Below are 55,615 nucleotides of genomic sequence, written 5' to 3' on the forward strand. Positions count from 1 at the left end.
TCGCGGCGGAAATCGCGGCGCCTTTCGCGGGCGTCTCTCTCGAAGGAGCCCGCGTCGTTCTGCAGGGCTTTGGCGCGGTGGGAGAACATACGGCGCGCTTTCTCGAAGAGAAGGGCGCGCGCCTCGTCGGCGTCGCGGACATCGCGGGCGCCGTGACGGACCCCGAGGGGCTCGACATCGAAGCGCTCGCCAGGCTCAAGAAAGCCGGAAAGAGCGTCGCGGAATATCCGCGCGGCCGCGTGCTCTCCAACGAGTCGCTCGTCGCCGTGCCGTGCGATATCTGGATTCCCGCCGCGAGACCGGACGCGCTGCGCGGCGACAATGTCGCCCGCCTCAATTGCAGGCTCGTCGTGCAGGGCGCAAATGTCCCCGTCACGCGCGAGGCGGAGCGATTCATGTTCGAACGAGGAATTGTCAGCGTGCCGGATTTCATCGCCAACGCCGGCGGAGTCATCGCGGCGGCCGTCGAATATGATGGCGGCGTGAAGTCGACGGCCTTCGCCGCGATCGAAGAGAAAGTCGGCGGCAATACGCGGGTGACTCTCGAACGCGCGCGCGACTTGAAGATCCCGCCGATCGACGCCGGACTATCTCTTGCAACGGATCGTCTGCAAAAGATCATGCAACTGAGACGCTGGAGATAGGCTCTCCCGAGAGAAGCAAAAGCGCCCTCAAATGCGCTCGATGGCGACGGCGGTCGCTTCGCCGCCGCCGATGCACAGCGCCGCGACGCCGCGTTTGAGGTCGTAGCGCGCCAGCGCGGCGAGCAGCGTGACGATGATGCGCGCGCCGGACGCCCCGATCGGATGACCGAGCGCGCAAGCGCCGCCGTGGATGTTGACCTTCTCATGCGGAAGCGCCAGGTCGCGCATCGCCGCCATGGCGACGACGGCGAAGGCCTCGTTGATCTCGAACAGGTCGATGGCGTCGGCGCTCCATTCGAGTTTCGTCATCAGCTTGCGCATGGCCGCGATGGGAGCGGTCGGAAATCCCGCCGGGGGACCCGCATGCGCGCTATGCCCGGCGATCACGGCCAGCGGCGTCGCGCCGAGCTTCTCCGCGCACGACATGGTCGTGAGCACAAGCGCCGCCGCGCCGTCCGAAATGGCGCTGGAATTGGCCGCCGTGAGCGTTCCGTCCGGCTTGAACGCCGGGCGCATCGTGGAGATGGCGGCGGGATCCGCCTTGAGCGGTAGCTCATCCGCCGACACCAGCTCCTCTCCCTTTCGGCCCTTCACCTTGACGGGAACGATTTCCCCTTCGAACCAGCCGCTTTTCGTCGCCTGTTGCGCCCGCTCGAGAGAAGTGCGCGCGTAAGCGTCCTGCATGTCGCGCGTGAACTGATAGGACTGTGCGCAGTCCTCCGCGAAGGACCCCATGAGGCGGCCGGGCTCATAGGCGTCTTCCAGACCATCGAGGAACATGTGATCGATCACCCGGTCATGTCCAAGCCGGTAGCCCGCGCGCGCGCGCGCCAGGAGATAAGGGGCGTTGCTCATGCTTTCCATGCCGCCGGCGACAATCGCGCCCGGCGCGCCCGCGCGCAGGCGATCATGCGCGTCCATCACCGCCTTCATCCCGGACCCGCACATCTTGTTGACCGTCACGCAGCCCGTCGCCTCGCTCAGGCCGCCGCCGAGCGCGGCCTGCCGCGCCGGCGCCTGGCCAATCCCCGCCGACAAGACGCAGCCCATGACGCATTCGTCGATCTCGTCCGCCGCGACGCCGCTCTGGGCCATCGCGGCTTCAATCGCCCATGCGCCCATCTCGGGCGCCGGCGCATCCTTCATCTTGCCGAGGAAGGCGCCGATGGGCGTCCGCGCGGCGCCGACGATGACGACAGGATCCAGCATGAAACGACCCCTTGCGTTGCGCATGCGACATGCGCAGGCGCTCTTTTGCTAACTGGCGCTTGCGATCGGGGCGTAAAGCCCGGCCCTACACGGCCTCCGAAAAGGGCTCTGTGCTGCCGACGCCGCGAAGAATGTCATTTACAGAGTCCAGCGAAACCTCTTGAAGAGTCGCCGGGCGCCATTTCGGCGCTTTGTCCTTGTCGATGATCGCAGCGCGAATGCCTTCGTAGAGGTCGTGGCGTTCCAGCAGACGGCACGCGGCGCGAAATTCCCTGATGAGACACTCCCGCAGAGTCGCGGCGTTCGTCGCGCGTCGCAGCAGCGCTTGCGTGACCTTCAGACTCGTTGGAGACTTCTTGCTGATCTCGGCCGCCGCCCTGCGCGCGAAAGCGGAGTCTGCTTCAGCGAGGCGGGTCAGAACCTCCTCGACGCTCTCTTCGGCCGTCAAATTGTCCAGCACGGCCCGGTTTTGGGACAGCTCGCCGGGCTCGAGCGGATGATTGAACTCAGCGAGAACTGCGCGGACATCCTCGGCGCAGGCGATTTCATGAAGCCTCGCGCTCAGCTCAGCAATCTTTCCAGAGTCGATCGACCAATCGGCAAGCCCTGCCGCGAGAGCGTCCGCGCCCGACACGGTGGCGCCGGAGAGCGCCATATAAACGCCCGCGCCCCCCGCGCGAGACAGAAGCCATGTGCCGCCGACGTCCGGAATGAAGCCGATCCCCGTCTCCGGCATCGCCAGCCGCGTGCGCTCCGTCACGATGCGGCAGGAGCCATGCGCGGAGACGCCGACGCCGCCGCCCATCACAAGCCCGTCCATCACCACGACATAGGGTTTCGCATAGGACGCAATGAGGGCGTTGAGTTCATATTCCTCTCGCCAGAAATCCCTGTAATAGGTCTTGTCGCCGTCCCGCAAGTCATACAGCGCCCGAATGTCGCCGCCGGCGCAGAGCCCACGGTCTCCTTCTCCCGTCACCAGAACGGCGGCGACCTCATCATCGCGCGCGAAGGTTTTCAAAGCCTCCGTGAACAGGCGCACCATGGAGAGCGTGAGACTGTTCAGCGCCTTCGGACGATTGAGCCGGATGCGCCCCAACCTCCGGCTGCGCGACATGAGAAGCTCCGCCTGTTCCGTCATGCGTTTCGCTCCTCCAGAAGATCGCGGGCGACGATCAGCCGCATGATTTCATTCGTGCCTTCGAGAATGCGATGCACGCGCAGATCACGCAGCAGCTTTTCGACGCCGTAATCGGCGAGATAGCCATAGCCGCCGAACAATTGCAGGGCGTCATCGACAACAGAAAACCCCGTGTCGGTCGCGATGCGCTTCGCCATGGCGCAAAGGCGCGTTGCGTCTGCGTGGCGCGAATCGAGCGCCGCCGCCGCGCGCCACAGAAGTGCGCGCGCCGCCTCCAGCTCCGTCGCCATGTCGGCAAGCCGAAACTGCAAGGCCTGAAATTCGAGCAGAGGACGGCCAAACGCCTGGCGCTGGCGTGTGTAATCGAGCGCAGCCTCGAGAGCGCGGCGCCCGCCGCCGAGAGAACAGGCGCCGATATTGAGCCGGCCGCCGTCGAGCGCGGCCATTGCGATCTTGAATCCATCGCCCTCGCGTCCGAGGAGATTGGCGGCGGGCACGCGGCAATCGTCGAATGTGACGCTGCGCGTCGGCTGCGCATTCCAGCCCATCTTGCGCTCATTGGCGCCGAGAGTCAGTCCCGGAGCGGCGCCCTCCACCAGAAAGGCCGATATGCCGCGCGGTCCCGGCTCGCCGGTGCGCGCCATGACGATGTAGAGATGCGCGTCGCCCCCGGCGCCCGCGCCGGAGATGAATTGCTTCTCTCCGCTGAGAGAGTACGCGTCGCCGCGTCGGACGGCCTTCGTGCGCAGGGCCGCCGCGTCCGATCCGCACCCGGGCTCGGTGAGACAATAGCTCGTCAGCGTCTCCATGGCGCCGAGACCCCGCAACCACCGCCGCTGTTGCTCCGCCGAGCCGTAGGCGTCGATCATCCATCCGCACATGTTGTGAATGGAGAGATATGCGGCGATCGCCGGACAGCCTGTTGCGAGCGCCTCGAAGATCAACGCGGCGTCGACGCGCGACAGTCCCGCGCCGCCCATCTCCTCCCGCACATAGATCGCCGCCATTCCAAGCGCCGCGGCGGCGCGAAGCGTCTCCACCGGGAAAATCTTGTCCCTGTCCCACACGGGAGCGAGCGGGGCCAGTTCCGCGCGCGCGAACGCCGCGGCCATCTCCTCGATGGCGATCTGCTCGTCCGTCAACCCTGCCTGCGACCAGACCGGCATGGCGTTTTCTCACCTTCCGCCGCCCGAGGGATGTGCGTCCATCGCTCTCGCACGCTTTGCGGCGTCAGCGCGCGCGACCCTGCCTTGGGGCGGATGACCGAGACATGCGCAGATGAACGCGCCTGCGTCCAGCAGACGTTCGAGATCGACCCCCGTATCGACGCCCGAGCCCTGGAGCATGTAGACGACATCTTCCGTCGCGACATTGCCTGTCGCGCCCGGCGCGAAGGGACAGCCGCCGAGCCCGGCGACCGCACTGTCGAAGACCGCAAGACCAACTTCGAGACAGGCAAAAATATTGGCGAGCGCCTGACCGTAGGTGTCATGAAAATGGCCCGCGAGGCTCTCGATCGGCGCGGCCCGCGCCACGCGTTCGACGAGCCTGCGCGCGGCGAAGGGCGCGCCCACGCCGATCGTGTCGCCGAGCGAGATTTCCTGGCATCCGAGTCCGTGAAGCTCCTGCGCGATGTCGGCGACACGCTCGACGTCCACCCGGCCTTCATAAGGGCAACCGAGCACGCAGGAGATATAGCCGCGCACCGGGACAGCCTCGGCCCGCGCAGCAGCAGCGATCGCCGCCGCGCGATCAAGGCTTTCACGAATGTCGCAATTGAGGTTGCGACGCGAGAAACTCTCCGACGCCGCCGTCAGAACCGCAATCTCTCCGGCGCCGGCGGCGAGGGCCTCCCGCGCCCCGCGCAGATTTGGCGCAAGCGCCGATAGACGCACGCCCGCGAGCGGGCGCAGCTGCCGGATGAGATCGCCCGTTCCGGCCATTTGCGGAACGAGCTTCTCCGGAACGAAGCTTCCGGCTTCGATATGCCTGAGGCCAGCTGCCGCGAGACGCGCCACGAGCTGCGCGCGAACCTCCACGGGCGTGACGGTCGGCTCGCCCTGAAGCCCGTCTCTCGGCCCGACTTCGACGAGCCGGATGGATCGCGGGAGCATCATGGCGGCGCCATCGCGACAAGTTGCTCGCCTTCCTGCACGGATTGGCCCTCAGCGCAGAGCACGGCCTCGATCACGCCGGTCTGCGGCGAATTCATTGGAATTTCCATCTTCATCGCTTCCAGCACGAGAATCGGCGCCCCTCTGGCGACGTGGTCTCCCTTGCTGACGAAGATGCGCGTGACGCGCGCGGGAAGCGGCGCAAGGAAGGACTTCGCCCTGTCGGAGTCGCGCCTCGGCGGTTCGAGCGGATCCATCCACTCGAGCCGGACATTGCGGCCCCTGTCGACGACGACATATTCATTCCCTCTCACCACGATCGTCAGTTCGCGACGCAGGCCGTCGAGACTAAGCGCGAGGCGATCGCCCTCCATAACGGCGAAGACGAACCAGTCGCGGCCCAGGGCCTGCATCGAGAAATGTCTGTCATCGACCGCATGGAATCGACAGGCGAGGACGGCGCCGCCGCGCCGGAAACTGACCTCCGTTCGAGACGCGCCATAGAGTCGCCAGGAATCCGCCGCAGCCCATGGCGACCAGGGATCCACGCCGGCCATGCGCGTCGCATGGACGCCTTTGCATCGCCAGGCCGCGACGGCCGCGGCGAGAAGCCATTCATCGCCGAGCCCGCCTTCGCCTGGCGCATGGGCAATCCGGCCCAGCAGGCCCGTGTCCGCGCCGCCCGCCTGAAAGGCGCTGGAGGCGATCAGGCCTTGCAGGAAGGAGATGTTGTTGGCGACGCCGACGAGCTCGACCTCCTCGAGCCGACGCTGCAACTGACGCACGGCCTCTTCGCGAGTCTCGCCGTGAACGATGAGTTTCGCAAGCAGGGAATCATAGAACGGCGGCACGGCGTCGCCCGTCTGCACGCCGGTTTCGACGCGAACTTTATCGCTCGCACAGGGGAACGCCAGATGCGCGATCACGCCGGATGATGGCCGAAAGTCCTCGTCGGGATCTTCCGCGCAGATGCGCGCCTCGATGGCGCAGCCCCTGGCGCCGATGCGATCCTGCATGGCGGGGAGGCGTTCGCCGGCGGCGATGCGAAATTGCCACTCCACAAGATCCACTCCGGACACCATCTCCGTGACCGGATGCTCGACCTGCAGCCGCGCATTGACCTCCAGAAAGAAGAAGGCCTCGTCCTTCACGAGAAACTCGACTGTTCCCGCTCCCGCATAACCCGCCGCGCGGGCGATTTCCGTCGCGGCGTCGCACAGGCTGCGGCGCAGCTTTTGAGAGACGCCGGGGGCGGGTGTTTCCTCGATGAGTTTCTGGTGGTGACGCTGGAGCGAACAGTCGCGCTCGACAAAGGTGGCGACATCGCCAAAGGCGTCGGCGAGAATCTGCACTTCGAGATGCCTCGGTCGATCGAGGTATTTTTCGATCAGCAGCCGGTCGTCGCCAAAGGCGAGCAGCGCTTCGCGGCGGGCGCTCGCCATCGCGGGCGCGAGGTCCTGCGCCGACGCGACGACGCGCATCCCCCGCCCGCCGCCGCCCGCCGAAGCCTTGATGACGACAGGAAAGCCGATGCTTTCCGCCGCTTCGAGAAACGTCTGGGCGTCCTGCTTTTCGCCATGAAAGCCGGGAAGCGTCGGAACGCCAATCCGCGCCATGAGCTTCTTGGCTTCCGCCTTGCCGCCGACCGCGCGCATCGCCGCCGCGGAGGGGCCCACGAAGGCAAGGCCCGCCTGCTGGCAGCGTTCCGAAAAATCAGCGCATTCGGAAAGAAAGCCGTATCCCGGATGCACGGCTTCCGCTTCGCTGCGTCGCGCGACGTCGAGAATTTTCTCGATTGACAGGTAGCTGTCTTTCGCCGGCGCGGGACCGATCGGCCAGGCCTCATCCGCGCGGCGCACATGCAGCGCGTCACGATCCGCGTCTGAGTAGACGGCGACCGTCGCGAGTCCCAACTGACGCGCCGCGCGCATGACGCGGCAGGCGATCTCCCCGCGATTGGCGATCAGCGCTTTACGGAACATGCGCGCGTTTCCCCAGCGCGCGCCAATCTGGCGGCCGCTTGTTCAGGAAGCCATCGAGTCCCGCGACGCCCTCGGCCGATGCGCGCCGCTCGGCAAGCAGGCGAGACGTTTCCCGCACGAGGGACGCGTCGATCGGGCGATCCGCGCAAGCGGCGACAAGCCGCTTCGCCTGCGCCTGCGCGCCGGGCGCGCCGAGGAGAAGCGCTTCGATCAGCCGGTCGCGCACGGCGCTCAATCCGCCATCAGACGCGACCTCATGCACAAGTCCGATATGAAAGGCGCAATCCGCCCCGATGATTTCGGCGGACAGAAACAGGGCGCGCGCGCGGCGCGCGCCGATCGCCTTGACGACATAAGGTCCGACCACCGCCGGAATGAGCCCGAGGCGAACCTCGCTGAGGCAGAATTTCGCGCTTCTCGCGGCGATGGCGATGTCGCAGCAGGCGACGAGTCCGACGCCGCCGCCGAAGGCCGCGCCTTGAACAAGCGCGATCGTCGGCTTGGACACTTTGTCGAGCGCCTCGAACAGCGCCGCGAGCGCGGCCGCGTCCCTTGCATTTTCCTCTGGCGGCGCCGACGCTGCGAGGCGCATCCATTCGATGTCGCCGCCAGCGCAGAAATTCTCGCCGGCCCCGCTGAGGATGATCAGACGCGCGTCGGAATCGCTGTCGAGGCGGCGCAGCGTTTCGGTCAGCGACGCCACCAGAGCGGCGTCGAAGGCGTTGCGGCGGTGCGGACGATTGAGCGTCAGCGTCACCACGCCGCTCTCATCCATGGACTCCATCAGCTCCATGATCTCCTCACATGCGAAAGAGCCCGAAGCGCGTGCGTTCCGCGGGGGCGTTCATGCTGGCCGCGAGCGCGAGCGCGAGCGCCCGTCGCGTCTGCGCCGGGTCGATGACGCCGTCGTCCCACAGGCGCGCGCTCGAATAGAGCGCGGCGCCCTGCCGTTCATATTGCGCGCGAATGCCGGCCATGAAAGCCTGCTCCTCGCCAGCCGGCCAGCAATCGCCGCGCGCCTCCAGCGCGGTCTTTCGCACGCGCGTCAAGACCGTCGCCGCCTGTTCGCCGCCCATCACGCTGATGCGCGCATTCGGCCACATCCAGAGAAAGCGCGGAGAATAGGCGCGTCCGCACATGGCGTAATTGCCCGCGCCGAAACTGCCGCCGATGACGACGGTGAATTTGGGAACCGCCGCCGTTGCGACGGCCGTCACCATCTTCGCGCCCTCCTTGGCGACGCCCTGCGCTTCATACTTCTTTCCCACCATGAAGCCGGTGGTGTTCTGCAAGAAGACAAGCGGCGTTCCGCGCTGGGCGCAAAGCTCGATGAAATGCGCCGCCTTCACCGCGCTTTCAGGAAAGATCACGCCGTTATTGGCGATGATCCCGACCTCGAAGCCCCATATGCGCGCGAAGCCTGAGACGATGGTGCGGCCATAGAGAGACTTGAATTCATCGAAGACGCTGCCGTCGACGATGCGCGCGATGACGTCCCGCACGTCGAACTGCTTGCGAAGATCGGAAGGGATGATCCCGTAAAGCTCCTCCGCCGCGTAAAGCGGCTCGGCCGGTTGTTGATTGGCGCCGCCATGGCGATTGGGCGGCAGACGCCCGATGGCTCCGCGCGCCAGCGCGAGAGCGTGCGCGTCGCTTTCCGCCATATGGTCCGCCACGCCCGACTGCGTGCAATGCACCTCCGCCCCGCCCAGCTCCTCGGCGGAGACGCGTTCGCCCGTCGCCGCCTCGACCAATGGCGGACCGGCGAGAAAGATGGTCCCCTGCCCGCGCACGATGATGGTCTCATCGCACATCGCCGGCACATAGGCGCCGCCCGCCGTGCAGGAGCCCATGACCACCGCGATCTGCCCAAGGCCATCCGCCGACATGCGCGCCTGATTGTAAAAGATGCGGCCGAAATGGTCGCGGTCGGGGAACACCTCGTCCTGCGTCGGAAGATTGGCGCCGCCGGAGTCGACGAGATAGACGCAGGGCAGACGGTTCTGCATCGCGATCTCCTGCGCGCGCAGATGCTTCTTGACCGTCATCGGAAAATAGGCGCCACCCTTCACCGTTGCGTCATTGGCGACGATCATCACGTCGCGGCCATGGACGCGCCCCACGCCAGCGACGACTCCGGCGCAGGGGAGCTTGCCGTCATACATGTCGTGAGCGGCGAAATGGCCGACTTCGAGAAATGGCGACTGCGGATCGATCAGCGCCTCGATGCGGTCTCGCGCCAGCATCTTTCCGCGAGCCAGATGACGCGCCCGCGCCTCGGCGCCGCCGCCCTCCCGAATTTTCCCGGACGCCGCGCGCAGTTCGTCCAGGAGCGTCGTCATGGAGTCCCGGTTCTGCGCAAAGGCGCTGGCGCGGGGGTCGATGCTGCTCTCGATGATCGCCATTGGCGCCTGCCCGCTAACGTGTCTCCAGAAACAGTTCACGGCCAATCAGCATGCGGCGAATCTCGCTCGTGCCGGCGCCGATCTCGTAGAGCTTGGCGTCGCGCAGGAGTCGCCCTGTCGGATAATCATTGGTGTATCCATTGCCGCCGAGGCACTGGATCGCCTCGAGGGCCATCCATGTCGCCCGCTCGGCGGCGAAGAGGATGGCGGACGCCGCGTCCTTGCGCGTCACGCGTCCGAGATCGCAGGCCTTCGCCACGGCGTAAACAAGCGCGCGCGTGGCGCTGAGCGCCGTATACATGTCCGCGAGCTTGCCCTGCATGAGTTCGAATTCGCCGATCGGGCGGCCGAATTGCTTGCGGTCGTGGACATAGGGAAGCACGACGTCCATGCAGGCGCGCATGATGCCGATGGGGCCGCCCGCCAGAACCGCGCGCTCGTAATCGAGGCCGCTCATCAGCACCGCCACGCCTTCCTCGGGGCGTCCCAGAACATTCTCGGCCGGAACGACGCAATCCTCGAAGATCAATTCGCTCGTGTTGGAGCCGCGCATGCCGAGTTTGTCCAGCTTCGGCCCTGAGCGGAACCCCTCGAAGGCGCGTTCGACGATGAAGGCGGTGATGCCATGGGCGCCAGCTTCCGGCTGGGTTTTTGCGTAGACGATGAAGACGTCGGCGTCGGGGCCGTTCGTCACCCACATTTTCGCGCCGTTGAGACGATAGGCGTCGCCATGTCTCTCGGCGTGAAGCTGCATGCTGGCGACGTCCGATCCCGCGCCGGGCTCCGACATGGCCAGCGCGCCGACGCGCGCGCCCGAGACGAGGTCGGGCAGGTAGCGACGCTTCTGGTCGGCAGCGCCGTTGCGATGGAGCTGGTTGACGCAAAGATTGGAATGCGCCCCGTAGGAGAGACCGACGGACGCCGAGGCGCGGCTGATCTCCTCCATGACGATCACATGGTCCAGATATCCGAGCCCAGCGCCGCCGTACTCCTCCGGAACCGTGACGCCGAGCACGCCGAGGGCTCCGAGTTTGCGCCAGAGATCGCCGGGAAAGGCATTGTCGCCGTCGATCTGCGATGCGCGCGGCGCGATTTCACGCATCGCGAAACTCTCAACCTGCCGCCGCATCAGCGCTGCGGTGTCTCCGAGATCAAACTCCATGTCGGGCGTGAAGTGGCGCATCGCGCCCTCGCTCCTTGGTCAGACGGCGGCATGAGGGCTATATTTGGCAGCGCCTGAGCGTTTCAAGATCCTGCCGCGTCCGGCTGAGCCGAAGGATGCGCGGCGCGGAAGGCCGGATGATCGGCGCAGGCGGCGGCGGCGGCGCGGATGTTGGCGAAAGGCGCGAGATCAACGCCGAAACGTTCGGCGTTGAAGACCTGCGGCGCGAGACAGACATCCGCGATCGTCGGCTCGCGCCCAAAGCAGAAAGGCGCCGGACGGATCAGCTTTTCAAGCGCTTCGAAGCCGAGCCGCATCCAGTGCCGCCGCCACACCAGCACGTCGCCTTCGCTCTGGCCGAGCTTTTTTTCAAGATAGGCGCCGACGCGCAGATTGCCGAGCGGATGTACGTCGCAGGCGATGACGAGCGCCGCCGCGCGAGCCTGCGCCGCGAGGACGGGGTCGGCCGGGATGAGGCGCGGCTCCGGCCTGATCGTCTCCAGATAGTCGATGATGGCAAGCGACTGCGTCAGCACGACGCCGCCATCGAGTTGAAGCGCCGGCACCAGCCCCTGCGGGTTTTTGGCGAGATAATCGCGCTGCTTCTGCTCGCCCCCGTTGCGCAGGAGATGGACGAAGCGCCGTTCGACCTCAAGTCCCTTGAGCGCGAGCGCGATGCGGACGCGGAAGGCGGCTGAAGACCGGAAATAATCATAAAGCAGCATGTGCGGCCCTCCAGGGTTCGCGCCAAAGATTCAGATAGGGCTGTTCCGGGGCGACGGGCGCAATATCTTTTCAATACGCTCCGGTGTCCGCAAGACAGGCCAGTCATGACGACGATCGTGTCCGACCCTGCGCTCCGTCCCGTCGACAATCCGATGGGGACGGACGGCTTCGAATTTGTCGAATTCGCCCATCCCGAGCCCGCCCGGCTTGCCGCTCTTTTCGAGACGATGGGCTTCGAGCCCGTCGCGCGGCACCGATCGAAGGACGTGACGCTCTATCGCCAGGGCGACATCAACTATGTCCTCAACGCCGAGCCCGACAGTTTCGCCGCGCAGTTCGCGCAGGCGCACGGCCCCTCGGTCTGCGCGCTCGGCTTCAGGGTGAGGGACGCGGGCGTCGCCTTCCGGCGGGCCGAAGAGTTCGGCGCCACCCTTGTTCCCTCCCGCACGGGTCCGATGGAGCTGAACATCCCGGCGATCGAAGGCGTGGGCGGGGCGCTGATCTATCTCGTCGACCGCTACGGCGACACCGGCTCGATCTGGGACGTCGACTTCCGCTGGACCGGCGTGCGCGACCCGAAGCCGGAGGGCGTCGGCCTGACCATCATCGACCATCTGACGCATAACGTGCGCCGCGGACGCATGGACGCGCTCGCGGACTGGTATGCGCGGCTCTTCAATTTCCGCCAGATTCGCTATTTCGACATCGAGGGCCGGTTCACGGGCCTCTATTCGCGCGCCATGACGAGCCCCTGCGACAAGATTCGCATTCCGATCAACGAAAGCGCCGACGCGACGAGCCAGATCGAGGAGTTTCTCGAAGCCTACAATGGCGAGGGCGTGCAGCACATCGCCTGCGCCTGCCGGGACATCTACGAGACGGTCGGGCGCCTGCGCGCGCGCGGACTGGACTTCATGCCAGCGCCGCCGGACGCCTATTACGAAGCGATCGAAGCGCGTCTTCCCGGCAATGGCGAACCGATCGAACGGCTGAAGGAGCTCGGCCTTCTGATCGATGGCGGGACCGATGGCGGGGCGCGGCCGCGCCTGCTTTTGCAGATATTTTCCAAGACCGTCGTCGGGCCGATCTTCTTCGAGTTCATCGAGAGGAAGGGCGACGAAGGCTTTGGCGAGGGCAATTTCCGCGCGCTGTTCGAGTCGATCGAGGAAGATCAGCTGAGACGCGGCGTTCTGAAGCCGGACGATTGACATGACAGATTACATGAGCGGCTTCGGCAATGAATTCGAAACCGAAGCCTTGCCGGGCGCTCTGCCGCGCGGGCGCAACTCGCCGCAGCTCTGCCCCTATGGGCTTTACGCCGAGCAATTGTCGGGCGCGCCCTTCACGGCGCCGCCGGGCGCCAACCGGCGCTCCTGGCTGTATCGGATCCGCCCCTCCGTCCTGCACGCGCGCCGCTTCCGCGCGGCCGCGCCGTCGCTTTGGAAAACCGCTCCCGCCCGCGCCGCGGAACCGCCCCTCGCCCAGTTGCGATGGGGCGCCATTCCGCTCCCAAACCAGGCGCAGACATTCGTCGAGGGCGTGAGAACCATGACCACCTGCGGCGACGCCGATGCGCGCGTCGGTATGTCCGCCGCGATCTATCTCATTACCCGCTCCATGGAGGAAGAGGTTTTCTATGACGCGGACGGCGAACTTCTCTTTCTTCCGCAAACGGGCGCCCTGCGCTTCGAGACGGAGATGGGAATAATCGAGGCCGCGCCCGGCGAGATCGCGGTTTTGCCGCGCGGCGTGAAGTTTCGCGTGACTTTGCCCGATGGTCCCGCGCGCGGCTATCTGTGCGAGAACTACGGCGCGCTGTTCACCTTGCCCGGCCGCGGCGTCATCGGCGCCAACGGGCTTGCGAATGCGAGAGACTTCCTCACGCCCGTGGCGGCCTTCGAGGACAACGATCGCCCCTGCCGCATGACGGTCAAATCCGGCGGCGCCTTCTACGCCGCCGAACTGGACCATTCGCCCCTCGACGTGGTCGCCTGGCACGGAAATTACGCGCCGTACAAGTATGACCTGCGCCGCTTTTCGCCGGTCGGCGCGCTGCTGTTCGATCACCCGGACCCGTCGATCTTCTGTGTGCTCACCTCGCCCTCGACGCAGCCCGGCGTCGGCGATGTGGACTTCGTCATCTTCCCCGAGCGCTGGCAGGTGGCCGAGGACACATTCCGCCCGCCGTGGTTCCATCTCAATGTGATGAGCGAATTCATGGGGCTGATCTTCGGCGCCTATGACGCCAAGGGGGAAGGCTTCGAACCCGGCGGCGCGTCGCTCCACAACGCCATGCTGCCGCACGGGCCGGACGCGGAGTCTGTCGCGGCGGCCACCAGGGCGCCCTCCTCGCCGGTGAAGCTGGAAAAGACGCTCGCCTTCATGTTCGAGACGCGCCTGCCGCAGCACCCGACAGACTATGCGCTCACGCTGGACACGCTTCAATCCGATTATGACGACTGCTGGTCGGCTTTGCCGAAACGCTTCAACGGAACGCCCGGAGGCGCATCATGAAACTCGCTTCGCTGAAGGGCGGCCGCGACGGCCGGCTCGTGGTCGTGTCGCGCGATCTGACCCGCGCCGCCGTCGCCGACGATATTGCGCCGACATTGCAGGCGGCGCTGGACCGCTGGGCGGAGACGGCGCGCCAACTCGAGGCGCTCGCCGAGCGGGTGGAGGCCGAGAGCGCCATGACATTTCGCTTTCGCGAAAGAGACTGCGCCTCGCCTCTGCCGCGCGCCTATCAATGGGCCGATGGCTCGGCTTACGTCAATCACGTGGCGCTCGTGCGCAAGGCGCGCGGCGCCGACATGCCGCCCGCCTTCTTCACCGATCCGCTGATCTATCAGGGCGGCTCGGACTGTTTTCTGGGCCCGCGCGATCCGATTCCGCTTCACGATCAGCCGGACGGGCTCGATCTCGAAGCGGAAGTTGCGGTCGTCACCGACGACGTGCCGATGGGCGTGACGCCGCAAGAGGCGCGTCAGCACATCAAGCTCGTCATGCTCGCCAATGACGTCACGCTGCGCGACCGCGTTGCAGGCGAACTCGCGAAGGGCTTCGGCTTTTTCCAATCGAAGCCGTCGTCCGCCTTCTCGCCTGTCGCGGTCACGCCGGACGAGCTCGGCGCCGCATGGGACGGCGGGAAAGTTCTGCTGCCGCTTCACGTCATGGTGAATGGCGCGCCGCTCGGCCATCCCGAGGCCGGCGTCGACATGACATTCGACTTCGGCCAGCTCATCGCCCATGCGGCGCGCACACGGCCGCTCTCGGCGGGAACCATCATCGGCTCGGGCACGGTTTCAAATCGCGGGCCGGACGGCGGACCGGGCTTGCCGGTCGCGCAAGGCGGCCTCGGCTACAGTTGCATCGCCGAGCAGCGCACCGTCGAGAAGCTGCTCACGGGCGAGGCGCGCACGCCCTTTCTCAAGGCGGGCGACACGGTGCGCATCGAAATGCTGGACAAGGACCGCCATCCAATCTTCGGCGCCATCGAGCAGACCGTGAAAGCCTTGTGACTATTCGGCGGCCATGCCCCTGGCGCGGAAATAATGCTGATCGCCCTGCGTGAGAACGCGATCGCCCGCGCACAGCGCATGCGCCTCGATGTCGGGCTGCGCGCGCAGGTCGTCATACAGGGCGCCGAAATCCTGATAGCACTCCGCGAGCAATTGCTCGAAGCTTTCGACCACGAAATAGGTCTGCTGATAGTCGCTGATGATGTATTTCGTGCGCATGATCCGTTCCAGATCGAAGGCGATGCGGTTGGGTGAGGAATCCTCCAGCGAAAACACGCTCTCGCCCGGCGACGACAGAATGCCCGCGCCAAAGATGCGCAAGCCGGCGGGCGTCGCGAGCAGGCCGAACTCCACCGTATACCAGTAGAGCCGCGCGAGATTGTGCAACTGGCCGCGTCGCAGGGCGCGCTGGCCGCCCTTGCCATAGGCTTCCAGAAATTCCGCATAGACGGGGTCCGCCAGCAGGGGCACATGGCCGAAGACATCGTGAAAGACGTCCGGCTCCGAGAGATAATCGAGTTCGCGCTCCGGACGGATGAAGGCGCCCGCCGGGAAGCGGCGGTTGGCGAGGTGATCGAAAAAGGCGTCGTCGGGGATGAGGCCGGCGACCGGCACGACGCGCCAGCCTGTCAGGCGCGCCAGACGCTCGCTCAGTTCCGCGAAATCGGGAATGCCCGCGCGCGACAATTCGAGCTTCTGCTTGGCGGCGAGAAAGGCGTCGCAGGCGCGGCCGGGGAGAACCCTGGCCTGTCGCGCGAAGAGCCTGTTCCAGCGGTCGTGCTCCTCAGGCGTGTAAGACGCCCAGTCCTGATCGATCGTCCAGTCCGCATTGCGGGGCGCATGAGCGTAGCGGTTCTTGTCAGCTAAGGCTTCGGCCATGGCGGGCCTCGCTTGGTCATCTTTTGTTATTTATGTCGCTTCGGCGCGGGTTGAAGGCGCGACGCGAACGGCCTGCCTGTGCAGCGCCGCCTCGCGCCCTAAGTGGACACTGACATGTCTGACCTGACCCATTTCATCGGCGGCAGGAAAGTCCGGGGAACCGGCCGTTTCACCGACCTTTACGAACCCATGACGGGCGCCGTGATCGGCCGCGCGCCGCTCGCCGGCGCCGCCGACGTCCGCGCCGCCGTCGAAAATGCGCGTGCGGCGCAACCCGGATGGGCGGCGGTCAATCCGCAACGGCGCGCGCGCGTTCTCATGAAGTTTCTCGAGCTGGCGACGCGCGACCTGGACGCGCTCGCTGAGGGGCTCGCGCGCGAGCATGGCAAGACGCTCGCGGACGCGCGCGGCGACATTCAGCGCGGGCTCGAGGTTGTCGAGTTCTGTGTCGGCGCGCCCTATCTGCTCAAGGGCGGCTTCACGGATTCGGCGGGGCCGGGAATCGACGTCTCTTCCATGCGCCAGCCGCTTGGCGTTACGGCAGGGATTACGCCCTTTAATTTCCCGGCGATGATTCCGCTCTGGATGGCGGCGCCCGCGATCGCCTGCGGCAACGCCTTCGTGCTCAAGCCGTCGGAGCGGGATCCGCAAACGCCGCTGCGTCTCGCCGAGCTGATGATGGAGGCGGGCCTGCCGGCGGGCGTGTTCAATGTGATCCATGGCGACAGGGAGGCCGTCGACGCCCTGCTCGACGATGACGATGTGCGGGCCGTCGCCTTCGTCGGCTCCAGCCAGATCGCGGAATATGTTTACGCGCGCGCCTGCGCTCACGGAAAGCGCGCGCAATGTTTCGGCGCCGCCAAGAATCACATGGTCGTCATGCCGGACGCCGACATGGGCCAGGCCGTCGACGCGCTCATCGGGGCCGGCTATGGCTCGGGCGGCGAACGCTGCATGGCGATCTCGGTCGCCGTGCCCGTCGGCCAGGACACGGCGCGGGCGCTGCTCGAACAGCTTGTTCCGCGCGTCGAAAGCCTGAAGATCGGCCTGTCCACGGACCCGTCCGCCGATTTTGGCCCGCTCGTCTCACGCGCGCATCTCGAGCGGGTGAAAGGCTATGTGGCGCTCGGGGTCGAGGAAAGCGCGCGGCTGCTCGTCGACGGCCGCGATTTCAGGATGCAGGGATACGAAGACGGCTACTTCATGGGCGGCTGCCTCTTCGACGAGGTGACGCCCGACATGCGCATCTACAAGGAAGAAATCTTCGGCCCCGTGCTGAGCGTGCTGCGCCCGCAAAGTTACGAGGACGCGCTCGGTCTCGTGAATGCGCATGAATATGGAAATGGCGTCGCCATCTTCACCCGCGACGGCGACGCCGCGCGCGATTTCGCCTCGCGCGTCCAGGTCGGCATGGTGGGCGTGAACGTGCCGATCCCGACCCCGCTCGCCTATTACACTTTCGGCGGCTGGAAGCGCTCCGCCTTCGGCGATCTCAATCAGCATGGCGACGACGCCTTTCGCTTTTACACGAAGACGAAGACGGTGACGTCGCGCTGGCCGAGCGGGATCAAGGACGGCGCGAGTTTCGTCATCCCGACCATGTCCTGACGCGAAAGGAACGCCATGGCCCGCATCGCCTTCATCGGTCTGGGCGCCATGGGCGCGCCGATGGCCGCGAATCTCGTCGCCGCCGGCGAGAAGGTGACGGGGTCCGACCGCGCCGGCGGCGCGCGCGAAAGGGCGGCGGCGCTGGGCGTGCCCTGCGCCGCGACGGCGGAGGAGGCGGGCGCGGGGGCCGAGGTCGTCGTCACCATGCTGCAAAGCGGCGAGCAGACGCTCGACGTCTGGCGCCGGCTGCTGCCGCGCGCGGCGACGGGCGCGCTGTTCATCGACTGTTCGACGATCGACGTCGAAAGCGCGCGCCATGCGCATCGCATCGCGGAAGCGGCGCTGGCCAGGGCGATCGACGCGCCGGTGTCGGGCGGCGTCGCCGGGGCGCGGGCCGCCAGTCTCACATTCATGTGCGGCGCGGAGGCGGAGACGTTCTGGACCGCGAAGCCCATTCTCGAAAAGATGGGCGCGCGCATCCTGCATTGCGGCGGCCCCGGCCTCGGCCAGGCGGCGAAGCTGTGCAACAATCTGATGCTGGGCGTGACAATGATCGCAACCGCCGAGGCGTTCGCTCTCGCGGATCGCATCGGCCTGTCCGCCGAGGCCCTCTACGAGGCCGCGGCCGTCTCCTCGGGCCAATCCTGGTCGCTGACGAGCTACTGCCCGGTTCCCGGGCCTGTCCCGGCTTCGCCGGCCAACCGCGATTACGCGCCCGGCTTCCTCACGGTGCTGATGCTGAAGGATTTGCGTCTGGCGGAGACCGCGGCGGCGCAAGCCGGGGCGGTGACGCCGCTCTGCGCGGCGGCGGCGCAGCTCTACGCGCTCTATGCGGCGCAGGGCGGGGCCGAAAAAGATTTCTCGGGCGTGATCGAGATTCTGCGCGGAAAGGCCTGACAGACGGAGGCGCCGGCCAGGCTTCGCGCCCGCCGCCCCCCCCAGGAGGGGGAGGGCGGACGGCGACGTTTACCTCTTCTTCTTCTTGCCGCCGGTGTCGGACGCGGCGCTGGCGATGCCGAGTTCCGCGCGGCAGGAGCCCGAAACCGCGCCGGCGTTGGCGCGCAGGCATTTCTCGATGGCGATCGCGTCCGGCACCTGCGCCTGACAGAATCGATAGGCGTCATCCTCACAGGCTTCGCGCTGGGCGGCCGTGCCCTCGGCAAAAGCCGGCGCGGCCAGGACCATCGCGAGGAGAGCCGAGAGGCGGATAAACATGCGCATTCACACGTCCCTTCGATAAAATTTCGTCGATTTCCCACGAACTTGCGCGCAGGCTGCCGTGATCATAAGCGATCGCCGCCGGTTGAGAAACCGCCGGGATGACGGTCAGCGGCCCAGACGCGTTGGAGAACGGCGTTTCTGACCACTTCTCCACAGGCGGAGCGTCCGCCGGCCCGCAAGCGCACAAAAAAAGGAGCCGCTGGTTTCCAGCGGCCCAAGTTCAGGGAGGAAATGCCCAAGGAGAGCACGACTCATCAGAGGCGCGGGCTGTGGCAAAACTATGTTCAGCTCGCGATCGCCGTCCGAAGCCGCGCGGCTGTGGCCGCGAAGCCACAGCGGCGCGAGGGTCAACGGCTCTTGCCGCCCCCCTCGATGCTGCGCAACTCGGCCGTGGAGGGCGCCTTGATGCTGGCGTTGAGCTTGCGCAACATGGTGAGGCACAAGTCTTTGACCGCCTCGTCCTGCACCGTGTCCGTCAGCCGCGCGACGTGGTAGAAGGCCATCGCCCGCTGCGAGATGAGGTCCTCGTAGGTGAAGGGATCGGACAGGCCGTCCATATCGTCGTCGTCGGTATTGTCGGTCATGAAGCAAGCGCCTTCCGTGATCGGTTGCATATTGGGTCGCGGGCGCCGGAATTAAAGACCGCGCGGGGCGGGCTGCGGCGCCACTCCGCTATAGACCTCCTGCCGGGCGGCCTCGTGCGGGCTCACGGCATAGAGAAAAAATGACCCGACGGCGGCCACGCTTGCGGCGGCCACCAGCGCCGCCAACGCGCCTTGCGCCCGCGGCGACCTCTTGGCCTGCGAGCTGGCGAGGGCGAAAAGCGCCACAGCGCCGACGAAGGCGCTCATCAGCGCCGTCAAAAAGAGCGTCTCAACCGCGACAATCATCGGACGTCCTCCCTGCGCGCGCCCGCTGGCCCGATGGGACGTAACGCGGGGCCCCGGCGGAAGGTCCGGACGGCGGATCACACGCCGCTGCGTCGTCTCGTCGTCTCGGCCGCGCCGCTGGCGGGCGGGGCGGCGGCTTCCGCCTCCGGCGCGCCGTCTGGCAGCATCTTCTTCAGCAGGTCGGCGTAGAATTCGCTCACCCGGGCGGCCTGATCGAAAAATTCCCGGTAGGAGGCGAGCACCGGATTGGCGCGCGCGCGCGCGGCCAGCCTGTCCCGGGCGATTTCGTCCAGCCGGCATTGCACCGCCGCCCAGAGCTGCGTCATCTCCCGCGCGGCGGCGCCGTCCGGCCGCAGCTCCGTGACGCCGAGCCCCAGCCGCACGGCGTCCTGATAATCGACGCGGGCCGAGACCATCGGGGTCAGCAGCGCCCCCATCTCCTGCAAACCTTCCGCGCCGCGCGCCAGGCGCGCGCCCTGCCGCGCTGGCGGGCACTGGTTGAGCAGGAACGCGTATGCCTTGCCGGCGGCACGAACCCGCGCAAGCGTTTCCTCGCTCGCCCAGAGATCGAGCACATTGGGCCGCGCCGGGATGACGCAGAAATCGGCGGCGTCGATCGCTTCGAGGCAGCAGGCCGATTCGGCCCCCGGCGTGTCGATGACGACGAGGCCGACGCCGCTCTTCTGCAAGGCCGCGAGCGCCCGCGTGAGCTTTTGTCCCGGTATGTGCTCGACCGGAATGTCGATCGCCTGGCGCACCCGCGACCATTTCACCAGCGACTGAAGCGGGTCGAGATCGCAAATGAAGACGCGCTGGCCCGCAAGATGCGCCGCGACGGCGAGATTGCTCGCCAGCGTGCTTTTGCCCGCCCCGCCCTTCTTCGACACGAAGGCCACGATATGCATGGGCCCGGAAGCCTCGCTTGGACGGTGACGCGCAATGCGCGGGATGAAAGGAAACGCAAAAACGAGAGTTGCGCGAGGATAAACGAGCCGAAATGGTCAATAAAGCCAATTCGACAGACGCGACGCCAACTTGTCCGGCAGCGACGTGGGCGTTAAGAATTTTTCCCAGAAAAATAAAGCAAAAAACTCGGGTGTATTAAGTTTAATTTTTAGTAGTTAACATCAGCTTGGCTTTATTCAAGTCGATCCTGCTGCTTTAACAGCCGTCATCCCCGACGGCCAAGCGCATGAAAGCTTGCCGCTCCTCTTCCAATCCTCGGAGGAATGGCTGATGCGACAGAAAAAGCTCTCCAATCGTAAGTATTACCGCTCCTCTCTTGCCGCCCTCTTCCTGTCGGCGTCGGTGTCGCCGGGCGTCGCGGGGGCCCAGCAGGACCTCTTGCGCGAGCCGCAGGTCTTCGCGAGCGAGAACAATGTCCTCGACCTCGTGATGGTGGCCAACGCCCGACCCGTGCTCGACAATGCGGCGACGGGTTGGGTCTATTCGATCTGCCGGCGCAAATGGGCCAACCAGAGGTCTTGTCCCAATGACGCCTCGACGGTCGCCGACTACGGCGGCGCGCGGCTGGCGGTTCAGCCTGGCGATCAACTGAAGATCCGCCTGGTCAACACGCTTCCGAAAATTCTCGACGCGTCCCACGCCACCGGCCATCACGCCTATCTCGGCGTCAATCCGACGAACCTGCACACCCATGGCCTGATCGTCGAGCCCCGGGTGGCGACGCCGAGCCAGCCGAGCTTTGGCGACGACGTCTTCCTGTCCGTGTTCAACTCCGCGAATGGGGGAATTCCGGCAGGCAAGCGCGATCCCGCGACGGGGATGAGGCTCGACATGCACGGCTCGGTCATCGCGCGGGACTATGTCGACTACCAGATCGACATTCCGCAGAATCACCCGCTGGGAAGCTTCTTTTTTCACCCCCACATCCACGGGATTTCGCTCAATCAGATCTCCATGGGCATGTCGGGGATCATCACCGTCGGCAGGGCGAGCGACTACGCCCATGGCAACAGGGACAACGCCGCCTTTTCCGACGCCAATGTCCGGCATCTCGTCCTGAAGGACATCCAGGTTCAGGGCAATGGAGTCGCGCTCAGCCAGCAGGACCCGGCGTTCTGCGACCCGGCGCAGCCGGCGAGCGCGGGCTCCTGCGCGGGCGTCGGCGACTATGACGGCGGCGCCTGGCGGTTCACCGTCAACGGCCAGTCCTATCCCCAGATTCGCGTCACCTCTCCGGAAGGCGAAATCTGGCGCATCACCAACTCCTCGGGCAATGTCACGTATAATCTTCAGATCGCGAGCGCCAGCGGACAGTCTCTGCTGACGCAGCTGGTCTCCGTCGACGGCGTCACCATCAGCCTGCCTGTCGACACGCCGCCGGACACGGTAGTGAAACTGGCCGGCGGGCGGTTCAAGGTCCGGCCCTGCCCCGGCGCCGCGCCCGACGCCCTGTCACTGCCGGCCTGCGTCAGCGAACTGACCATGATGCCCAGCGCGCGCGCCGAGATCTGGGTCGCCTATCGCGACGCCACCGGCAGGGTCGCTTCGACGCGCAACGGCGGCTTCGTGCTCAAGCAGAAGGGACTCCAGATGGGCAGCGGCGACACATGGCCGGCGGTCAATCTGGCCAGCGTGACCTTCGCCCAGTTCGGCGCCCCGCAACACGTCGACCGCAACCTCAGAATCTCCGGCGACGCGCTCAAGGGATTCAAGGCCACGGGCATCTTCCGCAAGAAAGTGCCTTATGCGGACAGGGCGCCGCTCCCGACAGGCTGCGCCGCGCTCCCGCCCGGCCACAAACGCCGCATCTTCTTTGGCATCGCTGATCAGAACGATCCGAGCAGCTTCGGAATGGGCTATGAACAGATCGATCAGTTCGGCAATGTCGTCGCCTCTCAGGACGTGACGCAGTTCGACCCGGCGAATCCCTTCGTCTGCCTGCCTCTCGACAAGGGCCAGAAGCCGGCGAATGAAACGTGGGAGCTGGTGAATCTCGCGACGGAAAACCACAATTTCCACATCCACCAGACGAAGTTCTATCAGTTGACGCCGACCACCTCGTCGCCCGACACGAAAGGCGCCGCCGTGATGCAGGACAATCTGCCGCTTCCGGTCGCTACCCCGAAGATCGACGTCGAGCAGCAAGGCGGCGCCTGCACCATGGACCAGTGGCATAATGGCGAATGCGACTCGAAGCCGGTTCTCGTCAGCATTCCCTTCCCGCAGGTCGGCGAGTTCGTCTACCACTGCCATATTCTTGAACATGAGGACGGTGGCATGATGGCGCGCATCAAGGTCGTCCCCTCGCCAAGGTGACAGCTTCCACAATCGGACACAGACGCGGCCGGCGCTCGCCGGCCGCGTTTTTTTAAGCGGCGTTGGCGGCTCATACAGGCCGGCGCGGTAGGGCTTTGTTATCTACGTTGCAATTGCGCCGTCGCGCCTTAACGCGTCTTAACCACCCGCCCCGAATAATCGCTTTCCGCACGCGGGCGACGCGTGTCTTGGTTTCATTTATGGCCTGCGCTCATGTTTTTGGGAAAAGCCGGGGTCGGATTTGTTTCCATCAGGGCGACCGGCGCGTTACTGGCCGCCGCCTATCTGGCCCTGACTCTCGCCGGCTGTTCGTCGGGCGGTCAGAGCGGCGACCCCTCATCCTTCCTCGCCCTCTCGCATGTGACTGCTCAAGGCGAGGTCCCGATCCTGGTCGCCTCGACCAGACGAGACGATGCTGGCGCGACCAGCCATACCCACTTCTCGGCGGTTTCCGTCAGCGTCCCGCCAAACCATCGCGCTGGCGAAATCGAGCACGGGCCTTTCGGCCACAACGTCGCGGGCCGCGATTTCGTCGTCGCCTCGCACCACAGGCTGACGCAAGCCGATTTTCTGGACGAGATTGCCGAACGGGCGTCGGACGCCGGCGCGGAGCGCGACATCCTGCTCTATGTTCACGGCTACGACATCAGTCTCAATGAAGCGCGTTTCCGGCTGGCCCAGATCGTCGTTGATTCAGGCTTCGCCGGCGTCGCCATACTCTTCACATGGGATTCGATCTCGCGCAGCGGCCTCGCCGCCTATGAGGCCGACAAGGAAAGCGCCACGGTGGCGCGTGACGCGCTCGAGAAGGTCATCACGGACCTCTCGAACGCGCGTGGCGTCGGCCGGGTCCATGTCCTGGCGCATTCCATGGGCGCATGGCTCGCCATGGAAAGTTTGCGAGCGGTCGCGATCGCGGGTCGGCCCGACCTGGACGGCCGGCTGGGCGAAGTGATGCTGGCGGCGCCGGACATCGATGTGAATGTGTTCAGCCAGCAACTCCAGCGAGTGGGTCCTGAGCATGTGACCATCTTCGTGTCGGGCACCGACAGGGCGCTCCAGCTCTCGTCCCACATCGCCGGAGACCGCCCGCGACTGGGAGCGATGGACCCGAGCGATCCCCGAAACCGGGAGGCGCTTGAGGCTCTTGGCGTTTCGGTCCGCGATCTTTCGAGGCTCAACACCGATTTCATGGGGCACAACACATTCGCCGAGGTTCCGGCCGTCGTGCGCCAGATTGGACTCCAGCTGGCAACAACTGGAGACAGCGGCGAAGCCGACCAAAGTCGCTGAGCGCCGCGGCTCCCGAGGGAACCTTCGATCCATCGGCTCCCGAACGCATGGGAAGCGCCCTGCCCTGCCCTTCGGGCGCGGCGCTCCCCGTCTTGTGCATGTGGCGAAGGTTGTTCAAGGCTTACATGAACGATCCGAAGATTGCGCCGCCGATCCCCGCCAGAACTGCGGTTGCGACGACGCCCGGCAGACCAAACAGCGCTCCGCCCAGTCCAGCGCCCAAAATCGCGCCGACGACTCCGCCGACACTCGCCATCGTGACATGTTCTCTGGCTGATATCATGGCTTCCTCCACGGCAAACGCCTTTCCAAGGTTCGAAAGGCGTAAGGTGGACGTAGAGCCAACTTCGCCGCAGGCAAGGGCCTGCCTTGGCCCCTGTCCTTGACCCACGCCCGCTCCGGACAATCTCATCATCAGACGTGTTCAGATCAGACGCGCCGCGAAGCGAAGGGAAGACCGTGATGGCGCTCTTTCGAGTTCGGGAAGTGAGAATTGTCGAGGACGGCGCCAAGGAGATGGTCACGCCCCTGCGCGAATATGAATTGGCGTCCGCCAGCGCGTCAGCCGTGATCGAGGAAGTGCGTCACTTCTTCGAGGTCGAGATCCTGAGCCTGAGGGCTCCGCAGAAGATCGACTTCGACGCCCTGCTCGTCATCGATGCGAGCGGCCTGGAAATCGCTCGCTTCAAAGTCTCGGATGTCTGGAGACGCGAAGCGGACGCCGTCAATACCGGCGTCACGCATGCGCGTTGGGTTTGAGGCGGCGCCCTACTTCTTCTTGTTGGCGTCCTGGCCCATCTGCTTTTCGAACACGCTCCAGCGCGATTCGGACGATGGCGCCACTTTCGCTCTTTCCTTCTTCGGCTTCTTCGGCTCGCGGCCGCTGCGCAGCTGACTCTTCGCCATGATGGTCTCCTCCCCCGCCGGCCTTTTCGAGGCGACGATGACCGCAATGACATGGATAAGCGGAGCAGCGCCGTCGAGATGGCGACCGCGAAATTTTGAAAGCCGTCGCGATCGTCAAAAGGGGGCGGAGCCATGATCGCGCCGGCAATCCTGAAAGGAAGGACGCCGCTGGTCGCCAGCATGCGACTGGTTGGCGACGCCTGGATGACGCGTGATTTCCCCGGGTTGACCAGGAGAGGCCAGCGCTGTCACCCAACTGACACATTAAGTCGATTTGTTCTTGATCCGCTAACGCTTGCGCTTCGATGGAGATAAGGGATGAAATTGGAAACTGCCGAGCTTGACCATGGCGTTTTGAAAATCCTGCTGGCCGGCCGACTGGACGTTACTGGCGCGCTCGCGATCGACGAGGATTTCAAGAGCGCGACGGCTGGAAAGAGGCATATCGTGGTCGATCTTTCAGAAGTCGATTATCTGGCCTCGCTTGGAATTCGCACCCTGGTGCTCGGCGCCAAGACAGCGTCAAACATCGGCGGCAAGCTCGTCGTGCTCGCGCCTCAGCGCAATGTGGAGAAAGTTCTCAGGGAAAGCAATATCGACACGCTCATCCCGATCATCCGCGATGTCGCGGAGGTCGATCTCGTGTTCGGGCTATAGCCTTGATTGAGCCGGCGCAACAATCTCAGACAGGCGAATGGAGCCGTGAGTTCGACGGCTCCCTGTCCGAGATATCGCGCGCTCTCGCCTGGATCGAGTCGATTGCCGGCGCATTGCGGTTGAGCGAAGACCAATCCTACGCGCTGATGCTCTGCGCGGACGAGCTCGTTTCAAACGTCATGATGCATAATGGCGATCTTTCCGATCGCCTGCATGTGCGCATGAGCGTCGAGGCGAAGCCAGACCGGATTGTCTTGACGATCGAAGACAATGGCGTCTTCTTCGATATTGTGAACGCGCCGGCGAAACAGGCCGATCAGCCCCTGGGCGAGATCAAGCCAGGCGGCCTGGGCATAGGTCTGATCAAGCGCTTCGCCAGCGGCCTGAGATATGAGCGAATTGAAAATCGCAACAGGGTTGTCGCGGAATTCATCACATGATCGCTCGCCGCGCCGGTCGCCGCCCGGTTGGCGTCACCGAAATCAACGCCGCCTGTCTCCATGAGGCAGGCGGCTTGACGCTTGTTGAGACCTGACGGAGTCGCAGGTCAGGGGAGCGACGGCAGCGGCAGCACGCTGAAACCAGTGCTGGCGGGTTGCAAGCTTGTGTCTTTTCCGCCGCCCGCCGCAAATATGAACCCATAGGCGACACCCGCCACGCCACGGGTCTGGATCGGAAGGGTGTAACGGGACAAGGAGCAAACCTTCCAACTGTTCTTGTCCGGGTTATAGATCTGGACAGTCTTGTTCGTTGCTCCAGCGCCTGATCCGCCAAAAACATAGAGCAAGCCGTTTTGCGCGATGGAGGTCGCCAGATTCACCGCAATCGGCATGGGCGCGAGCGTCGTCCAGGCGTTCGTGTCGGGGTCATAACGCTCGGTCACATTAATGACCGCGCCATCGAAGCCACCCGCGACATAAAGCTTGCCATCGATCACGCCGACAGCCGCATCGCTATGCGCTTTGGCGGAATCCGCCAGCCGCGTCCATTGGTCCGTGACCGGGTCATAAACATCCAGCAAGGGCTGGTAAGGGCCAGACCCCGCGCAAGGGGTTGTCAGATACAGCTTGCCGTTGATCACCCCTGCCGCGCCACAAGCGCTCAGATGGGAGATGCTGGACCTGGTCTCCCAAGCGTTCGTCTTCGGATCGTAGGCCCAAAGATTGTTGTTCGGCAAAGGCGGACTCCTTGTCCACCCGCCAGCAACATAGAATTTGTCGCCAAGAGTGGCGGCCGCGCCGCCGTAACGCACATCGGGCATGCTCGCGGCTGACGACCATTTGTTCTTGAGCGGCTGGTAGACCTGGGTCAGGGAGAGCGGGTTTGCATTCGCGTCAAGCCCTCCCGCTGCGTAGATCTTCCCGTTGATGCTTCCCCCGACGGCGGACAAACTCGCCGTCGGCATCTGGGGAATGTTTCGCCAAAAGACCAGATTGCCGCAGTCCGCTCCCGCCAGGGTAATGTTCACCTGCTCCGCGCGCACGGAACTGATTGGCAAGCCTGCGACAGCAAGAGACAGCGCAGTGGCGAAGAACTGTTTGAAAGAGTGCGTACGCACCATCTGAACGCTCCATCCAGTGACAAATGGGAAACCAATACAAAACATCGTAACGCTGTGAAGCTAATCTTAACAAGATGCAAACATCGCGCGCGAGATGCGGCAAAGGCGCACAGACCCCGATTGTCCGCGAGAATGCTCTGGCGGCGTTCACAAAGGCGAATGACGCCGCCATCATGGCTGGAGTGAATTGTCGTGCCGAAGCGCGCGACTTATTCCTGCCGCTGCGCGGATCCGCCTTTTTGGACCGGCGCGATGTTGAGACGCGGATCGTCCTTTGGGTCCACGTAATCAATGCCCCAGGGTCCGACCGAGGTGATTTGCAGGACCGTCTCCTCGTCGGAAAAGACGTAGTGCGGCGTTTGCGGCGGCATCGCCATGAAGCCGCCGGCGCCAATCGGCCTGGCGGAGGCGCGGTCTGCTTTCGGCCCCATCCCCAGGCTGAATTTGCCGGTCAGCACGGTGACGACTTCAGCGTTTGGGTGGGTGTGCGGAGGAATGTAATAATCCTTCGGGATTCGCACGCGCAGGGCGAACAAGCCCTCCTTCGCCGGGTCGCCATACAGGAGCGCCGCCTCGGCGCAACATGGCAGCGAGGCGGGAGCCGCCGCCCATTTGATATCCTGCGTCGAGGTGATCACCCCTTTTGCGGAGTCCGTCTCCGACCTGGCGACGGAACCAACGGCGAGAGCGGCGACGATGGCGACGCCAGCAATGGAAGCCGCAGCTTTGCGAGTCATGAGCCCCTCCTGGAGGTTGAGTGGCTTAGTACCTAGGACTTCATTCGGGTTGTTCGATGCCGAGACGGAAGCTGGCCTGACGCCGGACGCAAGCGCGGGGGTCTCGGCTGCGCAATGAAAGGCTGATTTTGCTTGCTCCCAAACGCTGCAGGGGCTGCATGTCTATGCGACTGACAGACCGCGCTTCCCGGCGAGTTCCGCCCTACATAAGTCGCTCGCAGAAGAAGGGCCTGGAGCATGAGGGATTACGAGGTTGTCGCTTCGCTGCAACAGGAAGCATTGCGCGACCTGGAGGCGAAAGCGGAAACGCTGAGGACGCATATCAAACGTGAAGGCGGCGATCCTGGCGCCGAGAGTCGCCTTGAGCTGATCGAGCGCATTCTGGGGCGGATCTACGAGCAATCGCCAAAGGCGCCTTAGGACGTCTTTTGCATTAATGTTCCCTTCATGTCAGCCATCGCATGCTCCGCGTCCGTGAGGGGCGCGTTTGAGTAGGAGTTGGCTGTGTCTAAGCTTGATCGAGGATTTTCACTCGTCCTTGCATGCGCAACGCTCACGGCTTGCGCCGGGTCTCAGCCTGGCTGGCAGGACAGCTACGCAGCGACATCCGGCGGCTATTATGACCCGGGCTCGTCCTATGGCTATGGGTACAACCGCCCGCCTCGTCGGCCGTCATGCCAGTGCAGCGATGACCGGTACGAGGACAGCGACGGCGACTATTATCGCTACCGGTAGGAAAAGCGGAGACGAAACGCCCCGACCGTGGATGGATCGGCGGGGCGCTTTCGGCGGCATAGCGGGTAAAAACCGCCGCGCGAACGAACACGAAGGGCGACGAAGTTTTCGGTGCATCTTTCCCGAGCGCCTGCCAGAACTCGCGAACAAAGATTGCCAAGCGAAGGGAATCGCAGCACACCCGTCCTTGCGTTCCGATCGTCGAAAGGATTACCGATGAAACGCCTTTTAATCGCGGCCGTCGCGCTCTGCGCCATCGCTTATGCTGTCTACGCCGGGTGGCTGCGGAAACCCGGCGCGCCCGAGACTGCGGGCGACGCCCCAATATCCGCTCAAGCGCCCGCCGCGACCTCCACGGCGCCTGACGCAACCCCGGCCGCAGAAGCGACCACAACGCCGCCGGCGGCTCCGGAGCCCGCTCCCGCCGCGGCGCCGGCGCCTGGCCCCGCCCCGGAAAAGGCGGCGGAAACATCTGCCGCGCCACCCGCTCCGGCGCCGAAGGCGCACCAGGCCCCGCACGCAAAGAAGCCGAAGGCCCACTGAATGGAATACGCCCCGACGCCAGAAGGTTCGGGGCGTTTTCTCGTCATCAGGGTCGAAGCGCAAGCCTCTCTATTGCTTGCGCGAGCGCCTCCGGCAGGCCGGCCAGCCTCCTGGCTGCACGGCTCGTGAAGGAACGTATCAAGGCAAATCCCGAGTTCCTGGCGTTCGCTGCGATCATGGCGATTAAACTCCCAAAGAACCCAGCCCGCTTCGAGGATGATCGCCCGTTCGTGAAAAGAGGCTTAATGAGGCCGGACACCAGCAATCTCCCGGTGCGCAATCACTCGGGGATCGCCTGTTTGCCCTGTCTGGCGTGGTGGAACAGCCGTTGATTTACCTCAGGCAACGGAATGTGCCGTCTGGCAAGCGAGTGGCTCGATGGCCCGTCTGCTTCATGCACCAATCCTGGTTTTGACCACCGAATCCACAATTGCCCCTGCCATTCCGATGCCCATTCGGACCGCAACCGCCCAAGGCCAAAGCGGGCGTCGCCACGGAAGACAAGGAGGCCGCGAGAATTGAGGCGCAAACCACAATGGACAGTTTCCTCATGATATTTACCCCCGTTTTTTCGTCATTCTCACAAATGGCGGATGTGATGTTAGCACGTGAAATCAACCGGGGCAGGTGAGGTCGGATTCTGGGTCGGGCCATTGCTGTCGCAGCCTTACCCCGCCCCTCGCCGGGGCTCAGGTGGAGCAGATGCGTGGGCGCGATCCGAAAGTGCCAGGACGCGTCACGGGCGCCAGTCGCGTGACCACGCCGCAGGCGAGACGAGCGCGGGTTTTTGTCAAGTCTTTGATTTGAATGGTGGGCGGCACAGGGATTGAACCTGTGACCCCTCCCGTGTGAAGGGAGTGCTCTCCCGCTGAGCTAGCCGCCCGTCGCGTCGTCGCGAACAGCTTCCCTGTAAGAGACGCCGAGGGCTCCCGTCAAGTGCGGACGAAGGACGAAACGCCCAGAAGCGACGTCGCCGCCTCCCAGAGTTCGTCGTAATGCGAGATCACGCGGTCGGGCGAAAGGTCGGCCACGGGCGTGTCCGTATAGCCGAAATCGACCGCCACCACCGGCGCGCCGGCAGCTTTGGCTGTGTCGATGTCCGTTCTGGAGTCCCCCACCATCAGCGCACGGCCGGGGTCGCCGCCGGCCGCCTCGATCGTCAGCAGGAGCGTTCGCGGGTCGGGCTTGTGCATCGGAAACGTGCCGCGCCCGCAGATCGCCGCGAAACGGTCGACGGCCTCCAGCTTTTCGAGCAGCAGTCGCGCCAGCCGCTCCGGCTTGTTGGTGCAGACCGCCAGCCGGAAGCCCGCCTCCGCAAAACGGTCCAGCGCCGCGCGCACCCCCGGGAACAGCGCGCTTTCATCGGCGATATGCGCTTCATAATGGGCCAGAAAGTCCCGGACCAGCGGGTCCGTCCGCTCCGGCGTCAGCGCGACGCCGTTCAGGGCGAAGCCCCGCTCGATCAGCGCCCGCGCCCCCGCGCCCACGAGACCGCGCGCCGCTGAGGGCGCCACGATCGGCAACCCCTCCCGGTCGAGGAGCACGTTCAGGGTGGCGATGAGGTCCCCGGCGGTGTCCGCCAGAGTGCCGTCGAGGTCGAAAACAAGGATGGGCGCGCGCTGGGTCATGGCCCATGTGGCTAATGGCCCAGCCCACGGGGATCAAGCGCCGGCTGGCAAATTTCGCGCAGCTTGCGCTCCCTGCTTGTGTAGACTGCGTGAACCGATTCGGGACGGGAGGGAGAGATGCGTCTTTCGCATTATGTCAATTCGCGGCGAGCGCTCGCGCTTGCGGTCCCTTTCCTGGCGGGCGGCCTCGCCCAGGCGCAGGCCGCCGGGAATTACGAGTTTCTGGCCGCGCCCCAAACCGATCTCAACCGGGTTTTCCGCCTCGACAAGGCGACCGGCGAAGTCGGCGCCTGCCAATACGGGCTCAAGGAGGGCACGCAGATCGGCGTCACCTTGTGCTATCCGCCGGGCGAGGGCGCCAAGGCCGGCGCCTTCAGCGAATATGCGCTGATCGCCTCGCGCCATACCGGCGAAGGCGGCGTCTTTCGCGTTGATCTGCGGTCGGGCATGATGTCCATCTGTTTCGTGCTCAACGAAAGTTCCGTGGTCTGCACCCCGCCCGCAAAATAGGACGCCGCCTGTCGTGACCCCCACCCTTTCCGCCGACGCCATGAAGCGCGCCGCCGCCCAGGCCGCGCTCGACCACGTCGCCCATGGCATGCGGCTCGGCCTCGGCACCGGTTCGACGGCCGCGCATTTCGTCGATCTTCTGGGCGCGCGGGTGCGCGAGGGGCTGGAGGTCGTCGGCGTGCCCACCTCGGAGCGCACGCGCCTGCAGGCGGAGGGGCTCGGCGTCAAGCTCACGACCCTCGACGAGACGCCGGAGCTGGACCTGACCATCGACGGCGCCGATGAGTTCGACTCCTCCCTGCGCCTGATCAAGGGCGGCGGCGGCGCGCTGCTGCGCGAGAAGATCGTCGCGGCCGCGTCCGGGCGCATGTTCGTCATCACGGATGCGACGAAGGAGGTGCAAACCCTCGGCGGCTTCCCCCTCCCGGTCGAAATCGACCGCTTCGGCGCGCGTTCGACACGGCTGCACATCGAACGCGTGGCGCGCGGCCTCGGGCTGATCGGAGCGATCACGCAAAGGATGAGCGCCCCGGACGCGCCCTATGTCACGGACGGCGGCCATTACATCCTGGATTGCGCCTTCGGCGCCATCGACGCGCCCGAGGCCCTGTCCGAGCGGCTCGCGGCCATTCCCGGCGTCGTGGACCATGGCCTTTTCATCGGCCTCGCGACGGCGATCTTCGTCGCCGGCGCCAGTGGGGTCCGGGTTCTCGGCGACGCGACGGGCGGCGCGGCATGAGCGACGACCAGTACGACCTCGTTGTCATCGGAGCCGGCTCGGGCGGGGTCCGCGCCGCGCGGATCGCGGCGAGCCACGGCGCGAGAGTCGCCATCGCCGAGGAATTCCGCGTCGGCGGCACCTGCGTCATTCGTGGCTGCGTGCCCAAGAAGCTCTATGTGCTGGCGAGCCGCTTCAGGGATGATTTCGAGGACGCGCGCGGCTTCGGCTGGCATGTCGGCGAGACGCGCTTCGACTGGCCGACCCTCGTCGCGGCCAAGGAAAAGGAGATCACCCGCCTCTCCGGCCTCTATGAGCAGACGCTCGGCAATTCAAAGGTGGAGATCATCCGCGCCCGCGCCACCATCGCCGGGCCAAACGCCGTGCATTTTGCGGACGGCCGCACGGTCGGCGCGCGCTACATCCTCATCGCCACGGGCGGCGCGCCCGTGCTCGCCCCGCATGTTCCGGGCCTCGAATGGGGGCTGTCCTCCAACGAGATTTTCGATCTTCCGAGCTTCCCGCAGCGCCTGCTGGTGGTCGGCGCGGGCTATATCGCGGTCGAATTCGCCAGCATTTTCGCGCGGTTGGGGTCGCAGGTCGCGCTTGCCTATCGCGCCGATCTGCCGCTGCGCGGCTTCGATGACGACCTGCGCAGCCGCGTCGCCGAGGCTCTCGCCCATGCGGGCGTCGTCCACCATGCGGGCGCCCTGCCGACGCGCATCGACAAAAGCGCGGGCGGCTACACGGCGGCCATGAGCGACGGCGAAACGCGCACGGTCGACGCCGTGCTGATCGCCACCGGCCGCCGGCCGCTCACCCAGAACCTCGGGCTGGAGCGCGCCGGCGTCGCCACCCGCGAGAATGGCGCGATCATTGTGGACGCCCAGTCGCGCACCAATGTCCCATCGATCTATGCGGTGGGCGACGTCACCGACCGCATCAATCTCACGCCGGTCGCCATCCGCGAGGGCCACGCCTTCGCCGACGCGGTTTTCGGCGGCCAGCCGACGACGGTCGCCTATGATTGCGTGGCGAGCGCCGTGTTCACCACGCCGGAGATCGGCACGATCGGGCTGACGGAGGCGGAGGCGCAGAAAACCTTCCCTGCCATAGACATTTACGAAACGAGCTTCCGCCCCATGCGCGCCACGCTCTCGGGCCGGACCGAGCGAGTCTATATGAAGCTTGTCGTCGACGGCGACAGCCAGCGCGTCCTCGGCGCCCATATTTTCGGGCCGGAGGCGGGCGAAATGGCCCAGCTTGTCGCCATTCCGATGCGCATGGGCGCGACCAAGCAGGATTTCGACGCCACAATGGCCGTGCATCCGACGGCGGCCGAGGAGCTCGTCACCATGCGCAGCCCCGCCCGCCGGCATCGACGCGAGGGCTGAGGCGCCAAAGCCCCCCCCCGCCCCTGCCCTGCCGATCCGCTGGCGCCCGCGGGGTGAGACACGGCAGCCAGCCGAAGGGGTCGCGCCGGGTCCATTTTTCCTCTATAAGCCCTCTCGCGCCAAAGCCGGCGCCGAGCCGCCCCCTGGGGCTGACTATTGCGGAGTGGGAAAGTGGAACGCTGGACGCCGGGCAGTTGGAGAACCTTGCCGATCGAGCAGACGCCGGTCTATCGCGACCAGAAGGCGCTGGCCGATGTGGAGACCCAGCTCGCCGGATTTCCGCCGCTGGTCTTCGCCGGCGAAGCCCGCAACCTGAAGCGCCAGCTCGCCGATGTGGCGGCCGGCAAGGCTTTCCTGCTTCAGGGCGGCGACTGCGCCGAAAGCTTCAACGAGCACTCCGCCGACAATATCCGCGATTTCTTCCGCGTTTTCCTGCAAATGGCGGTGGTTCTGACCTATGCGGCGGGCTCGCCCGTGGTCAAGGTCGGCCGCATCGCCGGCCAGTTCGCCAAGCCGCGCTCCTCGCCCGTCGAGAAGAAGGGCGATCAGGAGCTGCCGAGCTACCGCGGCGACATCATCAACGACATCGACTTCACGCTGGCCGCGCGCGAGCCCGACCCGCAGCGCCAGTTGCTGGCCTATCGCCAGTCGGCGGCGACGCTCAATCTGATCCGCGCCTTCGCGGCGGGCGGCTTCGCCAATCTGGAAAACGCCCATCGCTGGATGCTCGGCTTCGTCAAGAGCAGCCCGCAGTCGGAGCGCTACCAGAAGCTCGCCGACCAGATCACCCAGACCTTGAGCTTCATGCGGGCGATCGGGCTCGATCCCGAGCATCATCCCGAGCTTCGCCAGACGGAGTTCTATACGTCGCATGAGGCGCTGCTGCTCTGCTACGAGCAGGCGCTGACCCGCGTCGACTCGACCACCGGCGATTATTACGCGACCTCCGGCCATATGCTGTGGATCGGCGACCGCACGCGTCAGGAGACCGGCGCGCATGTGGAATACATGCGCGGCCTCAAGAATCCGATCGGCCTGAAATGCGGCCCGAGCCTCACGCCCGACGGGCTCATGCGCCTGATCGACGCGCTCGATCCGGAAAACGAGCCGGGCCGGCTGACCCTGATCTGCCGCTTCGGCGCCGACAAGATCGGCGACTCGCTGCCGGCGCTGGTGCGCGCGGTGCGGCGCGAAGGCCGCAACGTCGTCTGGTCCTGCGATCCGATGCATGGCAACACGATCAGCGCGGCCGGCTACAAGACGCGTCCCTTCGATCGCATCATGTCGGAGATTCGCGGCTTCTTCGGCGTGCATCAGGCGGAAGGCTCCTATGCCGGCGGCATCCATCTGGAGATGACCGGCAAGGACGTCACCGAATGCACCGGCGGCGCCCGCGCGATCTCGGAAGACAATCTGCGCGACCGTTACCACACCTATTGCGACCCGCGCCTCAACGCCGAGCAGGCCATCGAGGTGGCGTTCCTGGTGGCGGAATTGCTGAAGGCCGAGCGCGTCGCGCGCGGCGTTCCGGAGCAGCACGCGGCGGAATAAGGCGCGCGCTCGCGCCTCCGCCAAAACGCGGTCATTGCGAGGAGCATGGCGCTCCGCTCGCAATGACCGGCGCGTCGCCGACGGGCGAGGGCGGGAATGAGCGATCCATTCAAGCTGCAACGCTTTCTCGACGCGCAGAGCGGCGATTACGACCGCGCGCTCGCAGAGATTCGCGCCGGGCGCAAGGCGAGCCACTGGATCTGGTATGTCTTCCCGCAGATGAAGGGGCTGGGCTTCAGCCGCGCGAGTGAATTCTATGGCTTGTCGGGCGCGGACGAGGCCCGCGCCTGGCTCGCCCACCCCATTCTCGGCCCGCGATTGCGCGCCTGCGTCGAGGCCATGCTGGCGCATACGGGAAGCGCCGAAGACATTCTCGGCGGCCTCGACGCCCTGAAATTTCGCTCGTCGATGACCCTGTTCGCAGCTGCGGCGCCGGGCGACGACCTCTTCGAGACGGCGCTGCGGCGCTTCTTTACGGGCCCGGACGACAAGACGCTGGCGCTGCTCGCCCGAAAGGCTCAGAGCCCCTCGGGCTGAGAAGGCGGCGCAGGCGCCGCCTCGCAAGCCGAGCGCTCGTCAGCCTGCCGTATCCTCCACCTCGCGCACGGTCATGGCGTTGCCATGCCAGACGAAGTCGTCGAAGAGCAGCGCGTCGACGAACATCACCGGCAGCAGCAGATCGCGCATGAGAAGCGCGAAGGGCTTGCGCCAGTCGAGCGGGAAACCGCAGACGCGGGCAAGCCACAATTCGCCGCCGTGCATCGCGCCGGCGACGGCCGCGGCGGTGAGCGCGACGATGGTGGCGTCGCCGCCGAATTGCCGCGCCGCATAGGCGCCGAGCACCACCGCCACGAAGCTGCCGTTCATGAATTCGGGCGCGTAATGGGCCGGGAAGGTCACGCGCCGCAGGCGCGCCCAGCGCACGTGGCGCGAATAGACCTCATGCGCCGAACGCTGGCCGAGCGGCTGCTCGAAGGGCATGTCGACGAGCTTCACATTCATGTTCTGCGCGCGGATGATCTTGGTCGAGGCGGCGTCTTCGGCGATCTCGCAGCCCAGCGCGCGAATGCCGCCGGCGCGGTCGAGAACCTCGCGCCGCCACATCATGTTCTTGCCCTGCGCGAAGCCGATGCCGATGGCCTCGGCGCCATATTGCCAGCGCGCCTGGAAAGTGTTGAGGATGGCGCATTCGACCATCGCCCAGAAGCCGTCGGGCCGTGAGCCGATGGGCATGGAGACGGTCATCGCCGTATCGGGCTCGAAGGCCGCGAGCATGGTCTGAATGTAATCGCGCGGCGGCAGGGCGTTCGAATCCGCGAGAATCACATACTCATGGCGCGCCGCGTCCCAACCCTTGACGCAATTATTGAGCTTGGGATTGGCGCTCACATAATCGTCGCCGACGAGAAGCCGCGCCTCGCGCTGCGGATGGGCCGCGATCAGCCGCTCGACGAGCGGAATGATGGGGTCGCTCGGCGATTGCACGCAAAAGATGATCTCGTAATGCGGGTAATCCAGCTCGAAGGTGGCGCCGAGCGTCTCCTCCGAGAAGGCTTCGAGACCGCGCAGCGGACGCACGATGCTGACCGGCGGCGCGTCGGCCGGCGCCGGCATGTTGCGCGGCCGGGCGCGGCATTTGCGGCCCATCAGCCACATGCTGGCGAAATTCATGGCGAGGATGAAGGCGCACCAGGCGGCGCAGATGTAAGCAAGGATCATGGAGACTCAGACGCCGAAGGTTGTGGAATCGCGGCGAAGCCGCAGGGTCGCGACGGTCTGGCGCCCGTGGCGGCGCGCGACGCCGGGGCGCGGCAGGTTCAATATTCCGACTGACAGGGACGCCGGCACTTGGCAAAAGGGTTGCGGCGCGAGACTCTTCTCCCGGCGCGCATTCTGGCAAAACTCCTGACGAAGCTTGCTCATGACCTCTCCGATCGTTCGTTTCGCGCCATCGCCCACAGGCCGCATCCATATCGGCAATGCGCGGGTGGCGCTCATCAACTACCTCTTTGCGTCCGCGCACCATGGACGATTCATACTTCGGTTCGATGACACGGATTTCGCCCGGTCCAGCGAGGAAAACGCGGCCGCGATCGAGGTGGACCTGGCCTGGCTCGGCGTCACGCCCGACGCCGTTTTCCGGCAATCCGAGCGCGTCGCGCTCTATGAGGCGGCGGCGGCGAAGCTGCGCGCGGAGGGGCGCCTCTATCCCTGCTATGAGACGCCCGAGGAGCTGGAGAAGCGACGCAAGATGCAGCAGGCGCGCGGCCTGCCCCCGGTCTATGACCGCGCGGCGCTGCGCCTGACCGACGACGACCGCGCGCGGCTGGAGGCCGAGGGCCGGCGCCCGCACTGGCGCTTCCGGCTGGAGCCCGGCGTCGTCGAATGGGCGGATCTCATTCGCGGACCTGTGCATATCGATTGCGCGGCGCTCTCCGATCCGGTTCTGATCCGGGAGGACGGCAGCTTCCTCTACACCCTGCCCTCGGTCGCCGACGATATCGACATGAGGATCACCCATGTCATCCGCGGCGAGGATCACGTGACCAACACCGCCGTGCAGTTGCAGCTCTTCGCGGCGCTGGCGCCGCAGGCCGCGCCGCCCGTTTTCGCGCACCACAATCTGCTGATCGGCGCCGGCGGCGAGGGCCTGTCGAAGCGCACCGGTTCGCTCTCGATCGCCTCGCTGCGCGAAGAGGGCTATGAGGCGATGGCGGTCGCGGCGCTGGCGACGCTCACCGGCTCCTCCGACAATGTTCATGCGGTGCGCTCGCTCGCCGAACTCGGCGCGCAGTTCGACCTCTCGCACATTTCGCGCAATCCGGCGCGTTTCGATCCCGACGATCTCGAAACGCTCACCCATCGGACGCTGGCGCTGTTCAGCTACGAGGATGTGCGCGAGCGTCTCGCGGCGCTCGACGTGGTCGGCCACAAGGCCGAGCCGCTGTGGCGGGCGGCGCGCGGCAATCTCGCGCGTTTCGACGATATTCTGACTTGGTGGCGCGTGGTCGACGGGGAGATTGACGCCAATCGCGAGGACCCGGACTTTCTTGCGCAGGCCGCCCGGCTGCTGCCCGCGGAGCCCTGGGACGAGGCCACATGGTCGGCCTGGACAGGCGATCTGAAGACGGCGACGGGCCGCAAGGGCAAGGCGCTGTTCCACCCGCTGCGCCTCGCCCTCACCGGCGCCGACAGCGGGCCGGAACTCGCCGCGCTGCTGCCGTTGATCGGACGCCCGAAAGCGATGGCGCGGCTTGTCGGCTAACCCCGTCTCCCTTGGCGAGCTGACGCGCGTCTTTGGGCGCATCGCGCTTTTGAGCTTCGGCGGGCCCGCCGGCCAGATCGCGCTGATGCATCGGGTGCTGGTCGACGAGAAGAAGTGGATTCCCGAGCGGCGCTTCCTGCACGCGCTGAATTTCTGCATGCTTCTCCCCGGCCCCGAGGCGCAGCAGCTCGCGACCTATGTCGGCTGGCTCATGCATGGCGTGGCCGGCGGGCTCATCGCCGGCGGCCTCTTCATCCTGCCGGGCGTCGCGAGCGTCATGGCGCTCAGCCTCGCTTATGCGAGTTTTGGCGCGACGCCCGCGATGAACGGCGCCTTCTTCGGGCTCAAGGCGGGCGTGCTGGCGCTGGTGTTTTCGGCCATCTGGCGCCTCGGCAAGCGCGCCCTGAAGACGCCCGCGCAAAGACTGCTCGCCGGCGTGGCCTTCGGCGCGCTGTTTCTATTCGACGCGCCCTTTCCGCTCGTCGTGATCGGCGCGGGGCTCCTGGGGCTCGCCGGCGCGCGGCTCGGCCTGGCCCTTCCCGCGCATGGCCATGCGGCGGACGACGACGGCCTGGATCACGCTCACGCGGCGCCCGACGGGCGGCGCGCCCTGATCGCCGCCGGGACGCTGCTCGCGCTCTGGCTGCTTCCGGTCGCGGCGCTGGTTCTCGCCCGTGGACCGGAGGATGTTTACGCGCAAATCGCGGTGTTCTTCTCGAAAATGGCGGTCGTGACCTTCGGCGGCGCCTATGCGGCGCTGACCTATGTCGCGCAGCAGGCGGTCGAACGCTTCCACTGGCTCGCGCCGGGCGAAATGCTCGATGGCCTCGGCATGGCCGAGACGACGCCCGGCCCGCTGATCATGGTGCTGCAATTCGTGGGCTTCATGGCCGCCTGGCGCGAGGCGGGCGCGCTTCCGCCGCTGGTCGCGGGCGCGCTGGGCGGCCTGCTGGCGACCTATGTGACCTTCGCGCCCTGTTTCCTGTGGATTTTCGCGGGCGCGCCCTTCGTCGAGACGCTGCGGGAGAACAGGGCGCTCGCCGGCGCCCTGTTCGCCATCGCCGCCGCCGTGGTTGGCGTGATCGCCAATCTGGCGGTCTGGTTTGCGACGCATTTCCTGTTTGCGGCGCATTGGACGCCCGCGTTCCTGCGCGCCGAACTGCCCGATCTCTGGACGCTCGACGCCAGGGCGCTCACGCTGTCCATTCTGGCGGGCGCGCTCCTGCGGTTCGGAGTCGGGACCGCGCTCGTCGCGAGCGTGGCCGGCGGCCTGCTGTTGCGGCTGATCTGATCAGCCGCCGAGGACGGGCACGCCGAACAGATAGGGATGCAGCACGAGGATCAGCGCATAGACCGCCGTCCCGGCGCCGAGCGCGATGGCGTCGCCCTTCGTGAAGGCGTCGAGACGCGGCGCGCCGAGGTCGCCGCGACGCTTGACGGCGATGCGGTCATAGACAGCGAAGCCCAGAATCGAGCCGAACAGCAGCATGCCGCCGAGATCGCCATTCACCAGAAGATGCCCCGTCGCCCAGCTCTTCAACGCCACGAGCGTGGGATGGCGCAGCCAGCCCCGGATGCGCGACGGCGGCGCGCGCCGGCTGGCGATGGCGACAAAGGCGAACCAGACCAGAAGCATGGCGAGATGGCGGGTCCAGTGCGGCGGGTCCCAGACCGCGATCAGGCCCTCGGCGCGATAGCGGGAAAAGCCCCAGATGATCAGCAGGAGCCCGAGGACGGCGACGGTCGAATAGGCGAGCTTGTAGCTTCGCGCCCCATATTGCTCCATCAGCGCCGCGCGCGGGCCGCGCAGCGTCGAAAAGACATGGACGCCAAGGAAAAGCACAAGTCCGAGAATGAGAATGAGCATGCCGGTCTGACCCCTGCCGCGAGAATCGCCCCGAGCTGGAGCGTTGGAGCTCCTATAGCACGGGCGCAGGCCCGGGGCGGAAGCCGGGGGCGGTCTAGAAGCAGCGCACCTGCGCCTCGGCCTGGGCGCGGCGCAGCGTGTCCAGCACGTCGCGGGCGGCGCCGGTGTTGCGCATCATGGAGCCGATCTGCCCGGCCTGCTGGTTGACGCTCGCCACCGTCTCGGCGGCGATATAGGACTCATAGGGCAAAATGCTCGCGATCACGTCGATGGAGCAGGCGCAGTGATCGAGCGCCAGTCTTGTGTCGCCATTGGCCTTCATGCAGCCGAACACATAATCGGCGCGGGCGGCGGTCGGGTAGTCGTTGAGCTCCGCCGCCGCGGCCGGGGCGGCGGTCAGCAGCAGCGCGGCGATCAGGCGGCGCATAGGGCTCCCTTTCGAGAAAGAAATTTTGCCGCCAGTCTATCGTCTGATCCCGCCAAGGTGAACCGCCCCCCTTGAAGCCGCGCGGTCCGGCCGCACAATTATCGACAGACCGCCGGAAACCCCGGAGAGCTCAGATGCGCCGCGCTCTCGCAGCCTTGTGCATGATCGTCCTGTTCGCCGCCGCCCCGCCCGCCGAGGCGCGAGGGGACCTGCGTCGCCTCGCGAACGCCTGCATCGTGAAGGCCGGCCCCGACCTGATGTATTTCACCGCCTATCTCCCGGCCGAGTCCCACCGCAGGTTCTGCGGCGACATCCCCGCCACCGGGGCGGCGATTTTCGTTCTGGATTACGGCCAGCCCGAAATGCGCGAGATGTCGGCGGACTTCCGGATCATCCGCGACCCGGGCGGGCGGGACGAGGACGACGAGGCGGACGCCGCCAGACTGCAGGCGGAGACGGTCGCCTATCTGCCGCCGAGGCGCTATCCCGCCGGAACGCTGAGCTTCCAGCATATCTTCCCGGTAGCCGGGGATTTCGTCGGCATCGTCACGCTCGACGGCCCCAACGGCGAACATTGGGTGTCGCGCTTCCCCTTCTCCGTCGGGCGCATCTACTCGGTTCGGGCGCCCTGGCTCCTGCTCGCGGCCGCCGCCGCGCTGGCGCTCATGCTTCTCCTGTGGGGCAAGGACGAGAGCGCCAAAGGAAAGTGACCGCAGGCGGGCCGCGAGAGTGTCATTCAGTCGTTACCTTTGGCACCTATCCAATCGGTCGGCGTCGGCGGCGTTTCTTCGCTCGGACGCCGAAGAACGCCGGGCCGGAGGTACGCCCGGCGTTTTTTTTCAAGCGGGGCGGGCGGTGACGCCAAAGCGAGAATCTCGCAAAGCCAGAGCCAAAATTTTATTGTTATTATAAGGCCTTGCGTAGTCGGACAGGAATGCTCATTGTGCGCCCCCGGAGGGGCCGATGAACGGTTTTGTCTGGAGATTTGCAGGCTTTGAATACAGCCCGCACGGGGGGCTTCGGAAAGATGGGGTCCATATCCCGGTAGGGCCTCAGGCCCGCCAGCTTTTGGAGCTGCTGCTCGAATCAAGGGGCGCGGTCGTCTCCAAGGCGGAGATCGGGGAGCGTCTCTGGCCCGGTCGGCCGCCTTCCGACGACTCGATCGACCGCTGCGCCTATCTCCTGCGCAAACCCCTCAGAGAGGCCGGCTTCGGCGATCTCATCGCGACGGCCTATGGCAGAGGCCTGTCCCTGCGCGCCAGGGTGGAGGTGGTCGATCCCGCAGCGGAGGACAGCCGCCTCGCGAGAAGCGAGATTGACAACCGCGTCCTCGAACTCTGGCAAACGGCCTATGAGCTCGCCGGCAGACTGACCCGCGACGGCTTCGCCCGCGCGCAGGAGGCGGTTCAGGCGGCTGGCGCGCGGGACGATTCGTCTCCGGCGATCTGGTCGCTCTCCGCCGATATCGCCGCGAGCCGCGTCACCTTCGGATATCTGAGGCCCGCCGACGCCGCGCAGATGATCGAGCGCGACGCGGGTCGCGCGCTGACGCTGTCACCGGATTTTCCCGCGGCCCTGTCTGTCCTCGGCTGGGCGCGGGCGACGCTGCATGCGCGCCCGGAAGACGGCCTGGAGATGCTCGACCGGGCGGTCGCGAAAGATCCCTCTTACGGAAAGGCGCGCGCGCATCGCAGCTGGGCCCTCGCGCGGCTCTCCCGGCTCGACGAGGCGATCGAAGAGATGGAGACCGCGTTATGCGCCGAACCCCATCACCGGTGGCTTCTGTCGATGCGCGCCTGGCTGGCTTTCTGCGCGGGCGACATCGACGGGAGTGCGAAGCGCGCCGAGGACGGCCTCGCGATCAGGCCCGACGCGGCGGGGCTGCACAGCATTTCCGCCTTGTCGGCGAGCCTCTCCGACCGACACGCCGAGGCCGAAGGCAACGCCCGCCGCGGCCTGTCCATGATCCCCGGGCACCCGATTCTGCTGGCGGTGCTCGCCTATGTGCTCGCGAGGGCCGGGCGTTTGGAGGAAGCGGATGCGACGCTGACGGCCGCCTGCCTGGACGACGGCGTCGCGCCTCCGTCCAGCTTCCACGCGGGAGCGCAGCTTGCGCTGGGCCGGAAAGAGGAGGCGGTTGCGACGCTGCGCCAGGGCGCGGCGGACGGCTGCCCATGGTTGGCCTTCGCGCCCTACGATCCTCAGCTCGAGCCGGTGCGGGGCGAGATCGACGGTCTCTCGCGAGGGACCGGAGCGGCCGGTTGAAATTGCGGGGTTATGGCCTTAATCCCCCTGTCTGAAACGCGGAACAGCCGCGACAGCAGGGGAATTGATATATGATTGGTCGTCTGAACCACGTCGCCATCGCGGTCGCAAGCGTCGAAAAGGCGTCGGCTGTCTATCGCGGCGCGCTGGGCGCGAAAGTTTCCGAGCCGGAGTCGCTCTCCGAGCATGGCGTGACGGTCGTCTTTGTCGAGCTTCCCAACACGAAGATCGAGCTTCTCGAGCCTTATGGGGACGACTCGCCCATCGCCGGTTTCGTGGCCAAGAATCCTTCGGGCGGCATTCACCATGTGTGTTACGAGGTCGACGACATCATCGCGGCGCGCGACCAGTTGACCTCGACCGGCGCGCGCGTTCTCGGCGACGGCGAGCCCAGGATCGGCGCCCATGGCAAGCCGGTGCTCTTCCTGCACCCCAAGGACTTCTGCGGCACCCTCGTCGAACTGGAACAGGCCTGACCCATGCCCTTCCCGCTCCCGCTCGCCCTGGCGATTTATGTGACCATCTGGTGGATCGTGCTCTTCGCCGTTTTGCCGCTCGGGGTTCGCTCGGCCGAGGAGGCGGGCGAGGAGCGGCCGGAAGGGACCGATCCGGGCGCTCCGGTGGCGCCGCAGCTCGGCCGGAAGGCGGCGCTGACCACGGTGATCGCCGCGGTGATCTTCGGCTTCGTGGCTCTGGGCGCCAATTATATCGCGAGATGATCGAATCCGGTCTGGCCGGGGGTTGACCGCCCCGGCGGGGATGGGTAGTTGAACGCGATCCGCATCCGCGGCCGAGGCGAACGGACCGACCCGCCCGCCTGAGCCGCGCATCGACAGACGCGGGCTGGATCGAGCGCGTAGCTCAGTCGGTAGAGCATCTGACTTTTAATCAGGGGGTCCTGGGTTCGAGTCCCAGCGCGCTCACCAACTGAAATCAAGGACTTCGTGGAGTTACTCGGAAGCCACTCTTTCCGAGCGGACCCATAGCCGACCCGCCGGGGAAATGGCGGGCCTGCTTCACAGTTCCCGGCATGCCCTTGTCCGCAGAATGACCGACGAGAAGAGCAGCGCAAGGGTGGGCTCGTTTTCAACGGTCGCCGTCATATCCATATTCATTCGTCGGAGCGTTGCCGTTCGACTGGCCGTAATACGGCTGGGTATAGCCGTAATCGTATCCATAAGCCTGGTTTAGAGCTGTGCCGACGACGCTGCCGACAGCCATCCCTTGTGCCGGGCCAACATCAGAAGCCGAGGCGGGCGTCGCAGACATACTCAAGACAAGAGCCGTGGCGAGGGCTGAGGCCATCATAAATTCGCGGATGTTAGTCATGACGTTCCCAAAAGCTGATCTTCTTCGTCGATGAGAGGAGGCTACACGTGGCCGTGGGGGCTGCATGTGCGCAGCAGCACAAGAAAGGGGGCGCGCGCCGACTTTCGTCACCCTCGCACCTACGGTATCGAGCCACGTTGGGGCTGGCGGCGGCACCCAGACGTGTGAATGGCTCCCCGAGCAGGACTCGAACCTACGACCTGGCGATTAACAGTCGCGTGCTCTACCAGCTGAGCTATCGGGAAATGTCGGCCGCAGGGCTATACAAGGTGCGCTTTTTTCTGCCAGGCCAGGCGCAGGATTGAGAGCGGCGCCGTGAAATTGGACTCGGCTAGCCGTCTGCGCGCCCGCCGCGCGCCCATTGCCGGAACCGGCTAAAATGGCCACCTCCACCAACATCGCAAAGCGCGGGGCAGCGACGAGGCCGGGACCCGGTGTGGCAGCCATTGCGCGATAAACGGCGACTTTTGGCATCTCGGAAAAAGGGAGTTTGCGTTGATAGAGAAATTGACGACCTTCTTTTCGCCGTTCGCGGCCCGCCGCAACGCTCCCTCTCCGCGCGCTCGACACGCACCTGCTGAAGAAATGCCCCTGAATGAGACACGCTCGTCAAGTGAAGTCGGCCCTGCTTATGGCCGCGTTTCTTTTGTGTTCAGGGTTCAGCCTCTTCGAGACCGTGCAAGTAGGAAATACGTTCGCCCCCCAGCCTGCCACGTCCGTCGAGCTAAATCGCTATCTCGGCCGCTGGTATGAACTCGGTAGCTACCCGGCTCCCTTTCAGGAGGGCTGCTCGGCCACTCATGCTGATTACAGCCTGAATACAGATGGAAGTATCCGAGTGCTCAATTCCTGCAGGAAGGGCGGGCTGAGCGGCAAGGAAGAAATCGCAGAGGGCCGGGCGGAGGTCGTTGGCGGCAGCAATAATACAAAGCTCAGGGTTTCGTTCTTTTGCCCCTTCTATGGAGACTATTGGGTTCTGGATCATGCCCCGGATTACAGCTGGTCCATCGTGGGCGAGCCTTCCGGCCGGTATCTTTGGCTCCTTTCGAGGTCTGCCCATCCTTCCAAGTCGACGCTGAAGCGTATTGAGGGGCGAGCCAGGGAAATGGGCTACGATATGAAACTATTGAGATGGACTGAGCAGCCTTAACCAGCAAAAGGCCGCCAGTTGATCTGGCGGCCTTCATCTCCTGCTGCGCCTTGCTGCTGGAGGGGAGATGGCGCAGCGGGCCCCCAGCTCCCCGAGATCAATCAGCCCTGCGGGGGCTGCTCTACAAGCGGGTTACGAACAGGTCTGTGCGCAGGCGCACTGCATCGTTTGTCAAAAATAGACCTTGGCGCGCATCTCGAGGAATGTCGGATGGGAGCCGCCTTCGTACGTCGACTGCGGGTTGAGGTTGAACGGCGACTTCAATGATAGCACGTGGGTGGCGTTGAACTGGAAAGCGACGCCATTGTCCGGATACCAGTTGACGCCGCCCGTCACATTCTGCTGGTAGCCGCCGTAAATGCCAGAATTTGCGATCGCGTTCTGCAGAAGCGTCGCATTGGCGATCTGCGCTGGCGTACCCGGCAAAGGTCCGAACAAGCCGAAACCATTGTTCGCGACGAACAGGGCGTTGTTGACAGCGGTTCCTCCGGAGAATGGCCCGTTATTCAGGTTGAGAACGCTCCAGCGACCTACCAGACCCCAGGCGCCCCATCCGCCCCTGGAGAAGGGGTCCTTGATTTTCAACTGTGCGAAGGTGACGCCGTTCCTGTCCTTCATGTCGTAGGACTGGGCTTTTTCTTCGCCAGTAATCCACCACTCGCCCTGGACATAGCCGCCGCTCGCCACGTAGCGCGAATTGCCAGGCGACAGATATAGCCCCTGGGCAGGCGAGGTCGTGCCCGCTTGGTTCAACTGAGCCAGCGCAAACTGAGCGGCCGCGGCCGTGTTGCGGTTGTAGTTCGCGACCAGCCACTCCCCCTGGACAAAGAGATTGCCGTAGGAAAGGGCGGCTTCGAGGTCGAGCTTCTCGATGTTATTTATACACTTGCCGGCGGCGTTATACTGATTCCAAACGATCCCAGCGGTTTGGAAAACAGCTGGCTGGGGGAAGCGACCGCACGAAAGATCCGGGGTTCCAAGGAAATTCGTTCCGAGTACGTTGGCTTCAGACCCGAGGCGGTTGCCGGGCGCAGAATTGCGATCATCGCTATAGGCCGTGGCGCTATTCGGCTGATGGTAACTCCCAGCCACGCCGATATGAACAAGCCGGTGCTCGTCCAAGATCGGCGCCCAGGTCACGCGGCCGGTCGTTTCCCAATATGCCCCGCCGCCCCAAGGTTGATACCAGTTGGCGTTTCTCACTCCGTATCCGTTATAGGCCGGCACATTGACGCCGTAGTTGCCCGAAGAGGTGTTGACCGGGCGTACGTTGTTATCCTGGAAGCTCAGCGAGTAAATGCCGAAGTGAGCGGTCCACGCGTCTTTACCGATCAAGCCAAAAGCGGCGCCGATGTGGCGAGCAGGCGCGATCGCCTCAACAGCCTGTGGGCGTTCGATCAAGTCCCGGAATTTTGAAGAATTTATAGCCTCTAAACTGAAAGACTCCCATTGGCTGCCGATCTTGAAATATACCGGTTCGGCGAGCCACGGCGCGGACAGACGCGGGTCTTGCAGGCCAAGGTAAGCGTCACGCCATCCCTGCCAGAGAAAATTACGGTCAGTCACGTAGTTTCTCGTCCAGAAGGCCAGGCCTGTCAGCGTGTTTGCGTTCGGCAGATTTGTATTCCAGGGCTGGAACGTGGCGCCGGCGAAATCAAACTGCATCTTGTAGAACCACGGCCTCATCTGGCCCTCAACCTCCAGTCGCGCTTGGCCAAAGCCGACATTGCCCTGCCAGCCGTTCCCTGGTGATCCAATGGTCCCCCCGCCATCTACGAACAGACGGCCGCCGATCTTGAATGCGAAAGACTTGTCCTCGGTCTCGACCAGAAGCCCACTCTTCAAGCTGACGAAGACCGGCGGCGGCGGTGGTGGCGCGTTCGGATCGCCCCGGCCCTTCACCACGGCGGCGTTCGCGATATTAGTGGCCGCATGCGCGGTGTTGGAGGCGGCGGCGGCCTGCTCGCGGGCCTGCTTCGCTTCCTTGCGCAGCTTGGCGATCTCAGCTTCCAACGCGCGCAGCCGGGCGTCGATGGAGTTCACATCTGTCGCATTCGCGGCAAACGACGCCAAAACCGCGCAAAGGCTAATAGCTGAAGCTGATCGCTTTTTGATCATTCATGCGCCTTCCAGAATCGAGCCGAGATCATCTGTCACGTAACCGTCATAGTCGGATCGATTGCGGCAAAACGGGGATTTGTACGGGGTATGGAAATAAATAGGAAACACATAAGCGCGCACGGGCGCCGCGCCTTTCCAGGCGCCAACCGGGATGGCTATGTGTTCGCCTTGGCAAACAGGTCCATTACATCTCGCGCCGGTCGCTGATCCCTTCTGGACGCGCCTAAACACCCCGCCTCTAACTCGCCGAAACCCTCCGGTAACAAAAGAAGGCCGTCGGACTAGCTAACGGCCTCTTTCCCGTGCTGCGTCTTGCCGCCACGGAGATGGCGCGCCAGGCGCCCCAGCCCCCTGAGATCAATCATCGTAACCGTAATGATGGTGGCGATAGCGGTAGCCGTAGACGGGGTAGGCATAGCCGTAATCATAACCATAGTACGGCTGGCTAGCGGCGGCCCCCACCATCGCGCCGACTGCCATGCCCGCAACCGCCGCGGGAGCGGTAATAATAGCCGCCAGCCAAAGCCGGAACTGCTCTGTTGATGAGAGGAACCTACAGGGGGCAAGGCGACCCGAATGTGCGCGCAAGCTCCGCAATGCGTTGTGCATTCACGTCATAGGACAAATCCAATGGCTTCGACATTGCGCAACCGGAATTGGCGAGAAGCTCGTTGCCGATGTTGGACGAACCTTGCGCCATCTGTGTATTGGAGCCGAGCAGCGCCTGCATCTCAGGCGTCAATGTCTGCGTTGCCCGGTATCCTCCAGGAAAGCTCGGGTCAGCAACATAGTTCAGAGACCCATATGGGGTGCTCTGATTGACCATGTTCATTTTCTGCTGCTGCTGAGCCGCCTGGGTATTGGCCTGAGACTGCGCCGCGCCAAGGGAATTGGCCATCATCATCGACTGCATGGGATTCGGGCTTGCGAGCTGTTCACGGACGCCTCCCCGGATCGCGGCTGAGGAATTCATGGCCGGCAGGACGCCGCTGCACACCCCCAGCTTTTCTACGAGGGCGCTACGAATAAATTCGCTCTGGCTGACGTGCGCGGCTCCGGCCGCCTCACGAATGGCGTCAGAGAACCCGCGGGGCGCTCGGATGCGGACGACCCCGACGAATCGAACTCGGCTTCTGCCTTCAATCCTGGATCGGTCTGCCTTCAGCATAGCTTCACCGTGAACTCGCCGGGCGGGCGCACTACAACGCTATTGCGGCGTCTGCGGAATTTGCTGAACTTGCGTATTCTCGAAAGTGACAGGCACGACCAAGCGCGGAGCCTAGCCTGCTTCTTGGCAAGACCTTCCTTGAACTTTAATGGACCCAAGGCATACCCTTGGCGCGACTTCATTACCCACTGCTAAGCTCGGATTGGAAATGATCAGACTTTTCCTGGTTGTGATGCTTATGCTTGGAGCCGGCCTCACAAGCTTGGCCAGTCCCGCTCCCCAACCAAAAACTCAGGTGGTTGTCTTCGAAAGCCCGCCCTTTGTCATGAAATCCGAGCAAGGCTACACAGGCTTAGCCATAGAGCTTTGGGAAGAGAGCGCCAAAAAGATCGGTCTCACTTACGAGTACCATGAAGCGCGGACATTCCCCGAATTCCTCAACGCTATCGCCGTTGGAAAGGCTGACGTCGGCGTCACTGAACTGACGATCAGCGGCGAACGAATGGAGAAAATGGATTTCTCGCAGCCGTGGTTTGATGCCGGGCTGCAAATAATGATGCACAAGCCGCCGGGTAACGGGGTTGTCCAAATTTTTGAGCAGCTCTATGAGAGCGGCTTCCTGAAGTCTTACCTTTTCATCGGCATTGGCGTCTTGGTCGCGTCCGTGCTTCTAACCGCGGTCGACCGTCGTTTCGATCCCGACTTTCCAAGAGAATGGAAGAAGGGGCTCGCCGAAAGCTTTTATCACGTCGTATCCATTGTCACTACGTCATCGACAAACCATAAGCAGATTTTCGGGAGTTTTGGGCGCGTAATCTCCGCGATCTGGCTCGTGGTGGGCGTCGGAATTACAGCATTTATCACCTCGTCTGTGACCAGCATAATGACCGTCAACTCAATGGAGCGGCGAATCTGGCGGTTTGAGAAAAGCCACATCCAGGACCTCCCTGACCTGAAAGGGAGGAAAGTGGGGGCTATGGCGGAAAGCGTCGCCAGCATGTACGTTACTCAGGCCAACCTCCCAGGGCAAAATTTTAGCACGCTCGAAGACATGGTAGCGGCGTTGGTTAACAACCAAGTTGATGCGATCGTGGCTGATGAACCGTCCTTGACCTATTACATGCATAAGCATCCGGAGACGCCGGTCGCTCCGGTAGGAAAGATCATCAAGCATGAGAAATACGGCTTCGGCTTGAAGCTGGGAAGCCCGCTTCGAGTGAAGCTTTCGAAGGAAGTTATGGAATCCTGGGAAACGGGCCGCATCCAGGAGCTAAGGAAGAAATACTTCGGAGAATGAGTCTGGATGTGTAAGCATCAGCAGCCTGGTCATTAGAATGGAAGGCGACGGGGATAGCGTTGCAGATCGCGGAGAAGAAGGCGCGCGCATCTATCTTAATGTTGCGATGCGCCGCCAGTCTTTGCGTTTGGAGAAGAGGTTTCTCGCCTTTGTGGCGTCGGCGCTCTGAAGCTTAGGCCTTGTCTGCGAACGCGGCCGCCACTGATCTCTTCACGGGCTGGTTGGACGACACCACGGCGGAACGCAACCTCCTCACCTTCGTGTTCCTTTCGCCCGTTGCCCCAAGCCTGATAAGCGACGGGGCTGATCGAGCCCGCCGACTCGTGGCGGAATTTCGGGCTGACTTTAATCGCCACCCGAACGACCCGGCGATCAACGCGCTCCTCGATCGCCTTGTCGGGGAAAGCTCCCTCCTCGCGTCCCATTGGCGCAACCAGGATGTCCTAGGTCGCGAAGGAGGCGAACGATGCTTCACCCACCCTCGGCGCGGTGAATTGCATTTTCAGCAAGCCACCCTCCTGGCGGCGCGAGTCGACGAAACGGCTCGGCTCCTTCCGGGTCTCTGGATACTTCATGGCTTGACCCCTGCACGATGGAAGTAGTCGAGAATCATGTCGCTAGAGCGGTCGCCGCCGAGGTATTTCTTCTGCGCCCTCTTATTGCCGTCGAGCAACATCAGCTGGCCGGGCGGCTCACCTGCCAGGGACCGCCGGCAATCCTGCGTCCGACAAGAAAAGTCTGACACCATGTCTGGACCGTTGACTCGGACCGTCCCGCAAGTTCGGCGGCAACGGGCAGGCTGATCGCTTCCCGCCTGTCATACGGGACCAAAACCTTCGGCTCATCGAGCATAGTCACACTCTCCCCGCCGTCGGGGCGCAATCATCGCAGCGCCAGACCTCGCGCCGGTTGCCCTCTGGCCACGCCAGCCGCGCGAGACGCCCACAGGAACACCAGCGGTCGGTTACGCCCTCGCGCAGCGCCTTCCGAGCCTGTCGACAATGTCCCGGATACTCGCTCCGCTCACTTTCATGGCGCGCATCGTGTCGGTGCTGTCGTCAACGGCGATCTCACCCACTACCTACTTGCCATCAACAAGCCGGGCCTCGAAGGGCGCGGCGTCTTCGCCCCAGAAACCGCGCGCCTTGGTGTATTACACCTTGAACCGCGTCCCCTCGTTGGCGTCATAATCTCTTGGGCGCTTGAGTGAGATTTCCTCCTGGCCAGCGCGCCGGGAGGCTGGAAATGCTCTTGCGCCGCATGGGCGCTGACGACGTGACCGTCGACGGCTTTCGCAGCGCCTTTCGTGACTGGGCGGGCTACGAAACTGGCCGCGTTGAGCGGATGGGGCCGCGCAGAGGACCGTAGGAAGCGTGTCGAGGCGGGGTTCGACCACCATTTTGTCAAGCCGATAGATTTGACGGCTTTGGAGAGGGTCTTGGCGGCGCCGCGCGAGAACAGGATGGCCGCATAAGGCCGACTTTGAGCTTATGCGGAAACGTCAAGTCGGCGCGCCCGGGCGGCAACCGGCGGAGCAAGCCGGCCTTCATGGCTCTTGGATTGCCAAGCCCTTCCCACTGCGCTGATTCAGGGCGCGCGCCTCAGCCCCACGATACAGTCCCTTCGACGAAGCATTCTCTCGGAAACCGCATTCAGAGACGAAAAATGAAAATCGACTGCACATGCGCAACGCGAACCCATGGCGATCGCCCGGGCTGCATTTCCTCAATTAAAATCGCATGCCAAGACCCGTAACTGGGCCATGAATCACCTGATTCACGCCATTTTCGCGGCCCTCGATATATTTTGCAAAATCCATCCCCAAGGCGCGATAGCCGACAAGCGCGGTGAAATGCGTGTCGCTATAGTCGAAATCGGCGCTGTAGCCCCCGTAAAACTGCCAGCTGAATTTGCTGCCCGCCCCGAAGCCGCCAATGTCGGCGCGCGCCTCGAATTTGCTGCCCTGCGCGAAACTGTGACGCATGCGCAGGCCGATGACAGGGTCCATCCACCACAGCGTCCCCGAGCTGAGCACGCTTTTGCCATCGACGATCGACACGCCCAGAAGCGGCGCGGTCGCGGCCGCGATCACGTCGGCGTCGAGATGGGCGCTCATATTAACGTAGCGCAGGCCCGTATAGGCGTCGATCGCGGTGAAGGAGTCCGGCGCGCTCGCGAGCTTCCAACGTGCAAGCTCATAGCCGAAACCTGCTTCGCCAATGGCGAAAGTGGACTTCAATCGGCCGCTGACGCTCGCCGAGACCGAGAGATCGGCGACCGGCGAGCGCAGCGAGAGCGCGGAGCCGCCAAAACGGATCTGCGCCCAGACAAGATCGCCATAGGCCCAGAACGGTCCGTTCTCCGCTTCCGCCCGACCCATGAAGGCGAGCGGGAAACTCGAACTGCGGGTGAGCGCGTCGATGAATGTCCCATTGACGTCCACTGTCTCGCCGCGCAGCGCCATTGTCCCATTGAGGTTGAGCGTCCAGAGATAGGGCATCGCCATGAACTTCCAGTCCTCGAAGCGCGGGCGTTCGACGGGCGCGAATTTCGGCGACGCGAAGAGCGGCGTCGCCGCCGAACCCGCTGTCTCCGGACTGCTGAAATCAAATCGGTAGTTGAGGCCCGCGCGAAGAATATGGCCGTTGTAGCGCGTATGCGCAGAGGTCGCGTCGGCGACAATGGTCGCCTGGGTTACAAGATTGTCATGATGCAGAGAGGGATTGGAGAGCCAGAGTTGACCGAGATCGTAATAGAGATATTCGAGCTTGCCGGAGAGATTACGCGTCAGCGCCATTTCGGCGCCGCCGCCGACCGTCCACCCGGTGAGGATGCCGAAATGGTCGCCGCGCACCGTGTCCGACAGCAGCAGACCGGGACTGAGATTCTGAGATACGCCGCCCGACAAATTGGCGCCGCCATAGGCCAGACCACCTGTCACATAAGCCATAAGGGTCGGCGTAACCGCATAGCCGAGCCGACCGCGCGCGGCGCCGAGAAATTCGAGATCGCGGTCAAGCTTCATGCTCGTCGCCGCCGCGCCATCGCGTTGCGCGGGATAGACCGTATTCTGGCCGCGGCCGCCGCGAACGCCGAGGCCCTGAACATCCGCCTCGACGCCCACGATCAGACGATCGGCGAACTGCCAATTGTAGCCAAGTTGCCCGCCGAAAAAGAATCCATCGAGCCGCGCGGCGACGGTTCCCGTCGCCCCCGCCGCCGAGGCCGCGCCGAATTTCAGGGTCGATGAATCATAGAGATTGACGGTCGAAATCGTGATTGGATCACTCGCCGTCCACGCGTATCCCCCATTGAAGCCCACGTAGAGGCCCGTCCAGGTGAAGGCCGGAGGCGGCGATGCAGGTTGATTACGAGAAGGAAGGTCTGCGGCGCCCGCCGGCGGAATCGCCGCGATCGCCAAAGCAGCCGCCAGACATGCGCGCGTCGTCATCGGTAAAAGATCAAGCCCTTGAATTGATAAGCCGCCTGTCATCTCTACAGATCGACTCTTGTTATGGTCCAGTCGACGGTAGGGATATGCGGCAATTCACGCCCATCATCCACGCCGATTTCCTTTTTGACGATCGCCTCAAGCTTACCGTTCATGGTCATGAGCAGATCGGAGTTCGCCTTCCGGTCGGCCGCCACGTTCTTCACCTCGCGGGGATCAGTTTGGAGATCGAAAAGCTCGACATCGTTCCAGTCGAAAAGCTCGTCGAGCGTCTTCGGACTATTGTGATCGAGAGGGGCAAAATAGCGCGAAAATTTGTAGCGTCCGTCGAAGACGGTGCGCAGGCTCCCACGCTTCTTCATGTTGGGCGCGTATCCGGCTTTCAAAAGCTCGACCACCGGCTTTTTACCGGCAATTTTTGCCTCCGCATTGATGCGGTACACCTCGTGGTCGTTCGTTCCGAGGCCGCTATAGGTGAAGAGTACGCTCTCGCGCACCTCGTGCATTTTAGCGGCGCGTGGATTCGACAGCGCCAGGGATATGTCAACTCCAGGCAACTGGCGTCCCGCGAACTCTGCACGCTTCCCGGCTTCGACGCCGGCCATCGACAGAAGCGAGGGCGCAAGATCGATGTGGCTTGTCAGTGCTCGGCAATCCTGCCCGCCCGCCACGTCCGGGTGGACGATGTAGAGCGGCAGATGGATCGCCTCTTCGTAGGCGAAAGGCCCTTTGCCGCGCAGACCGTGGGCCCCGGCGGCCTCGCCGTGATCCGAGGTGAAGATGATAATCGTATTATCGGAGAGCCCGAGGGCGTCCAACTCGTTCAAGACGACGCTGAGTTGCGAATCGACGCTGCGAATGCAGTTGATATAATAATCTGTAAACCGGCGCCAACGGTCCTTTTCCGGCGGAATGTGGCCCAGGACATAATCCCACACATTCGAAAATTCGCCATGCGCTCCAGGGCGGCTGGGCGCATCGAGTGGCTCATTCAGAGTTTCCGGCAAAGGGACGTTCCAACTCGCCTTGTAGAGAGGGTGATTGGGCGCGCGCGCAGCGTGCATCATTAGAAATCCGCCATCCTGAACGGACTGGCCGGGCGCGTCCGTGTCGAAATACATCACGTCGTGCGGATTGACGAGGCTGACAGTCAAAGCCCAAGGCTTTCCCTCATCCGACAGCGGCTGTCCATGCCTGCGAAGCCATGTGACAGCGCTGCCTGAAATGAGATGATCGAAGTGGTAGCCGCCCAGCGTGTGCCCAATAATGTCACCGGGTCCATAGAAATCCGAGAACCCGTATTTGTCCATCTCATGCGTGAATAGGCGATCTGGCTCCTCGGCGTCGATCTTGCGGTTAAGATGCCATTTGCCTTTGTAGGCCGAGTAATAGCCCGCTTTGCGAAGCATGTGACCGTAGGTCGGAATGTGCGGCGAGAGGCTGCCTATATAGGGTACGTCGACGTTTTCAAACATGCCGTTGTTCGGCGTCGTGAGGCCGGTCATCATCACGCTTCGCGACGATGTGCACATGGTGGCGGGGCAATAATGATTGTGGAAGGCGACGCCACGCCTTTGGAGAGCCTCATGGGCCGGGAGCGAGAGGCCCTGTGGCCATTTAGAAAAATAGCGTTCCTGATCTGTGAAGATGAAGAGGATATTAGGCCGCTTGGAGCGCGGGCGATGAACCGCCGGCGCCGATAATTTCTGCTTTTGCGCCGCTTCCCCGACCGCCGGCGCCAATGCTGCGGCAAGCATGCCGGTTGCGGAAGAAAGCAGATCTCGCCGTGTCGGCATTGGGGACTCCGTCGGGTCTAGAAGTCGGGCTCGGCAAGCCGAGGGGGGCTGAGCCCGCCAGCGCCGCCCGACATGGTCTGTTTTCGCCCCTTTCTACCTCTCGAAAGCGCTAAGGTATTGCCATTTCGCGCCAAAACTGTTCGATTCGAGGCGAAGGCGAGGCGCCCCCCGAGCAAACCTCCGCCGGGATCGGCGCAAATCTACCTAATAATCAATCAGATATCCGGATCTCAACATGTCCCATGGCTCTCCGGTTCGGGCAAGCATTCTTCACATGCTCCCGCAAATCTTTGATCAACGGGAGGGCCCCCTTGCGGTCGCCTATCAAAGGGCTGGCCTTGACCGCTCGTTAAACGACGGAATCATCACTCGCGCGCAGGCGTTGGCGGTATTCAACTATTCAGCGAGGCTGCTCGGCGTTGACGCCTTTTCGCTCACATGCGCTTCTGCAGCCGATCCTGGGCG

The 55,615-nt window shown here is 64.5% G+C and carries 55 protein-coding genes and 3 tRNA genes (2 of these 58 running past the window's edge); 28 read left to right on the forward strand and 30 right to left on the reverse strand.

Translation table 11 applies throughout. The annotated features are described in order from the left end of the window. Positions 1–644 carry the 3' portion of a Glu/Leu/Phe/Val family dehydrogenase gene (locus tag ACR652_RS09385; protein WP_434506244.1) on the forward strand. Its footprint begins 478 nt before the window's first position, so 644 of the gene's 1,122 nt are visible here — the last part of the coding sequence; its start codon lies beyond the left edge, outside the window; it ends in the stop codon at positions 642–644. A gap of 27 nt (positions 645–671) precedes the next feature. On the opposite strand, the gene ACR652_RS09390 is transcribed toward ACR652_RS09385, so the two are convergent. The 9 genes from ACR652_RS09390 to maiA form a co-directional block, all read right to left on the reverse strand. After that, positions 672–1,853: an acetyl-CoA C-acyltransferase gene (locus ACR652_RS09390; RefSeq protein ID WP_434506245.1), complete on the reverse strand. Its 1,182-nt coding sequence runs from the start codon at positions 1,851–1,853 to the stop codon at positions 672–674. An 85-nt stretch (positions 1,854–1,938) separates the two neighbouring features. Then, on the reverse strand, positions 1,939–2,994 hold the full coding sequence (locus ACR652_RS09395; protein ID WP_434506246.1) for a 3-hydroxyisobutyryl-CoA hydrolase: 1,056 nt from the start codon (positions 2,992–2,994) through the stop codon (positions 1,939–1,941). Then, positions 2,991–4,160, reverse strand: coding sequence for an acyl-CoA dehydrogenase family protein (locus tag ACR652_RS09400; protein ID WP_434506247.1), 1,170 nt, complete (start codon positions 4,158–4,160; stop codon positions 2,991–2,993). Before ACR652_RS09400 ends, ACR652_RS09395 begins: the two co-directional genes overlap by 4 nt. A 9-nt stretch (positions 4,161–4,169) precedes the next feature. Continuing rightward, on the reverse strand, positions 4,170–5,111 hold the full coding sequence (locus ACR652_RS09405) for a hydroxymethylglutaryl-CoA lyase (RefSeq protein WP_434506248.1): 942 nt from the start codon (positions 5,109–5,111) through the stop codon (positions 4,170–4,172). Beyond that, positions 5,108–7,090 (reverse strand): acetyl/propionyl/methylcrotonyl-CoA carboxylase subunit alpha, encoded by a 1,983-nt coding sequence (locus ACR652_RS09410; protein ID WP_434506249.1) that lies wholly within the window; start codon positions 7,088–7,090, stop codon positions 5,108–5,110. The genes ACR652_RS09405 and ACR652_RS09410 overlap by 4 nt, the downstream gene beginning before the upstream one ends. Continuing rightward, entirely contained in the window at positions 7,080–7,883 is an 804-nt protein-coding gene (locus ACR652_RS09415) for an enoyl-CoA hydratase-related protein (protein WP_434506250.1), read from the reverse strand. Before ACR652_RS09415 ends, ACR652_RS09410 begins: the two co-directional genes overlap by 11 nt. Before the next feature lie 7 nt (positions 7,884–7,890). Further along, positions 7,891–9,495, reverse strand: coding sequence for a carboxyl transferase domain-containing protein (locus ACR652_RS09420; protein ID WP_434506251.1), 1,605 nt, complete (start codon positions 9,493–9,495; stop codon positions 7,891–7,893). 13 nt (positions 9,496–9,508) lie between these two features. Further along, entirely contained in the window at positions 9,509–10,678 is a 1,170-nt protein-coding gene (locus ACR652_RS09425) for an isovaleryl-CoA dehydrogenase (RefSeq protein ID WP_434506252.1), read from the reverse strand. A gap of 62 nt (positions 10,679–10,740) precedes the next feature. Beyond that, a complete protein-coding gene (maiA, locus tag ACR652_RS09430; protein ID WP_434506253.1) occupies positions 10,741–11,382 on the reverse strand; it encodes a maleylacetoacetate isomerase in 642 nt (213 codons plus the stop codon). Between the two features lie 105 nt (positions 11,383–11,487). Here maiA and hppD point away from each other — a divergent pair, with 105 nt between their 5' ends. The 3 genes from hppD to ACR652_RS09445 are packed head-to-tail and all read left to right on the forward strand — an operon-like array spanning position 11,488 to position 14,901. Next, entirely contained in the window at positions 11,488–12,591 is a 1,104-nt protein-coding gene (gene hppD / locus ACR652_RS09435) for a 4-hydroxyphenylpyruvate dioxygenase (protein ID WP_434506254.1), read from the forward strand. Between the two features lies 1 nt (position 12,592). Continuing rightward, the gene (gene hmgA / locus ACR652_RS09440) at positions 12,593–13,897 is read left to right on the forward strand and encodes a homogentisate 1,2-dioxygenase (protein WP_434506255.1); all 1,305 of its coding nucleotides are present in this window, start codon (positions 12,593–12,595) and stop codon (positions 13,895–13,897) included. After that, positions 13,894–14,901 (forward strand): fumarylacetoacetate hydrolase family protein, encoded by a 1,008-nt coding sequence (locus ACR652_RS09445; protein ID WP_434506256.1) that lies wholly within the window; start codon positions 13,894–13,896, stop codon positions 14,899–14,901. Before hmgA ends, ACR652_RS09445 begins: the two co-directional genes overlap by 4 nt. Here ACR652_RS09445 and phhA read toward each other — a convergent pair whose 3' ends face one another. Continuing rightward, the gene (gene phhA, locus ACR652_RS09450; RefSeq protein WP_434506257.1) at positions 14,902–15,780 is read right to left on the reverse strand and encodes a phenylalanine 4-monooxygenase; all 879 of its coding nucleotides are present in this window, start codon (positions 15,778–15,780) and stop codon (positions 14,902–14,904) included. A gap of 114 nt (positions 15,781–15,894) precedes the next feature. On the opposite strand from phhA, the gene ACR652_RS09455 reads away from it, so the two are divergent. Continuing rightward, the gene (locus tag ACR652_RS09455) at positions 15,895–17,388 is read left to right on the forward strand and encodes a CoA-acylating methylmalonate-semialdehyde dehydrogenase (RefSeq protein ID WP_434506258.1); all 1,494 of its coding nucleotides are present in this window, start codon (positions 15,895–15,897) and stop codon (positions 17,386–17,388) included. Between the two features lie 15 nt (positions 17,389–17,403). After that, a complete protein-coding gene (gene mmsB / locus ACR652_RS09460; protein WP_434506259.1) occupies positions 17,404–18,285 on the forward strand; it encodes a 3-hydroxyisobutyrate dehydrogenase in 882 nt (293 codons plus the stop codon). A gap of 69 nt (positions 18,286–18,354) precedes the next feature. Here mmsB and ACR652_RS09465 read toward each other — a convergent pair whose 3' ends face one another. From ACR652_RS09465 to ACR652_RS09480, 4 genes are all read right to left on the reverse strand, one after another. Then, positions 18,355–18,609, reverse strand: a complete 255-nt coding sequence (locus ACR652_RS09465; RefSeq protein WP_434506260.1) for a hypothetical protein — start codon at positions 18,607–18,609, stop codon at positions 18,355–18,357. 347 nt (positions 18,610–18,956) lie between these two features. Continuing rightward, positions 18,957–19,193, reverse strand: a complete 237-nt coding sequence (locus ACR652_RS09470; protein WP_434506261.1) for a hypothetical protein — start codon at positions 19,191–19,193, stop codon at positions 18,957–18,959. Positions 19,194–19,244: 51 nt separating this feature from the next. After that, a complete protein-coding gene (locus ACR652_RS09475; RefSeq protein WP_434506262.1) occupies positions 19,245–19,499 on the reverse strand; it encodes a hypothetical protein in 255 nt (84 codons plus the stop codon). A gap of 77 nt (positions 19,500–19,576) precedes the next feature. Continuing rightward, entirely contained in the window at positions 19,577–20,404 is an 828-nt protein-coding gene (locus ACR652_RS09480) for an AAA family ATPase (protein WP_434506263.1), read from the reverse strand. Between the two features lie 331 nt (positions 20,405–20,735). Here ACR652_RS09480 and ACR652_RS09485 point away from each other — a divergent pair, with 331 nt between their 5' ends. Both ACR652_RS09485 and ACR652_RS09490 read left to right on the forward strand, forming a co-directional pair. Continuing rightward, complete coding sequence (locus ACR652_RS09485) at positions 20,736–22,781, forward strand: multicopper oxidase domain-containing protein (protein WP_434506264.1); 2,046 nt, start codon at positions 20,736–20,738, stop codon at positions 22,779–22,781. 213 nt (positions 22,782–22,994) lie between these two features. Further along, positions 22,995–24,074 carry an alpha/beta hydrolase gene (locus ACR652_RS09490; RefSeq protein ID WP_434506265.1) on the forward strand — a complete coding sequence of 360 codons (1,080 nt, stop codon included), beginning with the start codon at positions 22,995–22,997 and terminating at the stop codon, positions 24,072–24,074. A 121-nt stretch (positions 24,075–24,195) separates the two neighbouring features. Here ACR652_RS09490 and ACR652_RS09495 read toward each other — a convergent pair whose 3' ends face one another. After that, entirely contained in the window at positions 24,196–24,357 is a 162-nt protein-coding gene (locus tag ACR652_RS09495; protein WP_434506266.1) for a hypothetical protein, read from the reverse strand. A 179-nt stretch (positions 24,358–24,536) separates the two neighbouring features. Here ACR652_RS09495 and ACR652_RS09500 point away from each other — a divergent pair, with 179 nt between their 5' ends. Next, entirely contained in the window at positions 24,537–24,833 is a 297-nt protein-coding gene (locus ACR652_RS09500) for a hypothetical protein (RefSeq protein WP_434506267.1), read from the forward strand. A 9-nt stretch (positions 24,834–24,842) separates the two neighbouring features. Here the strand turns inward: ACR652_RS09500 and ACR652_RS09505 are convergent, their stop codons facing one another. Continuing rightward, positions 24,843–24,980 carry a hypothetical protein gene (locus ACR652_RS09505; protein WP_434506268.1) on the reverse strand — a complete coding sequence of 46 codons (138 nt, stop codon included), beginning with the start codon at positions 24,978–24,980 and terminating at the stop codon, positions 24,843–24,845. 318 nt (positions 24,981–25,298) lie between these two features. Here ACR652_RS09505 and ACR652_RS09510 point away from each other — a divergent pair, with 318 nt between their 5' ends. Together ACR652_RS09510 and ACR652_RS09515 are read left to right on the forward strand one after the other, a co-directional pair. After that, the gene (locus tag ACR652_RS09510; RefSeq protein WP_434506269.1) at positions 25,299–25,637 is read left to right on the forward strand and encodes an STAS domain-containing protein; all 339 of its coding nucleotides are present in this window, start codon (positions 25,299–25,301) and stop codon (positions 25,635–25,637) included. Between the two features lie 2 nt (positions 25,638–25,639). Next, positions 25,640–26,077, forward strand: coding sequence for an ATP-binding protein (locus tag ACR652_RS09515; RefSeq protein WP_434506270.1), 438 nt, complete (start codon positions 25,640–25,642; stop codon positions 26,075–26,077). A gap of 107 nt (positions 26,078–26,184) precedes the next feature. On the opposite strand, the gene ACR652_RS09520 is transcribed toward ACR652_RS09515, so the two are convergent. After that, entirely contained in the window at positions 26,185–27,198 is a 1,014-nt protein-coding gene (locus tag ACR652_RS09520) for a Kelch repeat-containing protein (protein WP_434506271.1), read from the reverse strand. A 209-nt stretch (positions 27,199–27,407) separates the two neighbouring features. Beyond that, positions 27,408–27,935 carry a cupin domain-containing protein gene (locus ACR652_RS09525; RefSeq protein WP_434506272.1) on the reverse strand — a complete coding sequence of 176 codons (528 nt, stop codon included), beginning with the start codon at positions 27,933–27,935 and terminating at the stop codon, positions 27,408–27,410. Between the two features lie 237 nt (positions 27,936–28,172). Here ACR652_RS09525 and ACR652_RS09530 point away from each other — a divergent pair, with 237 nt between their 5' ends. Then, complete coding sequence (locus tag ACR652_RS09530) at positions 28,173–28,355, forward strand: hypothetical protein (protein ID WP_434506273.1); 183 nt, start codon at positions 28,173–28,175, stop codon at positions 28,353–28,355. A 1,666-nt stretch (positions 28,356–30,021) separates the two neighbouring features. On the opposite strand, the gene ACR652_RS09535 is transcribed toward ACR652_RS09530, so the two are convergent. Next, a tRNA-Val gene (locus ACR652_RS09535) sits at positions 30,022–30,096 on the reverse strand. Positions 30,097–30,145: 49 nt separating this feature from the next. Further along, a complete protein-coding gene (locus ACR652_RS09540) occupies positions 30,146–30,841 on the reverse strand; it encodes an HAD family hydrolase (RefSeq protein ID WP_434506274.1) in 696 nt (231 codons plus the stop codon). A 117-nt stretch (positions 30,842–30,958) separates the two neighbouring features. Here ACR652_RS09540 and ACR652_RS09545 point away from each other — a divergent pair, with 117 nt between their 5' ends. The 5 genes from ACR652_RS09545 (at position 30,959) to ACR652_RS09565 (ending at position 35,551) form a co-directional block, all read left to right on the forward strand. Beyond that, complete coding sequence (locus tag ACR652_RS09545; RefSeq protein WP_434506275.1) at positions 30,959–31,351, forward strand: hypothetical protein; 393 nt, start codon at positions 30,959–30,961, stop codon at positions 31,349–31,351. Between the two features lie 40 nt (positions 31,352–31,391). After that, on the forward strand, positions 31,392–32,090 hold the full coding sequence (rpiA, locus tag ACR652_RS09550; protein WP_434506303.1) for a ribose-5-phosphate isomerase RpiA: 699 nt from the start codon (positions 31,392–31,394) through the stop codon (positions 32,088–32,090). Next, the gene (gene gor / locus ACR652_RS09555; protein ID WP_434506276.1) at positions 32,087–33,463 is read left to right on the forward strand and encodes a glutathione-disulfide reductase; all 1,377 of its coding nucleotides are present in this window, start codon (positions 32,087–32,089) and stop codon (positions 33,461–33,463) included. The genes rpiA and gor overlap by 4 nt, the downstream gene beginning before the upstream one ends. A 171-nt stretch (positions 33,464–33,634) precedes the next feature. Then, on the forward strand, positions 33,635–35,014 hold the full coding sequence (locus tag ACR652_RS09560) for a class II 3-deoxy-7-phosphoheptulonate synthase (RefSeq protein ID WP_434506277.1): 1,380 nt from the start codon (positions 33,635–33,637) through the stop codon (positions 35,012–35,014). A 96-nt stretch (positions 35,015–35,110) separates the two neighbouring features. After that, positions 35,111–35,551: a DUF1810 domain-containing protein gene (locus ACR652_RS09565; RefSeq protein ID WP_434506278.1), complete on the forward strand. Its 441-nt coding sequence runs from the start codon at positions 35,111–35,113 to the stop codon at positions 35,549–35,551. A 39-nt stretch (positions 35,552–35,590) separates the two neighbouring features. On the opposite strand, the gene ACR652_RS09570 is transcribed toward ACR652_RS09565, so the two are convergent. Both ACR652_RS09570 and ACR652_RS09575 read right to left on the reverse strand, forming a co-directional pair. Next, positions 35,591–36,733, reverse strand: a complete 1,143-nt coding sequence (locus tag ACR652_RS09570; RefSeq protein WP_434506279.1) for a ceramide glucosyltransferase — start codon at positions 36,731–36,733, stop codon at positions 35,591–35,593. A gap of 6 nt (positions 36,734–36,739) precedes the next feature. Continuing rightward, on the reverse strand, positions 36,740–36,937 hold the full coding sequence (locus ACR652_RS09575) for a hypothetical protein (protein WP_434506280.1): 198 nt from the start codon (positions 36,935–36,937) through the stop codon (positions 36,740–36,742). On the opposite strand from ACR652_RS09575, the gene gltX reads away from it, so the two are divergent. Continuing rightward, complete coding sequence (gene gltX / locus ACR652_RS09580) at positions 36,936–38,279, forward strand: glutamate--tRNA ligase (protein WP_434506281.1); 1,344 nt, start codon at positions 36,936–36,938, stop codon at positions 38,277–38,279. The genes ACR652_RS09575 and gltX overlap by 2 nt on opposite strands. Beyond that, positions 38,269–39,570 carry a chromate efflux transporter gene (gene chrA, locus ACR652_RS09585; protein ID WP_434506282.1) on the forward strand — a complete coding sequence of 434 codons (1,302 nt, stop codon included), beginning with the start codon at positions 38,269–38,271 and terminating at the stop codon, positions 39,568–39,570. Before gltX ends, chrA begins: the two co-directional genes overlap by 11 nt. On the opposite strand, the gene ACR652_RS09590 is transcribed toward chrA, so the two are convergent. Beyond that, positions 39,571–40,146, reverse strand: coding sequence for an NnrU family protein (locus tag ACR652_RS09590; protein ID WP_434506283.1), 576 nt, complete (start codon positions 40,144–40,146; stop codon positions 39,571–39,573). 94 nt (positions 40,147–40,240) lie between these two features. After that, positions 40,241–40,573 (reverse strand): hypothetical protein, encoded by a 333-nt coding sequence (locus ACR652_RS09595; protein WP_434506284.1) that lies wholly within the window; start codon positions 40,571–40,573, stop codon positions 40,241–40,243. Between the two features lie 134 nt (positions 40,574–40,707). On the opposite strand from ACR652_RS09595, the gene ACR652_RS09600 reads away from it, so the two are divergent. The 5 genes from ACR652_RS09600 to ACR652_RS09620 all read left to right on the forward strand — a co-directional run bounded on the left by ACR652_RS09600 (position 40,708) and on the right by ACR652_RS09620 (position 43,764). Beyond that, on the forward strand, positions 40,708–41,283 hold the full coding sequence (locus ACR652_RS09600; protein WP_434506285.1) for a hypothetical protein: 576 nt from the start codon (positions 40,708–40,710) through the stop codon (positions 41,281–41,283). A gap of 253 nt (positions 41,284–41,536) precedes the next feature. Further along, positions 41,537–42,838, forward strand: a complete 1,302-nt coding sequence (locus ACR652_RS09605; protein WP_434506286.1) for a winged helix-turn-helix domain-containing protein — start codon at positions 41,537–41,539, stop codon at positions 42,836–42,838. A gap of 71 nt (positions 42,839–42,909) precedes the next feature. Beyond that, entirely contained in the window at positions 42,910–43,314 is a 405-nt protein-coding gene (gene mce / locus ACR652_RS09610) for a methylmalonyl-CoA epimerase (RefSeq protein ID WP_434506287.1), read from the forward strand. 3 nt (positions 43,315–43,317) lie between these two features. Next, the gene (locus ACR652_RS09615) at positions 43,318–43,557 is read left to right on the forward strand and encodes a DUF1467 family protein (protein WP_434506288.1); all 240 of its coding nucleotides are present in this window, start codon (positions 43,318–43,320) and stop codon (positions 43,555–43,557) included. 131 nt (positions 43,558–43,688) lie between these two features. Beyond that, positions 43,689–43,764, forward strand: a tRNA-Lys gene (locus ACR652_RS09620). Positions 43,765–43,924: 160 nt separating this feature from the next. Here the strand turns inward: ACR652_RS09620 and ACR652_RS09625 are convergent. Both ACR652_RS09625 and ACR652_RS09630 read right to left on the reverse strand, forming a co-directional pair. Next, positions 43,925–44,167: a hypothetical protein gene (locus tag ACR652_RS09625; RefSeq protein WP_434506289.1), complete on the reverse strand. Its 243-nt coding sequence runs from the start codon at positions 44,165–44,167 to the stop codon at positions 43,925–43,927. Between the two features lie 169 nt (positions 44,168–44,336). Then, positions 44,337–44,412: transfer RNA gene (locus tag ACR652_RS09630), tRNA-Asn, on the reverse strand. Between the two features lie 386 nt (positions 44,413–44,798). Here ACR652_RS09630 and ACR652_RS09635 point away from each other — a divergent pair. Beyond that, a complete protein-coding gene (locus ACR652_RS09635) occupies positions 44,799–45,317 on the forward strand; it encodes a lipocalin family protein (protein WP_434506290.1) in 519 nt (172 codons plus the stop codon). Between the two features lie 171 nt (positions 45,318–45,488). Here ACR652_RS09635 and ACR652_RS09640 read toward each other — a convergent pair whose 3' ends face one another. Both ACR652_RS09640 and ACR652_RS09645 read right to left on the reverse strand, forming a co-directional pair. After that, positions 45,489–47,435, reverse strand: a complete 1,947-nt coding sequence (locus ACR652_RS09640) for an OprO/OprP family phosphate-selective porin (RefSeq protein ID WP_434506291.1) — start codon at positions 47,433–47,435, stop codon at positions 45,489–45,491. Positions 47,436–47,991: 556 nt separating this feature from the next. Then, positions 47,992–48,606, reverse strand: coding sequence for a hypothetical protein (locus tag ACR652_RS09645; protein ID WP_434506292.1), 615 nt, complete (start codon positions 48,604–48,606; stop codon positions 47,992–47,994). 208 nt (positions 48,607–48,814) lie between these two features. Between ACR652_RS09645 and ACR652_RS09650 the strand changes: the two genes are divergently transcribed. Then, positions 48,815–49,903, forward strand: coding sequence for a transporter substrate-binding domain-containing protein (locus tag ACR652_RS09650; RefSeq protein ID WP_434506293.1), 1,089 nt, complete (start codon positions 48,815–48,817; stop codon positions 49,901–49,903). 179 nt (positions 49,904–50,082) lie between these two features. Continuing rightward, positions 50,083–50,505, forward strand: coding sequence for a hypothetical protein (locus tag ACR652_RS09655; RefSeq protein WP_434506294.1), 423 nt, complete (start codon positions 50,083–50,085; stop codon positions 50,503–50,505). A gap of 1,127 nt (positions 50,506–51,632) precedes the next feature. On the opposite strand, the gene ACR652_RS09660 is transcribed toward ACR652_RS09655, so the two are convergent. After that, positions 51,633–53,354, reverse strand: a complete 1,722-nt coding sequence (locus tag ACR652_RS09660; RefSeq protein ID WP_434506295.1) for an outer membrane protein — start codon at positions 53,352–53,354, stop codon at positions 51,633–51,635. 44 nt (positions 53,355–53,398) lie between these two features. Next, on the reverse strand, positions 53,399–55,150 hold the full coding sequence (locus tag ACR652_RS09665; protein WP_434506296.1) for a sulfatase-like hydrolase/transferase: 1,752 nt from the start codon (positions 55,148–55,150) through the stop codon (positions 53,399–53,401). 274 nt (positions 55,151–55,424) lie between these two features. On the opposite strand from ACR652_RS09665, the gene ACR652_RS09670 reads away from it, so the two are divergent. After that, positions 55,425–55,615, forward strand: the start of a protein-coding gene (locus tag ACR652_RS09670; protein ID WP_434506297.1) for an AraC family transcriptional regulator ligand-binding domain-containing protein. Its footprint extends 781 nt past the window's final position; 191 of the gene's 972 nt are visible here — the first part of the coding sequence; it begins with the start codon at positions 55,425–55,427; the stop codon falls past the right edge of the window.

It is taken from the genome of Methylocystis sp., from assembly GCF_051061225.1.
Lineage (GTDB): Bacteria > Pseudomonadota > Alphaproteobacteria > Rhizobiales > Beijerinckiaceae > Methylocystis.

Coding starts and splice junctions, on each gene's coding strand:
- ACR652_RS09390 (WP_434506245.1), bottom strand. CDS start 1,853: ATGCTGGATCCTGTCGTCATCGTCGGCGCCGCGCGGACGCCCATCGGC.
- ACR652_RS09395 (WP_434506246.1), bottom strand. CDS start 2,994: ATGACGGAACAGGCGGAGCTTCTCATGTCGCGCAGCCGGAGGTTGGGG.
- ACR652_RS09400 (WP_434506247.1), bottom strand. CDS start 4,160: ATGCCGGTCTGGTCGCAGGCAGGGTTGACGGACGAGCAGATCGCCATC.
- ACR652_RS09405 (WP_434506248.1), bottom strand. CDS start 5,111: ATGATGCTCCCGCGATCCATCCGGCTCGTCGAAGTCGGGCCGAGAGAC.
- ACR652_RS09410 (WP_434506249.1), bottom strand. CDS start 7,090: ATGTTCCGTAAAGCGCTGATCGCCAATCGCGGGGAGATCGCCTGCCGC.
- ACR652_RS09415 (WP_434506250.1), bottom strand. CDS start 7,883: ATGGAGCTGATGGAGTCCATGGATGAGAGCGGCGTGGTGACGCTGACG.
- ACR652_RS09420 (WP_434506251.1), bottom strand. CDS start 9,495: ATGGCGATCATCGAGAGCAGCATCGACCCCCGCGCCAGCGCCTTTGCG.
- ACR652_RS09425 (WP_434506252.1), bottom strand. CDS start 10,678: ATGCGCCACTTCACGCCCGACATGGAGTTTGATCTCGGAGACACCGCA.
- maiA (WP_434506253.1), bottom strand. CDS start 11,382: ATGCTGCTTTATGATTATTTCCGGTCTTCAGCCGCCTTCCGCGTCCGC.
- hppD (WP_434506254.1), top strand. CDS start 11,488: ATGACGACGATCGTGTCCGACCCTGCGCTCCGTCCCGTCGACAATCCG.
- hmgA (WP_434506255.1), top strand. CDS start 12,593: ATGACAGATTACATGAGCGGCTTCGGCAATGAATTCGAAACCGAAGCC.
- ACR652_RS09445 (WP_434506256.1), top strand. CDS start 13,894: ATGAAACTCGCTTCGCTGAAGGGCGGCCGCGACGGCCGGCTCGTGGTC.
- phhA (WP_434506257.1), bottom strand. CDS start 15,780: ATGGCCGAAGCCTTAGCTGACAAGAACCGCTACGCTCATGCGCCCCGC.
- ACR652_RS09455 (WP_434506258.1), top strand. CDS start 15,895: ATGTCTGACCTGACCCATTTCATCGGCGGCAGGAAAGTCCGGGGAACC.
- mmsB (WP_434506259.1), top strand. CDS start 17,404: ATGGCCCGCATCGCCTTCATCGGTCTGGGCGCCATGGGCGCGCCGATG.
- ACR652_RS09465 (WP_434506260.1), bottom strand. CDS start 18,609: ATGCGCATGTTTATCCGCCTCTCGGCTCTCCTCGCGATGGTCCTGGCC.
- ACR652_RS09470 (WP_434506261.1), bottom strand. CDS start 19,193: ATGACCGACAATACCGACGACGACGATATGGACGGCCTGTCCGATCCC.
- ACR652_RS09475 (WP_434506262.1), bottom strand. CDS start 19,499: ATGATTGTCGCGGTTGAGACGCTCTTTTTGACGGCGCTGATGAGCGCC.
- ACR652_RS09480 (WP_434506263.1), bottom strand. CDS start 20,404: ATGCATATCGTGGCCTTCGTGTCGAAGAAGGGCGGGGCGGGCAAAAGC.
- ACR652_RS09485 (WP_434506264.1), top strand. CDS start 20,736: ATGCGACAGAAAAAGCTCTCCAATCGTAAGTATTACCGCTCCTCTCTT.
- ACR652_RS09490 (WP_434506265.1), top strand. CDS start 22,995: ATGTTTTTGGGAAAAGCCGGGGTCGGATTTGTTTCCATCAGGGCGACC.
- ACR652_RS09495 (WP_434506266.1), bottom strand. CDS start 24,357: ATGATATCAGCCAGAGAACATGTCACGATGGCGAGTGTCGGCGGAGTC.
- ACR652_RS09500 (WP_434506267.1), top strand. CDS start 24,537: ATGGCGCTCTTTCGAGTTCGGGAAGTGAGAATTGTCGAGGACGGCGCC.
- ACR652_RS09505 (WP_434506268.1), bottom strand. CDS start 24,980: ATGGCGAAGAGTCAGCTGCGCAGCGGCCGCGAGCCGAAGAAGCCGAAG.
- ACR652_RS09510 (WP_434506269.1), top strand. CDS start 25,299: ATGAAATTGGAAACTGCCGAGCTTGACCATGGCGTTTTGAAAATCCTG.
- ACR652_RS09520 (WP_434506271.1), bottom strand. CDS start 27,198: ATGGTGCGTACGCACTCTTTCAAACAGTTCTTCGCCACTGCGCTGTCT.
- ACR652_RS09525 (WP_434506272.1), bottom strand. CDS start 27,935: ATGACTCGCAAAGCTGCGGCTTCCATTGCTGGCGTCGCCATCGTCGCC.
- ACR652_RS09530 (WP_434506273.1), top strand. CDS start 28,173: ATGAGGGATTACGAGGTTGTCGCTTCGCTGCAACAGGAAGCATTGCGC.
- ACR652_RS09540 (WP_434506274.1), bottom strand. CDS start 30,841: ATGACCCAGCGCGCGCCCATCCTTGTTTTCGACCTCGACGGCACTCTG.
- ACR652_RS09545 (WP_434506275.1), top strand. CDS start 30,959: ATGCGTCTTTCGCATTATGTCAATTCGCGGCGAGCGCTCGCGCTTGCG.
- rpiA (WP_434506303.1), top strand. CDS start 31,392: ATGAAGCGCGCCGCCGCCCAGGCCGCGCTCGACCACGTCGCCCATGGC.
- gor (WP_434506276.1), top strand. CDS start 32,087: ATGAGCGACGACCAGTACGACCTCGTTGTCATCGGAGCCGGCTCGGGC.
- ACR652_RS09565 (WP_434506278.1), top strand. CDS start 35,111: ATGAGCGATCCATTCAAGCTGCAACGCTTTCTCGACGCGCAGAGCGGC.
- ACR652_RS09570 (WP_434506279.1), bottom strand. CDS start 36,733: ATGATCCTTGCTTACATCTGCGCCGCCTGGTGCGCCTTCATCCTCGCC.
- gltX (WP_434506281.1), top strand. CDS start 36,936: ATGACCTCTCCGATCGTTCGTTTCGCGCCATCGCCCACAGGCCGCATC.
- ACR652_RS09575 (WP_434506280.1), bottom strand. CDS start 36,937: ATGAGCAAGCTTCGTCAGGAGTTTTGCCAGAATGCGCGCCGGGAGAAG.
- ACR652_RS09590 (WP_434506283.1), bottom strand. CDS start 40,146: ATGCTCATTCTCATTCTCGGACTTGTGCTTTTCCTTGGCGTCCATGTC.
- ACR652_RS09595 (WP_434506284.1), bottom strand. CDS start 40,573: ATGCGCCGCCTGATCGCCGCGCTGCTGCTGACCGCCGCCCCGGCCGCG.
- ACR652_RS09600 (WP_434506285.1), top strand. CDS start 40,708: ATGCGCCGCGCTCTCGCAGCCTTGTGCATGATCGTCCTGTTCGCCGCC.
- ACR652_RS09605 (WP_434506286.1), top strand. CDS start 41,537: ATGAACGGTTTTGTCTGGAGATTTGCAGGCTTTGAATACAGCCCGCAC.
- mce (WP_434506287.1), top strand. CDS start 42,910: ATGATTGGTCGTCTGAACCACGTCGCCATCGCGGTCGCAAGCGTCGAA.
- ACR652_RS09615 (WP_434506288.1), top strand. CDS start 43,318: ATGCCCTTCCCGCTCCCGCTCGCCCTGGCGATTTATGTGACCATCTGG.
- ACR652_RS09625 (WP_434506289.1), bottom strand. CDS start 44,167: ATGACTAACATCCGCGAATTTATGATGGCCTCAGCCCTCGCCACGGCT.
- ACR652_RS09635 (WP_434506290.1), top strand. CDS start 44,799: ATGGCCGCGTTTCTTTTGTGTTCAGGGTTCAGCCTCTTCGAGACCGTG.
- ACR652_RS09640 (WP_434506291.1), bottom strand. CDS start 47,435: ATGATCAAAAAGCGATCAGCTTCAGCTATTAGCCTTTGCGCGGTTTTG.
- ACR652_RS09645 (WP_434506292.1), bottom strand. CDS start 48,606: ATGCTGAAGGCAGACCGATCCAGGATTGAAGGCAGAAGCCGAGTTCGA.
- ACR652_RS09650 (WP_434506293.1), top strand. CDS start 48,815: ATGATCAGACTTTTCCTGGTTGTGATGCTTATGCTTGGAGCCGGCCTC.
- ACR652_RS09660 (WP_434506295.1), bottom strand. CDS start 53,354: ATGACGACGCGCGCATGTCTGGCGGCTGCTTTGGCGATCGCGGCGATT.
- ACR652_RS09665 (WP_434506296.1), bottom strand. CDS start 55,150: ATGCCGACACGGCGAGATCTGCTTTCTTCCGCAACCGGCATGCTTGCC.